The following is a 55,726-nucleotide window of genomic DNA, read 5'->3' on the forward strand; positions in this document are numbered from 1 at the left end:
GCCTCCGTACCCTCCGAGCCGGGGTGGAGGGATGAACACAATGACGTCGTCATGCAACCGCTGGATCCGGGGGACGTCGACGGGCGGAGCGCATGCACTGCAGAAACGCGGCTGGTTGATCTCGGCGATCGCCCGGCATCTGGGCCGGGACCGCAAGACAATCGCGGTAAGGGGTGATGATTGCGGTTATGGCGTTGTCGACAGCATTCACGAAGTTGTTCGGTGTGCAGCACCCGATTGCCCTCGCGCCGATGGGCGGGTCGGCCGGCGGTGCGCTGGCGGCGGCTGTCTCTCGCGGTGGAGGGCTCGGGTTGCTGGGCAGCGGCAACGGGCATCGGGACTGGCTGGCCCGCGAGCTGCCAATCGTTGCCGAGGGCACCGGAAAGCCGTGGGGGGTCGGTTTCCTGACCTGGGCGATCGATGTTGGAGCGGTTGAGCGTGCGCTAGAGCACACCCCCAGGGCGGTGATGTTGTCCTTTGGAGACCCGAGCCCGTTCGCTGAACGCATCCGCCAGGCGGGTGCGGCGCTGATCATTCAGGTCACCGATCTGGAGGAGGCCCGGCGGGCGGTGGACCTGGGTGCCGATGTCATCGTGGCGCAGGGGGTCGAAAGTGGTGGGCATGGCGCTCGGCATGGGCGGTCCACGTTGCCGTTCGTGCCGGTCGTGGTGGACCTGGCGGCGCCGGTGCCGGTGCTGGCGGCCGGCGGGATCGCCGATGGCCGCGGCGTGGCCGCCGTCCTGGCTCTGGGGGCCGCCGGGGCACTCATCGGCACCCGCTTTCAGGCCACGACCGAGGCCCTGGTCGCCCCCTCGACCGCCAAGGCGATCGTCGAGGGACGCGGGGAGGACACCGAGCGCAGCAGCGTGCTCGATATCGCCCGAGGCTCCCGGTGGCCGTCGAAATACACCGCCCGCACCCTCGGCCACCCCTTCCTTGATCAATGGCGGGGCCGGGAAGTCGAACTCGCCGCCGATCTCCAGGCCAAGCAGGCCTACCAATATGGCGTGGCACGAGGCGAGATACCGGCACTGCCGGTGTGGGCCGGCGAGGCCGTCGATCTCATCAACGATCTGCCCTCCGCAGCCGATCTTGTCGAGGCCCTCGCTGCGCAGGCTGAGGACGCACTAGCCCGAGCGGGAAGGCGCTGACTGGAACGGTCTGCCAGGAGCGGTCACGGCCGGGCCGACACCGCCACGGGTCAGCCGTCCGTCAAGACCCAGAGCGGTGGATGGTCACTGAGGGTCACATCCGACATGACCATCTACGCTCGGAGTTCGAAGCGGCCAAAGATCTGCTGATCTGTCGCTACCTCGCCTGGGCGGATGAGCACGGCATGTCCGCCGACGGGATGGTGCTGTCGGCGGCTCTGGACTCGCGCCACCGTAGCCGCGACGGGCGGCTGGCTTACTGGGGTCCCGATCAGGTGCGGCGATTCCGCTGGGGTGGATTCCCCTGTACGTCGTAGGCCATCAGAGTGTTCTCGACGCCGCGCCTGAAAGCCTGCTGAAGCTCCTGCGTTACCTCGCCGTGTCCGGGCTGCGCGATCCGCGCGGTGCCGCCTTGGCGGAACTGGAGGCGGCCGTGGCCGGGGTCGCGGCGGAGTATTCGGTGGCGCTGGCCGACCCGCTCCGGCAGAGCATCGGGAAGTTCTGGGCGCAGACGGCGTTCGACAACGGTGTCGATCTGACTGACCGCAGAGCTTTGGACAGGTTCCGGCGGGACCTCGATGCCGGGCGGGTGCGCTACGACGCCGACTTACTCGACAAGCTGGTCGAGGTCCGGTTCCGGGCGGCGGAGGTAGAGGAGGAGCGGGCTTTCGCTGATGGCTGGAGGACTGCTCGCGCTTCTGAAGTTGAGCGGTCCCGAAGAGGTCGTTGAACAGGTCACCGCGATGGCGGGGAAGGACGCGCTCGGGATGATCGAGGCGGTGCTGAACTCGGGCCACCCTGCCGATGAGGGTGTGAAGGAGTTGCGCATGCTGGTGGCCGAGCCGATGCGGGCCCGAGCTCACCGGTTGCGCCTTGTCCCCAGCCCGGCACCGGGATCACGCGGCCGCCACAGCGGCCACGGTAAGAAGCGCAGGCGCTGACAGTCCCGATCTGTCAGACTTTGGCAGATCAGGACATTTTCGAAATATCAGGATGTGCCCCCGGCCAGGGAACCGGAAGTAGATAAGCCGGACAGACCCCCTCTCACCAGGGGATTCCGTCTCGGCAGCTCACGGTTGAGGCGGTCCGGCCTCTTCCGGCGCGGCGTCTCCGTAGCCTCCGAGCCGTGGCGGAGGGATGAACGCGATACCTGGTCATCCAACCGCTGGATCCGGCCGACGTCGACGGGCAGAAGGCGTGACCGGGCTATCGGGTAGCGTTGCCGGTGTCCCAGGCCCAAGCGGCGATTCCGACCCGGTTGCGGACGCCGAGCTTGCGCTGGATTGCCGCGAGGTGGTTCTTCGCGGTGCCGGCGGCGATGAAAAGCTCGGCGGCGATCTCGGCGTTGCTCCGGCCCCGGGCGACCAGCCGGGCGACCTCGAGCTCGCGGGGGGTCAGCGCTTCCATGCCAGCGTGGTCGGCGGGCGATCTGGGCGGCAACGACGGCACGGCTAGGTGCCGCAGCAGGCGGACGGTGACCTGCGGGCTGATGAGGGCGTCGCCGGCCACCGCGGCGCGTACGGCCTCCGCGAGCAAGGTCGGCCCGGACCGCTTGAGCAGGAACCCGCACGCCCCGTTACGGAGCGCTGCGTACACGTACTCGTCCAGGTCGAACGAGGTCACGACGACAACCCGGAGCGGATCGGTGACCTGCGGGCCGGCGAGGATGCGAGTGAGTTCCAGGCCGTCCACACGGGGCATTCGGATGTCGGCGAGCACCACGTCGGGTCGCAGGTGGTGGGCCTGCTCCACAGCCGACTCCCCATCGGCGGCCTCCCCGATGACGGTCATGTCCGGTTGAGCGTCGAGGATGACGCGGTACGCGACCCGGATGTTCGCCTGGTCGTCGGCGATCAGGATCCGGATGGGGTGGTCTGTCACAGCGTCACTGGGTCCGCCGGATCGGGGCGAGGCCCAGCGGACCGGCGGGGCGCGGCGCGCGCACCGGAAGCACCGCGGTAACCCGCCAACCGGTCGGCTCGGTCGGCCCGGCGGTCAGCTTGCCGCCGAGGGCGTCGACCCGCGCGGCCAGGCCGGCCAGCCCGAACGCGCCACGCCCCGAACCGCTGCGCCCCGCCCCGGTGCCATGGCCCACGGCGCGGGTCCCGCCGTCGTCGGTGACCTCGACCCGGACGGTGTCGCCCGGCGCACGGGCGACGGTGACCCGCACGTACGTCGCGCCGACGGCGTGCCGGCGCACGTTGGTGAGTGCCTCCACCACGATCCGGTACACCGTGGCGGAGACTTCGCGTGGCAACGGCGGCGCGCCCGCGGCCGGTGCCAGTTCGGGTTCGAGGTCGAGGTCCGCCGCAACCGGGCCGACGGCGGCGAACCGGTCGACGAGTCCCGGTAGGTCGCACACCGCGGGTTGCGGTGACCGCGGCGCAGCTTCCACATCAGACCCGGTCGGCCAGCCGGCATCGTGAAGCAGATGAATGCTGCGGTCCACGGTCTCCAACGCGCGCAGCGCCGTCCGCTCGATCCGGTGGAGCACGTCGCCGACATCCGGCCCGCTGGCCCCGTCGGCGCCGGGAGTGAGGCCGAGAAGGACCTGTCCGGCCTGGGCCTGAAGCAGCATCTCGTGGACGTCGTGGACCACGAAGTCGTGCAGGTCGTCGGCCAGCATCAGCCGCCCCGCCCGGCGGGCCGCCGCCACCGCCTTGGTCCGCCGCTCGTCAAGGGCGCGTAGATACAACCCGACGACGACCGCGAGTGCCGCGAGCGTCGCCCAGGTGGTGTACCCGCCGACAGACACGCCCGACCACGTCGGCGGACCGAACCGTAGCTGCCACGACGGCACCGCCAGTCCGGCCAGTATTCCGGCCGTGACCGCGAAACCGGCCCTTGACCGGCGAACCGCCAGCAGGGTCAAAGTCAGCAATACGACAACCTCGACCAGACTCAGCACGCTGGCGACAGTCATGCCCTGCCGGTAGAAGTCACCGCACGCCAGCACCACGGCGTCGGCAGCCAGCGACACCAGGCCCACGCCGGCTGTCACCACGCCAACCCTGTCCCGCCCGCCCATGGTTTCCGAGCCTATGCCGTGGTTTGGGGGGCGGCATATATGCCGAATGGCACATCCGGCCCGCTCGCGGGCGGACAGCACCTGCCGGACGGCATCTGTCCAGTACACCAGCCGGCGCCGAGCCTGGTTGGCATGACACATACACCGACGGATTTCGACGACAATCCGGCTCCGGCGACCACGCAGTCGGCACGATGGTCTTGGTTGGCCGGCTGGCCCGGCTGGATCGGCTGGGCTGCGACGGCATGGTCGCTGGCGTACGCGATACTCGGGCTGTTCTGGTGGGGCGGCGGTGCTGGTTTCCCGTTCGGCATCGCGCACGACCCCGCCGGCAAGGGGGTCTCGCTGCTCGAGCATGCGCAACCGGAGACGACCGGGCCGGTGCTTGCCGTGGCCGGGCTGTGTGGTGCGGCGGTCTCGGCGGTGCTCAGCCGTACCCGGCGGCGTGGGCTCATTGGGGGTGCGCTCGCCGGTGCGGGCTGGGCCACGGCCGTCGCGCTGGCCGTGGTGATTCCCGATTACCGGCCGCTGCTCGCCGTGGTGCGGGCGCCGATGCTACTGGTCGGGGCGCCGTTGGGCTGGACGGAGATCCGGTGGAGCGACTTCTTCGGGTTCTTCTTGCCCTGGCCCGTACTGAACCAGATCCTGTTCATAGCTGGTGGTCTGTTCTGGGCAGGGACGGTGCTCGCCTACCGGCGCCGGGTCCGTGCGGCCTGCGGCAACTGCGGCCGCGGTGACACCGTCGCCGTCTGGACCACAGCAATCGCGGCGGCACGCTGGGGCCGGTGGGCGGTCGCGGTCGCGGTGGCCGTCCCCATCGGGTACGCGTTGACCCGCTGGGCGTGGGCGCTGGACATCCCGCTCGGGGCGTCCCGGGCCGGGCTGCACAAGGAGGCGGCGGAGAGCCCCGGCATCTGGCTGGCCGGCGCCATGATCGCCACGATGGGTGCCGGTGGCGCGCTGCTCACCATCGGCCTGGTACGACCGTGGGGTGAGGTGTACCCGTGCTGGATCCCGTACCTGCGCGGGAAGCGGGTCCGGCCACGCACCGCGATCATCCCGGCGACGGCGGTCGCCCTGCTGGTCACCTCGGCCGGGTTGATGACTCTGCGCTGGTTGGTCGACGGCCGGATCGCCCTCAAGGCCGACAACTGGGGCTTCTTCGTCCCAGAGTTCTTCTGGCCGGTGTGGGGCGGCGCGCTCGGCATGGCCACCCTCGCCTACCATCTCCGCCGCCGCGGCCGCTGCGCCTACTGTGGCCGGGGTGCCACGCCGATCCAGATCGTTCACCGGAAAACCGGTGCCGGTAGCGACACCCGTGCCCGGTCCATACCTCCGGCGCCCCGTTGGGCGGTGCGGGTGGCGTGGGTGGTACCGGTGTGCGTGTTGCCCTCGGCGGTATGGCGAGCCGCGACGGCGTTCGACGACGACATCAGTCTCGCGAATGAAGGGTGGTATCTCCTGTTGTTGTCAGCTCTGTCCATGGGCCTGGCGTTGCTCACCCTCGGGCTTGTCTACCCCTGGGGCGAGCGGGTGCCGAGGTGGGTGCCGGTGCTCGGCGGTCGGGACGTACCGGCCCGCGTAGCGGTCATCGTCGCCGCTACCGGTGCCATGCTCCTCATCGGGCTCTGCCTGTACGCCCTGTTGAACTCGGTGCTCCATTTCGTCCCGCGCGGGCCGGTGCTTATCGGCGCGGGCGAGGCCGAACGGCCTCGACCCGGCTGGCCGGTGCTGATCCTCTACGCCCCGCTCCTGCTCTGGGGGCCACTATTGCTCACGGTTACCGTGAACTACTGGCGCCGGAATCCACGCGCGCACGCGCATGGGAGGGCAACGGCGAGGCGTAGGTGGCCGCAGCGGTAACACCCCGCCCCGCCGAGCCAGTGACAACAACGTTAAATCCATCGATATCGATTTGGATGATCGCGCCAGGCGAAATTCGGCGTATCCGTACGCCCGGTGTCACTCGCGGGCGGTCGCCGTGGAGCTCATGTCCGGGTAACGCGCACCGGCCACCCTCGCCGCCAGCGGTTCCAGCGCGGCGAGTTCGCTGTCCGGCAAGGCGAGCGTTGCGGCCGCGACGTTCTGACGAAGCCGAGCGGGCGAGCGTGTGCCGGGGATGGGTATGACGGTCAGGCCGTGGACCCGGGAACGCTGGTGAACCCAGGCGAGTGCGACCTGCGCCGGGGTGATTTGGCGGCGCGCGGCGATGTCGCGGACGGGTTCGAGGAGCGCGGCGTTCGCGTCGACGCTCTGGCGTACGAACGCGCGGTCGCCGCGGACCTCGCTCCAGGACTTCTCGCCCGCTCGCCGTACGATGCCGAACTTGGTGGCGAGGAAGACCCGGTCGCGGTGAGCGCGGACGAAGGGGCCGAGGAACCTCTCGTTGTCGCCGTCTCCGTACAGATCCGCGGTGTCGAACATGGTGACACCCAGGGCGAGGGCGATCTGCAGAGTTTCACGGGCCTCGGCCGGTGCCGTCGGTCCGTAGAACTCGCTGAAGCCCATGCAGCCGAGGCCCTGCGCGCCGACCAGCGGTCCGCCGGCGCCGAGGGAAAGTGCCGGGAGGATCGAAGCAGACATGCGGAGGTCTCCTTGGGTGGCTCCCGGCGGCTGTCCTACTGCGGGGAGGCGGTGATGGAGGCGAAGAGCAGGCGGCTCATCTCGTCCCAGCGGCGGGGCAGATCGGCACGCCGGTTGAGGACGTCGCAGACGTGCTGCAGACCGAAGAACGCCGACACGAGGATGTACGCGGCGGACTCGGGGTCTATGCCCTCGCGGAGCTGGCCGGCGCCGCTCGCCTTTGCCAGTAGCGTCGAGATCGTGGAGATCCACTCGACGTAGGGCTCGGGTAGGGTCGTGTCGGACAGCGAGCGCTCGGCCTGGATCCTGGCTCCGGCCTTGACAATGTCGTCCTCGAAGAACTTGTTGGAGGCGTTGGTCAGCAGCGCCTGGACGGTCTCCAACGGCGGCAGGCCCATGGCCTGCGCCTCGTCGATGCGTACACGCCACCGGTTGTACAGCTCGCGCACGATCTCGGCGGCGATGTCCTTCTTGTCGCGGAAGTGGAAGTACACCGCGCCCTTGGTCATGCCGACCTGCTTGGCGATGTGGTCGATGGAGGTATGCGGATATCCGCGGTCGGCGATCAGCTCGGCCGCCGAGGCGATTACCTGGGCCCGGGTCTGCGCGGCACGTGCCTGCTGCGGCGCGTTGCGGGGCTGCGCGCGCTGCGTGATGGTGGTTCTGGGATTGCCGTTACTCACGAGCGTTCATCCGTTCTGCCTAGTTCCGACCCAGCATACCGCCTTCCAGGTATGTTTCGCCTCTGTTCGGATACCCCCTGCTGGTCCGAACTCGAATCTTCAGAGTCATTTAAAAATATACCTTCCCGGACGTATATTTCTTGCGGCCGACCTCGTACACCCTCCGCGCGCGACTGCGCAAGGTGCTGATGAAAAGGGGGTAAGAAATGAGTGCTCAACTATCGGCAGGAGGCGTCAGCCTGCCGACTACCTGGCAGTCGTCGTCCCCGTTCACCTGGGGCTGGGACGACATGCCGGAGCCCGCCCGGCACATACCCGGCCCGCGCTTCGTGTCCCGCGAACTGGTCCACAAGACCGCGGCCGAGCGCGTGCTGCTCACCGACGGGATCCGGCACGCGCTGGACGGTTTCATCATCGCGGCCATGCTGCCGCGTGACCACTGCCTCTACCATCAGGACGACTCTGGCTGGACCGACCCGATGCTGCCGACGGAGGCGCTCCGGCAGGCCGGCTACTACATCCAGCACCGCTTCTACGGGGTGCCCGAGACGCACAAGTTCATCCTCAGCGCGGTTACTCTCGGAATCGACGACACCGCGCCGCCCACTCCTACGCCGTGGCTCCCGGTCAACCTGCGGGTCACCTGCGCTCCCACCGCGAAGTGGACCTACCGCCGGCTGTGCATGCGACTGGAGGTGGAGTTCAGCGTGGCCGGGGTGGTCTGCGGGCACGGCAGCCTTCTTTCGCAGGCGCTGGATCCGCGCGTGTACCAGGCGATCCGCGGTCCGAAGGTGGCGCGGCGACCGCGTGATGGTGCACTTCGGCGCCGCGAACCGGGACGAGCGCGCGCTCGCCGACCCGGACATCGACATCAGGCCGAGGGCCGGCCGCAACATGCTGGCCTTCGGCCGCGGCATCCACACCTGCCTCGGAGCCGGGCTGGCTCGGCTCCAATCACCGTGATCTTCGGCGTGGACTTGCCCCCGGGTTCATCGTCGGCCGGCCCCGGCACGTGTAGGACCGCGGCAAGAGAGGAGTGATCATGACCTACGACGTCATCGTAATCGGCGGCGGATCCGCCGGCTGCGTCCTCGCCAACCGGTTGAGCGCGAGTCCAGAGCTGTCCGTCCTGCTCCTCGAGGCCGGACCCGATTTCGCGACCATCCAGGAGCTGCACCCGGAGCTGGCGGACGGTTACTACGTCCCGCCCACGCTGTTCACCGGCGTAACCCCGGACATGCGCATCGCCACGGAGGAGATCTTCGGCCCTGTCGTCTGCGTGATCCCGTTCCGCGACGAGCCGCGCTGGTCACCGTCGCTCGAAGTCGTCGACGGAGGTTGAACTGAAGTGAGCACGACGATGCGCGCAGCGCTCTGTGTCCAGGCGGGCGGCCCGGAGGTACTCGAGATCCGCGAGCTGCCGATTCCTTCGGTTCGCGAGGGCTGGAGCCTGGTCCGGGTAAAGGGCGCGGGCCTGAACCGGTCCGAGCTGAGGACCCGTCAGGGGCATTCGCCGAACGTGAAGTTTCCACGGGTGCTCGGGATCGAGTGCGTGGGAACGGTGGCGGCCTCGACCGATGCCACGCTGCCGGTCGGCCAGACCGTCGCGGTCGTGATGGGCGAAATGGGCCGCGAGTTCGACGGCGGTTACGCGGAGTACGCGCTGCTGCCGAACTCGCTGCTCATGCCGATCTCCACCACGTTGCCCTGGGACGTGCTGGCCGCGCTGCCGGAGACGTACCTCACCGCACAGGGCTCGCTGGACGCGCTGGGCGTAGTGCCGGGCGGACCCGGCCGCTTGCTGATCCGCGGCGGGACCTCGTCGGTCGGCATGGCGGCGGCTTCGATCGCGTCCGCCCACGGCATCGAGACCGCGGCCACGACCCGGCGCCGGGAGAAGGTGGACGCCCTGACCGCGGTCGGCGTCGACCACGTGCTCCTGGACGACGGAGGGTCGCTGGCGGACATCGTGCGCAGGGTCTGGCCGCACGGCCCGGACCATGTCCTGGACCTGATCGGAACGAGTACGGTGCTGGACTCGCTGAAACTGGTCCGCCGCGGCGGGACGGTGTGCGTGTCCGGCTCGCTCAGCGGCTGGCTGATCAGGGAGTTCGAACCGATCGCGATGATCCCGCCCGGCACCAAGCTCACGGCCTTCCACAGCGACAGCCTCAAGGGCGCCGCCGGTGCGCCGGTGCTGCAGCGGATCATCGACGAGGTCCAGGCCGGCGTCTACCGGCCCAACGTCGACCGGATCTTCGACCTCGAACACATCGTCGAGGCTCACCGGCACATGGAGAACGACCAGGCCACCGGGAAGGTCGTCGTGCTGCCCCGGACGAGCCGATCCGATCTCTGACGCGGCGGGACGGCGCTGTGCCCGATGCGCGAGCATTCGGCGCCGGGGCGGGCGCCTGACCGCACGCCGGAGCCGGCCACGTTCGGCCGAGTGTGTGGCCGGGTGAGGCGCCAGAGATCGGAAAGCAAAGCCGGGACCAGATTCTGATTTTGCTGCCGAGAAGGGATGGACGGGTGGGAACTGAGTTCGTCGAGACAGTGGTCGCAGGTGGCGGTCAGCAGGGATGCTCGGTCGCGGGCGCGCTCTCCCGGCTGGGCTACCAGGCGTTGGTGATCGAGCGCGGCGAGATCGGCCAGGCGTGGGCCAACGAGCGCTGGGACAGCCTGCGCGTCAACACGCCGAATCGGACGGTCGCGTTTCCGGACTGGCCGTACGACGGGGAAGACCCCGAAGGTTACATGCCGGCCCGTGAGGTGGCCGAACGTCTCCGGCGCTACGTGACCGCGATGAACGTTCAGGTCCGCGAGCACACTGGCGTTCGAATGGTCGAGCTCCCGATCGACGAGGCATCACACGAGCACGCGCGCCTCCGCGTCCATCTGGACAACGGCGAGGCCGTCGAAGCCCGCAACGTCGTCGCGGCGTTGGGCGGGTACTCCTCGCCACGCGCTCGGACAGGGCGCTGTCCCGACGCTCCGGCGGGGCGGCGGCGGCAGGCGGGGAGGCGGAGCGGTCGCGGCGGCGTGCGGTGGGGAAGCCGGGCTGGCGGTGCGGCATCCGGGTCTTGGCGGCGAGCAGGTCACGGTCGCCCCCGCTGGACACGATCATGTCGGTGGGGCGCACCACCCAGAGGCTGGCGAGGTCGTCGCGGCGTCCATAGGTCTCCTTGGCCAGGTGCCAGGCGGCGTCCGGGCGCGGCGAGACGATGGAGCCGACATGGTTGAGTGTCTTGCCGGGGCCGCTCTGCGCGAACACCTCATAGACGTCGGTGTCGGCCGGGACGTGCGGCATTACGACACCTCCCGCAGCGCGCGCCGATACCGCGTATTGCGGTCCAGGGCGCGGCGCACCCAGTCCAGCCGCCGCTGCGATGCCGGTCCGCCGCCTGCGATCACCTTCTTCACCTCGGCCCAGTCGGGCATCGCGAACTCCCACTCGCCCGAGGGCGCCTGACGGACCAGCGCGGGATCCACGTGCACACCGAGCTTCCGGAAGACAGGAATGATTTTGTTCAGCCATGCCTGGCGGTCGACGCGGAGTTCGCGGCAGCACTCCTCCACCAGGCGGGTGTTGGCCTGGTGCAGGATGAAGCGGTCCACGTCCTCCAGCCGGAGCCCGGCCGAGTCGAGCGCCTCACCGATCACCTTGGGGAGGGTGCGGAGCGCGTATTCGCGTACGGGACGGCCCTTCATGTGGAAGAGGTGCTCTCCCGCCTCCCGAGCCTGAGCGTCCAGCGGCTTGCGGGTGCCGCCCGCAGGCACCTCCACCAGGTCGCGGTACTCACCGTGGGTGACCAGCCGCCAGCCCAGTACGCCGTTGCCGGTCCGCTCGACGATCCAGCCCTCGTCCACGCCGGCTCACTCGGCGATCTGCGCGTTGTCGATGACCAACGGCGGCACATGGCCGCCCAGTCCGAGGACCCCCACGGCCATCAGACGCCCTCCTCCCGTGCCTGCTCCTGCGGCACCTGGACGACGGCGCAGGCCCAGGTCCAGGCCGCCCCACCGCCGATCACCAACGCGATGTCGCCCGGCTGGAGCGGCGGCGATCCCGCAGGTCGGCCAGGGTCGCGAGGAAGTCCCTGCAACCCAGGTGGCCGGTGTCCGCACCGAACCGCAGAGCCTCGGCCTTGAGCACCTCATCCAGCACCGGGACGTAGTTGGCGTCCAGTAGGTACGCTCCGAGCCGCGGCAGCGCGACGTACTTGATCCGGGGATCGTCGAGCCGCAGTCCCGCGTCGCGCACGCTGTCCACGATCACCTTGCGGATCAGCCGACTGGCGATGGAGGTGAACTTCTCCTTGCCGTACGCCTCTACATAGGACTTCTTGGGACGGCGCAGGTCGATGTAGTCGTTGTGCGACAGGGGCGCCGGGCTGAAGTCGTCGCCGTGTCGCATCATCAGTTCGAGCTCGGCGGCGGTTGCGGTGGCCAGGGACCTAAGTGCGTAGTCGTCGGGTCCTGCGTCGCCGCGGTGCAGCAGCGCCGCGGTCCCCGCGTCACCGAAGCCCAAGCCGTAGTCGGAGGTCCAACGGTCGAAACCGGGAGGCGCGAAGCGGTCGCCCGTTGTGATGAGCGCGGCATCGAGCCCGGGTTCGGCGTCCAAGTGCAGCGCGGCCAACTGGAGGGCGAGAGCGCCCGCGTTGCAGCCTTGTTGGACGCCGTACGACAGGGCATGGGGAGCGCCCACCTCGTTCGCCACGAAGTGCGGTGGGGACCAAATGTCATGTCCCTGGTGATAGATCCAGGTGTACAGCACCAGGCCCACCTTCGAAGGGCTCCAGCCAGCCCGGCTGATCGCATCGCGCGCGGCCGCCACCGCCATCTCGGGAGCGGACCACCGGGCCGAGACCGGCAGCTGGGAGAGGCCGAGCCGGTCCACGTCTTGGGCATCCAGCTTGCCCTCCGCAACGGCGTCCTCGACGGCCTCGCGGTCCGGCGGAAACCACGAGGTCACGGTCTTGATCCGCAGGTCGTTTCCCAATTTCATCAGCTTCCTCTCAGGTTCCTTCGAAAGCTCGGGATCCGTGGGGTGATCGGGGAAGTGCGATTTCCCAGCAGGCGGACGTTGGGGTGACTGGCCGGCGGTTCGTCTGGCCGGGGGAGACAGGCGCGCCGTACCTGGCGGAGCGCCTTACGCGGTTGTCCACCACCTGGGAGATGACACTGATGCCCGGAGTTCTCGGTGGCTTCCTGTCCACTATTTACATACCTTCATTCAGGTATGTAAATAGCGGGCGGCGTCACCTGGGAGCGGCAGGCGGCCTCCCCTGACTGTGCGACTGGGGACATCCCCACTTGCACAGCGGGGAGCCATGCCGTGGCTAGGAAAAAACCTTGCCGATGGTATGTTCTTGCGCCATGGTGGTTGAGGCCGCAAGGCACGAGCACCGGTTCGACAGGCCGTTCTACTGGGCGATCACGTCCGATCGCGTCGCGGGTGAATGGTCGGTCAGCGACATCGCGGTCGAAGGGCACGCAGGATGACCGATAAGACGAGCGAAAGGCTCAAGCCCGACCGGGTGGTGATCCGTTTCGCCGGCGAGTCCGGCGACGGCGACCCTTGCCTGGCCCGCTATCGCCGGTTCCGGCCTTGCGGGAGGGCGGCGACTCCTGCGGCAGGCTCCCTCGTCCTGCGCGCTCTCGGATCAAAGGTCTTGGGCCGCTCTTGAGCCCGGCGTTCCAGAACGGCCCAAGAGCGGGCGGTCACGATGGCGGCACATCGTAGAGAAGGAGCGGATCGTGCATACCGCCGACCACCCGAACGTCCCGCAGATCATGCTGCCCGGCCAGGCCGCCGCCGCCCCCGGGCCGCTCGACATGGCCAACATGTACCTCGCGCACTACGGCTTCCGCCGCGACCTCGGCCACCTGCTCACCGCGATCGGCCGGATCCGCCTCGACGACCGGCGGCGCGTCTCAGCGCTGCGCGAGCACCACGCGTGGGTCCTGTTCGTCCTGCACCACCACCACACCGCCGAGGACGAGAAGATCTGGCCGCGGCTGCGCGAGCGGGCCCCGGAGGCGATCGGCACGATCGACGCGCTGGAGGCCGAGCACGAGGCGTGCGACCACTGGATCCGCGAGAGCACCGAGGCGTTCCAGGCGTTCGACTCCGGACCGTCCGAGCAGGGGCGCGAGCGGCTCACGACCGCCCTGCGCACGCTGGCCGACACCCTCGGCGCGCACCTCGCGCACGAGGAGACCGACGGCATCCCGCTGATGATGGCCCACATCACGCCGGAGGAGGACGCGGAGATGCACAAGACGATCATGAAGGACTACGGCCTGCGCAAGTTGGTCAGGCTGGTCGGCTGGACCAGCGCCGAGGTGCCTGCCGACGTCGAGGCCCACCTGCGCGCGACCGCGCCCCGGCAACTGCTCATGATCTCCAACCTGGCCGGGAGACGCTACCGGCGCCGCACGGCCTACCTGTGGGGCTGAGCCGGTCCGCTGGGGGTGAGCCGGTCCGCTGGGGGTGAGCCGGTCCTCTGGGGGTGAGCCGGTCCCCGCCTACTCGCTGGGCTGGGCCAGTTCCCGTTCCACGCGTTCGGCGTGCTCGGCGTGCCGCCGCGCCGCCCCGGTGTCGCCCAGGGCCTCGGCCAGCTGCGCCAGCGACCGGCTGACCGGCCACAACAGCATGCCCAGGCCGGAGATCCCGATGCGGTCGGCGTACGGGGACGCCTCCTCGTACAGGGCGGCGCAGGCTTGCCGGTCGCCCAGCGCGGCCCAGAGCTCGCAGCGCAGCACCAGCCAGCACAGGTACACGAACGTGCGTGGGATCGGCGGCTGCCGCTCCCACGGGCCGAGCGCCTGCCGGGCTTCCTCCGGCCGGCCGCTGACGACCAGGTAGTGGGCGTACACGTCGAGGTTGAACGGGTCGAGCGGCTCGTGCGACATGTCCATCGGCGGCCGGACCGCGTCCGCCGCCCCGAGGCGCAGGCGCATGACCTCCACCAGGTAGGTGATCCCGGCCATGCTCGACTCCACCCCCCACATCGAGGTGGCCTGCTGCTCGGCCGCGGTGGCCGCGAGCAGTTCCTCGGCCGCGTCCAGGTCGCCCTGCTGCACGAGCAGGCCGAGCCGCAGCCAGCCCAGCATGATGCGCAGATACGGCATGTGGATACGCCCGACCAGCCGCGCCGCCTCGGCCATCGGCTCCCGTGACTCCCGCACCCGGCACAACTCCAGCAGCGTGCCGGCCTGGCAGATGAGCCCGATCGCGCGGAGCTCGTCGTCGCCCGCCTCCAGCCCGGCGCGGGCCATCTCCTCGCCCGCCTCCAGCCGCTGCCGCGCGTGGTCCGGGTCGAGCAGCCCGTAGTAGCGGGCGAACAGCACCCGGCCCAGCAGCGTCGCGTCGTTCTCGCGTCGGGCCAGCCGCACCGCCTCGGCGCTCCACAGCTCCCGCTCGGCCGGGTCCCGGCCGGGCTCGTAGTACGTCTGGAGCGTCAGGCAGGCCAGCACCCGGGCGCGGGCCTGCGGCTCCAGCCCTTCGTCGGCGGCCAGCTTCGTCAGGTCCGCCACCAGGTCCGGATCGTGGTCGCCGTAGACCTTCCAGGGTTGCAGGATGCGGCCGCCGTACCCGGTAGCGGCCTCGATCAAGCGCCGCCGGTCGCCCGCCTGCCCGGCCAGGTGGCGGATGCGCGCCAGCTCGGCCTCCTGCCCCAGCGAGTCGCCCGCCCCGAACCTGGCCTCGGCCAGCGCGAACAGCAGGTCCATCCGCTCGGCCGACCCCACGTCGAGGTCGTTCTCGGCCACGCGGTCCGCCCTTTCGAGCAGCTCGACGGCCGCGTCGTACGCGCGTAGCCGCTTGGCCTCCTCGGCCGCCCGCCACGCCGCCCGCCACGCCCGCGCGGTGTGGCCCGCGGGAATGGCCTCCAGCCAGTGGTGCGCGGCGGCGGCCAGCCGGTCCGAGGCGGGGCCGCCGGTACGCGACTCGATCGCGGCGGCCACGGCGGCGTGCAGCCGGGCCCGGCGCAGCACCGGCACCACCTCGGTGAGCGCCTCCTGCACCAGCGCGTGTACGAACAGGAACCGCCCGGGCCGCCCCTCGGTCAGCAGTTCCGCGGCCATGGCGGGCTCCAGCCGGTCCAGTGCCGTGTCCAGGTCCAGCCCGGCGGCCTCGGCCGCGACCGTCACGTCGAACTCCCGCCCGGCGACCGCCGCCACCCGCAGGAAGTCGGCGGACGGCGCGGGCAGCCGGTTCACCCGGCCGAGCACGACGTCGCGCACGCCCAGTGGCAGCGTGCCGCCGCCCGGCGATCCCGCCCGCAGGTAACGCACCAGCTCGGTGACGAAGAACGGATTGCCGTTCGTACGCTCCCTGAGCCCCCGAACGTCCGCGCCCTCGGGAGCCAGCCCGGCCAGGTCGGAGGCGGACAGCCCCGACAGCGGCAGCCGCAACGCCTGCCGCCGCGCCAGCGCCTCGAACGCCTCGGCCAGCGCGCCCTCAGGCGGCGGCCAGGTGCGTGCCGTGCCCACCACGGCCAGCCTGCCGCCCAGCACGTACCCGGCCAGGTAGCCCAGCAGGCGCAGCGAGGAGCGGTCCGCCCAGTGCAGGTCGTCCAGCACCACCAGCACCGGCTGCTGGGCCGCGGCCAGCGCCCGCGCCGCCGCCTCATAGGTGCGGAACCGCGCGCCCTCGGGGTCGTTGTCGGTCGCGGAGTTGACGCCGGGCAGGTTCGCCCGCACGTCGGCGGGCAGCGGCGGCAGCGTGTCGGCCAGCCGTTCCAGCACCGCCACCCACGGCCAGAACGCCGGAGCGCCCTCCGTCGCCGCGCACCGCCCCACGGCGACCGTGAACCCCCGGGCGTGGGCCCGGCTCACCAGCTCCTCGGCCAGCCGCGTCTTGCCGATCCCCGGCTCCCCGGTGATCAGCGCGAACCCGGGCCGGTTCGCCGCCGCCGCGTCGAGCAGCCCGTCCAGCGCGGCCAGCTCGTCCTCCCGGCCCGCGATGCCGCGCCCGGCCGGTTGCGGTTGGGGCATGGGCGGCCGCTGGGGGAGCAGCGCGGGGGACTGGCCGAGGATGTCACGTTCCAGCTCGCGCAGTTCCTCGCCCGGGTCGATGCCGAGCTCCTCGGCCAGGATCCGGCGGGCCGTGCGCAGCGCCTCCAGCGCCTCGCCCTGGCGGCCGCACCGGTAGAGCGCCAGCGCCCGCAGCGCCCACAGCCGCTCCCGCAGCGGGTGCTCGCGCGTCAGCATCTCCAGCTCGCCCAGCAGCTCGCCGTGGCGGTCCTGCCGGATCACCGCGCCCACGCGCAGCTCGCGGGCCCGCTCCCTGGCCTCGGTGAGGCGCGCCCTGACGGCGCCCACGTACGCCTGATCGTCCAGGTCCTGGTACGGTTCGCCGCGCCACAGCGCCAGCGCCTCGCCCGCCAGCCGTTCCGCCTCGGCGGGCTCGGCCGCCTGCTCGGCCTGCCCGACCAGGCGCAGGAAGCGCGCCGCGTCCACCTGATCGGGGTCGATCGCCAGCGTGTATCCGACCGGCCCGAATGTCAGCAACCGGCTCTGCGCCCTGGCCGGGCGTCCCGGTTCAAGCAGGCGGCGCAGGTTGGACACGTACGAGTGCAGCGACGCCTGCGCCTCGGCCGGTGGCTCCTCGCCCCACAACCGGTCGATCAGCGTGGCCGGGGACACCGGCCTGCCCTTGGCCAGCACCAGCACGTTCACCAGCGCGCGCAGCTTCGGCGCGCCGATCCCGCACGGCCGCCCGTCGTCGCCGACGATCTCCAGCGGGCCCAGCACACGAATGTCCAATGCCCTACCACTCCCACGAAGTCGTCCGATCTTACGGTGGGGTGGCCGGAGGCGGTGTAGCCGAGGTGGTTGTACACGACGACGACTCGTCCGCGGTAGCCCTGTTTCTTGATGAGCTGGGCCAGGTAGGCCAGCATGGCGAGGCTGTCTTTCCCGCTTTCCCGGCGCTGGAGCAGATGATCATCGGGCTGTATCCCGGGGGCGAGGAGCCTGAGGCGGCCGTTGGCGCTGAGATGGATCTTGGTTTGCTCGGTTTGACATAAAAGGAGATATCGAGCACCACGGCCTGGGGAAACGCACTGCTGATCGTTATCGAGCCAGACTTATCCCGCATGCGCCTGATCGTCCAGGCCGACAAGCGCCCACGGAGCAATCATCAAGATCAACCGAACTCGGAGATCCAGATGGCGTTCTCGGGATTTGGCCCAGCCACGGCGGTGGCGCAGGGCACAGAGGTTTGAGTCGCGCGGAGTTGGAGGCGGCCGTGCAGGCTGGCTTCTCTTCGGGCAGAGGAGGTCAGGAACAGGACGGGGGTGGTGATTCCGGCGGCCGCGGCGAGGGCGGCGTAGCCGTTTAGTTTGGCCAGCACCCGATCGAAGGTCTCGGTTCCGGTGTCGTATTCAAGGAAGAAGTCGACGGTCTGTCCGTTCTCGGTCCACCTGCCGTAGGCGTCAGGTCGGACGTGCTTCCCCCATTGAGTGGCGCAGCGCGCCTCTGGCCACCAGGTATCCGAGTGGCATCCGCTTGTACGCCGGGCCGTGCCGTGCAGGCGTGCGAAGACCTCGTTGGTTCCGAGGGTGTGTGCGAGGCGCTGGCTGTAGGCGATGGACAGGGCGCGGTCGCGGCGGTAGCCGAATTCGGGCAGGTCTCGGCGTACTGCTCAAGCCGTACGGCATAATCCTGCTCCCTGTAGTACGCACGTGGGCGGGCCGGGTTCGGCGCGAGGAGGTCAAGAGCCGCTCGTAGCATGGACACCGGGATGCTTGCCGTGCCGTGAGAGAGACGGCGGCCGGTGGCGGGGCGGGCGAGGATCTGTACGGTGGCGTGCTGCCAGACAGGCATGCCCACTGCGGCCCCGAGCAGGGCACGGAGCGGGTCGTGGTCATGGTCGTGCTTGAGCGGCAGTCGCTCGTTGCGCGCGATCACCAGTCGCCCGCCGGTGGCCTGTCCGGTGAGAGGTATCGGCGGTGCCGCCTCCACTACGGCGGTACGCGCGGACGGCCAAGCGGCCTCGATCGCGTGGTCCACCAGGTGCTGCCGAACAGTGCCGGGAACCCACATTCGGATTCGGACGCCACCTGCGCCGAAGATGTACTCGAAGGCCAGATGTGGCTGGCCGAACAGGACGCGCTTCCAAGCTGGCCGTAGCAGCCCGAGCAGATTGCCCCACAACGCCTTCGCACCGGGCAGGTCAGCGACCGGCGGGGCCAGCATCTCCAGGCAGCGTGCCCCCTCGGTCATGGCGCGATGGCGGAGCCGTACGAGCAGGGAACGCCCAGTTCGATGAGGATGACGGTGGCGGGGAGCAGGACGGCCAGATCGACGGCGTGCGCGTTCAGCCACGCCAAGGCCAGGTCCACGATGGTGTCCGGGGCGTAGAGAAGGTCGTCGATCACGGCTGCGTCTCCTTTGCGGGGCGGTCGCCGGAGCAGGTCATGATGGCCTTATGGATCACAGTGGTGTGGAGGCGTACTTCGACGGGCGAGCAGCCGGTTATGGACAGTTGGATTGGCACACCGGCTATGCCGAGCGACTGGTGGCTCTCGCGGGTCTGGCCTCCGGCATGCGGGTGCTGGACGCGGCTACGGGCACAGGGCTTGCCGCGCTGGCCGCGGCAAGGGTGGTCGGTCCCCCGGGTGAGGTGGTTGGCGTGGATATCTCGGCAGGGATGCTGCAGGAGGCCGACCACCTGCTCGCCGCGTCCGGGCTGGCGAACGTCACCTACGTGAAAGCGGACGTAACGACATTGGACGAGTTCGAGGACGAGTCGTTCGACGCGGTGCTGTGCTGCGCGGGAATGCTCTACCTGTCGGCTGGGCCGGCACTCTCCGCTTGGCATCGGGTGCTGAGGCCGAGCGGGTTGCTCGGCTTCTCCGCGATGCGGGCAGGCTTTCCCGTCGCCGCCCGCGTGTTCCGCGAATGCGCTGCAAGCTTCGGCCTCGCGCTGCCCGACCCAATGGCCGAGGTGGGGACAGAGAAGAGCAGCCGTGAAGCGGTCAGCAGGGCGGGGTTCGTCTTCGAACGTGCGGTGCCGGGCGTGATCGCTCTTCCGCCCAGGAACGCCGCGGATCTGTGGCGTGGCCACGCGCTGAGCCCGAACTATCCCGAGCTCGCATCGCTGACGTCGGCGGAGCTGGCCGCCTTGGAGTCGAGCTACGTCGCTCGTGTAAGCGAGGTCCTCAGTGAGCCGGGCACGTTCGATCTGCCGGTCATGTATGTCTACGCCCGCAAGCCCTGATCGCGGTATGTCGATCACAGTTCGTCCTCCTCGTAGGACGCGAGTTCTTGGGGCGATGAGGTGACCAGGCGGTGTTCCGGTTCGCTGGCCAAGACGTGAAGACGACGCGGGACGCGCCGGCGTCGGCGGCCAGGAGGCCCGTCCCACGCTCGGCGGAGAGCAAGAGCTGGCGTTCGCCGTCGGAGAGCCGAAAGGCGTCGGTGACCGCGTCGATGGCCTGGGGTGCCTGCCGGAGCAGGATTTGGGTGGCGGAGTTGGCGATGATCGCCTGGCCGTGTCGGAGCTGAGCAGGTCGGCGGCGTCCTGGGTTACCACCGACAGGCCGGCCCAGTGCTTGCGGGCGGCCTTGGCCATGCGCAGCAGGAATTTGGCTCCTTCGGGGTCCTTCATGAGGAGCCATGCCTCGTCGACCACGACAAGCCGGGGACGGCGGTTGTGTACTGCCAGCCCGCTACACGCGATCAAGTGGACCCCTCCCAAGGCCGTAGGCACCATCGACCCCCACACGGTCGTCAACCCTGAACAGGCCCGTGCGCTGCTGGCAGCCGTTCCCACGGTCGGCCGGACCCGTGGCGGGAGGCTTCACGGGATGTTCGCGTGCATGTACTACGCCGCGCTCCGGCCGGAGGAGGCGGCAGCGCTGCGCCGCCAGAACTGCGGCCTTCCCGACGCGGGCTGGGGCCTGCTGACGGTTGAGAAGGCGCGTCCGCAGGCAACAAGCGGTGGACCAACTCGGGGGAGGCGAACGACTCGCGGGGGCTGAAGCACCGCGCCAAGGACGACACCCGTGAGATTCCGATCCCGCCGGTCCTGGTGGCCATCCTGCGGGCGCACATCGACCGGTACGGCCTGGCCGGCGACGGGTGCCTGTTCCGTACTTCCAAGGGGCGCCCCTTCTCCTCCTCGGCCTACTCGGCGGTCTGGCACGAGGCCCGGTCGCAAGCCTTCACCGCCGCACAGATCGCCTCCCCCACTCGCTGCTCGGCCGTACGACCTGCGCCACGCGGCCGTGTCTCTGTGGCTGAATGCCGGGGTCCCGGCAACCGAGGTGGCCAAGCGGGCAGGCCACAGCGTCGACGTGCTCCTGAGGGTCTACGCCAAATGCATTGAAGGACAGCGAGGACACGCCAACAGCAAGATCTCTGAAGCACTGGAGCAGTGATCTGCCGATCTGCTCAATCAGGCCCCGGGTATGCCGGGCCTTCTGTTTCTTCAAGGCTGCGACAGACTTGTTACGCTCCAGCAGTGATCACGATGACTCCGGTCATTGAGCGGTGGCCTGGTAACTGCCCGTTCTGGACCGTCGAGCAGGGTGAGTTCTTCCTCGCGATTCCTCACCTCCCGACGCCGGAGAGGATAGGAGCCATAGTGTGGGCGTTGATCGGGAGGAACGTCACCGTTGACGATATGTCGATCATCGTGGCGGACCCGGCCGAAGCGATCGAGGCGTATCTGACCTCTGACGATGACACTTATGCGCCAGGCGGTCTCCGCGTCACAGATGATGATGGCGTCATCGACCCTGGCTGCTGCGTGGGGCTCGACGAATGGCGTGACTGGCTCGGTGTCGTCGGAGGACAGGTGATCTACCTCGGTCACGACCCCGACGTGCTGCTGGAGCCTCGTGGGCCGGTGCTGCGCCTCTGGCAGGACAAGGACCAGCTCCTCCCAGGGAAACTCCCCGGCCCATCTGAGCGATACATCGACATCCCCCGTGACGCCCTGCTCCATCTTCTGCAGGGCGTTCACCAGGACCTCGCCGGCTTCCTGGTCGCACTGCGCGAGTGGGCACAGAACATCGTTCCCGGCCTGGCCGATCAGCTGGTTCTGGCGGTGGATCGACGCTTGCAGATCAGTGCCCCCCTTGATGCCTGAGGGTCGGGGGCGCCGTTGCTGCTTCTGCGCGCAACCTGCGGAAACGCGATCAAGATCATCCCCCATATGTCCCGCGATCATTGACCTATGGCCGCATATGACGGCACTCGGCTGCACGTGATCGCTAAGAGGAGCCGCACTGAGCCCCAGTTCAGGGGCTAGATGGCTGGTCAGGAGAGTGCCCCCGGCAGGATTCGAACCTGCGGCACCCGCTTTAGGAGAGCGGTGCTCTATCCCCTGAGCTACGGAGGCTGGATGTGCTCTGTAAGCCTAGCGAAAGGTTGGGGCCGCGTGTGCACTGGTCGAGGGTGTCGCCCGAAGGACATGGGTCATCTGTCGGCTGAAGTGCGGTAAAGGCCTGGCAAGTGGGCGAGTCCGCTCTTGTGGAGACTGTCTAACGTCACTGTTCGTGACCGGAGAGCGACGCAAGTATGTTCGTCGGCTGCGTCCCGTGGCCCTCATCGTGGCGCTGATCGCGCCCGCGATCCTGGCCTCCGGGATGTTCATGGCCGACTTCACCGGCTATGAGGCCATGGCGCGTGGAGCTTCCGCACAGGGCGGGGTCCCGAAGGATGCCGGAGCGTATGCGGGACATCCGATGCAGGCTTCTGGCCCAGTGTCCCGGGCACAAGTAGCGCCCGGCGTGGGGACATCGGACGGAGGTTCGCCGCTTCGGGACTCGGCTTCGCGACCAGGGGACGGGATCGCGTCCGGCGGGACCACGGCCCCCGCCCCAACGACGGCCGCAGGTGCAACGGCAGGCCTCGGCTCAGGAGTGGACGCGGCTGCGACCGCAGCCCCAGGTTCAGTCGGCGCCGCGACGGCAGGCCCCGACCCAATGACAGGCGGGAGCTCCACGGCAGGCCCCGACCCAATGACAGGCGGGGGCCCGGTGGCGCGGCCCGGTTTGATCACAGGCGGGCGCTCGACGGCAGGGCTCGATTCAGCGACGGGTCAGAGCTCGACGGGGGGTTTCACCTCAGGGGACGGGCTTCCCACGGGCGACGGCGGGACATCCACGGGTGCTGCCGACACGGCCTCGGCCGGCGCGGCGACGAGAGATTCCGGCGTCAGGACGGACGGCGCTCCTCCAGCGACGACGGGCAGCGATCCCGTGGCACAGGCCAATCCGCCGGGCGGCGTGGCGCTGGCAGCGGGAGCCGTACAGGACGAGGTGCTGGATCCGACGCCGGTACCCGAGCCCTTTGGCCCGTCCCGCGTCTACGGAGGGCTCATACTCGTCGAGCGGCCTGAGCTGACTGTCCAGTCCGTCGGTAAGGCACGGCCGAAGCGCCGGCCCAAGGAGAGGCGAGCGGACGCCGACGGGGCGGGGCTCACGTGCGGAGTGGAGTGGCAGGACACCTGGCTATGGGAGCTGTGCCAGGAGCGCGGCGGCCAGATATAGGCCTCGCCTGAGGATCCACCCACACTCGCTCGGTCAGGGGCATGGGCGGTGACTCCTACTTGCGAGCGCGAGCGGGGGCTCGGGCGTAGGGCACAGGGACCGCGGCGCCAGAACGAGCCGATTTCCCCGCAGATTCGGACAAGATGCCGAAATGAGCTGTGATCGGTAGCTAAAGCATGTGACAACTCGCGCCCAGGGATGTGAGGACCTGTAGTAACGTGCGTCCCTGACCCGGGTCACGAGTTCGCAAACGGGGGGTCGATCGTGCCATCTCGTCGATCAGCGCGTCTGGTCGCGGTCGTCACGGCGATGACTTCGCTCGTCGGCGGGGTCTCCCCCCATACGGCACAGGCCGCCGCTCCCACGGTCTCCTCGGATACGGCACAGGCCGCCGCCACGCTCCCCGCCAGTACAGCACAGGCCGTCCCCACCGTTCCCGCCCGTACGGCACAGGCCGTCCAGGCCGATCGTGCGGCGGACGCCTCTGCGGACGGCCGGGACACGACCGCACATGCCGCGGCACTCGGCGCCTATCCGCTCAAGAGAAGCACTAAGGCGAAGGGGAAGGACCCGGGCAGCCTGACTGAGTTGCGGCGGCAGGCTCAGCAGGCGTTCAAGGGGATAGAGGACGCCAATAAGGCCCTGGTCGCCAGGCAGAAGCAGTTCGACGCCTCACAGAGACAGCTGGTGGCCAAGCTGACCCAGCTCCAGGCGGCGACCCAGGCGCTCGCCAAGATGCGCAAGCCGCTCTCCGATCTCGTCGAGTCGCTCTATCAGGACCCCTCGACAACCGGGCTCGGGCCGCTCCTCACCCAGAGTAACGGCACCGCGACGCTCCGGGTCATGAGTGACGTCGACCATCTGGTCGCCGGGCGCAACACGGTCCTCGGCGACGCCATACGGCTACAGCAGCAGCAGGAGCAGTTCGCCACCGAGGCGCAGGAACTGCGGGCGGCCAACCTCCTCCAGGAAGCCCAGCTCAACGTGCAGATCGACAGTCTCCGGAAGCGCTCCTCCAGGCTGGTCAGGTCACTGACCAAAGCGCTGACCAAGCTTGGCGTCAACGTCAACCAGGGCCACCGTGGGGTGGGGGCCTGTGACCCCACGCGGGTGGACATCGCCGCGCAGTACCCCAACGGCCTGCTCCCGAAGGCCAGCCTGTGCCCGCTGCCGCAGAAGGGGGAGGAGTTGCGGGCCGACGCGGCCATCGCCTTCGCGGATCTCAACATCGCCTACCAGGGGCGGTTCGGCAGGCCGATCTGCGTGTCGGACAGCTACCGCAGCCTCAGCGAGCAGCATACGGTTTATTACCAGCGTCCCGGGCTCGCGGCGACCCCTGGCACGAGCAACCATGGCCTGGGGATGGCGGTCGACCTCTGCGGCGGGGTCCAGGTCTTCCGATCCGTTCAGTTCAACTGGCTGGAGGCCAACAGCAAGCGCTTCGGGTTCATCCACCCGGACTGGGCCTACCACAGCCCCTTCGAGCCGTGGCACTGGGAATACGACCCCAAGATCGGCTCACTGCTCTAGCGGTTCGCGACTCTTCGCCTCAGGTTGGTCCCCTCACCTCGGGTGGATGGCGACGGACAGGCGGCCGTGAGCTTGTGCCTGTGCCAACTGCGCGGCTTGGGCGGGAGTGGTCGCGAGAACCAGGAGGGCGCCCTCGTCGTCCTCTCCCGATGGGTGGGCCATCACTCTGACCTCCTGCGTGACGGCGAACGCCTGCGGGCCCTCTCCCTCGAAAGCGGCGAAGACGTCGATGAGGTCTCCGGGTGAGAGCAGCCTCGCGGCAGCCGGGTCCGCGATCCGGACGGGAGTCGCGACCATGCCGGGCCCCTGAGCGGCGAGAAGCCCCTGAGAGAGCAGCCGGGCGTCGGTGAGCGGCTCGCCCCGGCGCATCGGCCCGCTGACCACTCGGCCCATGACCGCCGATGCCGTACGGAACGCGCCGTCGGGCACGGCGTCGGGCGGCAGCCGTACGACCATGACGTCGGAGGCGGACAGGCGGCCTCCACCGAGATCGCGAGCGGCGGCGAGGACGGCCACGCCCTGAGGAGGCCGGACCGACATGACCACGCACGTCACCGCCAGCCCCGCGAGGATGGCGGCGATCAGACGGCGGCGACGCGCGAGAAGACGACTGACGACGCGCATGGCCGGTTATGGCAGGTCGAAGGGGAGCTTGATGCCGTCGAGGGCGCTGCCGCACGGGCACGCCCGCTCGAGGCTGAGGGCCTCCACGACCTCGCTCACCAGCGAGCGCATCCGCTCACTGTTGGCCGCGAAGAAGGCGAGAACCTCCTCGTGGGTGACCCCCTCCCCGGCCTCGACACCGGCGTCGTGATCGGTCACCAGGCACAGCGACGTGTAGCAGAGCGCCAGCTCCCGGGCGAGCACCGCCTCCGGGTGGCCGGTCATGCCGATGATCGACCAGCCGGCCTGGGTGAACCACCTCGACTCCGCCCGGGTGGAGAACCGGGGACCTTCGATGACCACCAGCGTGCCGCCGTCGACCGTGTCCCACCCCGTCTCACGGGCCTTCGCCACGGCCGTGGCCCGGCCTCTGGGGCAATAGGGATCGGCGAACGACACGTGGACGGCGCCGCCCGCGTCGTAATAGGTCTGCACCCGGCTGGTGGTGCGGTCCACCAGTTGGTCGGGGATCACCAGAGCACCCGGACCGAGCTCGGGCCGCAGTGACCCGACGGCGCTGGGCGCGACCACCTGGCGGACGCCGAGCGAGCGCAGGGCCCAGAGGTTGGCCCGGTAGGGGATGCGGTGCGGGGGATGGACGTGGCCACGCCCGTGCCGGGGGATGAAGGCCACGGACCGGTCGCCGATCCGGCCCAGCGTCACGCTGTCGCTCGGCGGGCCGTACGGCGTCGCCAGCTGGATCTCCTCGGCCTGCTCGAGCAGGGAGTAGAACCCCGAGCCGCCGATGACCCCGATCTCTACGTCGTTGACCATGCGGCCGACCCTAGCGAATCACGGCCACCCTCGACGCGACGCCTGTGGATAACTCCGCGGAGGCCCGGCCGGCGCCGGGCCCGATCGTCACGCCGCGGAGGTCGCCGCTGAAGCCGTGCTGCCGGAAGCAGATCCCGAAGCCGATCCGGAGGCCGGCGTCGAGGCCGCGGCGGGAGCGGCCTCCTTGGCCGAGTCGCCCGACTTCTTCGCGGAGTCACCGGACTTCTTGGAGTCGCTCGACACCGTGGAGGTGGACGAGCCCGACGACCGGCTGTCGGTTCGGTAGAAACCGGACCCCTTGAACACGATGCCGACCGGGGAGAAGACCTTGCGCAGCCGGCCCTGGCATTCCGGGCAGTCCGTGAGCGGGTCGTCAGAGAACTTCTGAACGACCTCCAGCTGCTCACCGCAAGCGGTACAGGCGTACTGGTAGGTGGGCACGCACTCCTCCTGAGACTGGCACTCGACCCGTTCGACTGCTAATGGTAAGCAGTCAAGGAGCACAAACGCCACTCCAGCCCGGTTTATTGCAGCTTCGCCCAGCGCACAGCCCCCGGCCCGTCCCCACCCGCTAGGCGCCTCGCTCGCCGTACCAGCCCGCGAGCTTGCCCCGGCGGCTGACCGCGCGCAGGCGGCGTTCGACGGTTTCCCGTTGGGCGGCGGTGGTCACCACGAGAAGCTGGTCCTCCGCGCGCAACCGGGTGTTCTCCGTCGGCACGAAGGATCGGTCGCCTCGGACGATCATCGTGACCAGGGCGTTCGCCGGAAGCCGCAGCTCGAAGATCTCGACGCCGTGCATCCGCGAGCCGGGCGGGATGCGGATCTGGAGCAGGTCGGCGTTGAGCTCCTCCAGGGGCGCGGCTTCGACGGACAGGTCGCGGGCCTCTCCCTCGGCCGTCACGCCGAGGATCCGCGCCAGATAGGGCAGCGTCGGCCCCTGCACGAGCGTGAACACGATCACGATGATGAAGACGTCGTTGAACAGCCCCTTGGCTCCCGGCACGCCGGCGGCCCACGGAATCGTGGCGAGCACGATCGGCACCGCGCCGCGAAGACCGGCCCACGACAGGAACACCTGCTCCCGCCAGGACAGGCTGCCGATTCGCGCGAGCCGCACCAGCGCCGCGGAGACCACGACCGAAAGCGGCCGGGCCAGGAAGACGAGGGCCAGCCCGGCGACCATGGCCGGGATGATCACGCGCGGCAGCTCGGACGGGCTGGCGAGTATGCCCAGCATGACGAACAGGCCGATCTGGGCCAGCCACGCCGCGCCCTCGGCGAACCCGCGAGTCGCCGCCCGGTGGGGCAGCCGCGCGTTGCCGAGGATCAGCGTGCTGACGTAGACGGCGAGGAAGCCGCTTCCGTGCAGCAGCGCCGCCCCGCTGTACGCGACGAAGGCCAGCGCCAGCACCGCGATGGGATAAAGGCCCGAGGCGGGCAGTGCCACCCGGCGCAGGGCGTAGGCGGCGGCCGGTCCGACGGCGAGGCCCACCGCCGCGCCGATGCCGAGCTCGTAAGCGGTTTCGAGCGCCACCTGCCACAGCGACGGCATCGGCTGGGAGGCCGCGCTGAGCATCATCACGACGATGACCGTGGGGGCGTCGTTGAAGCCCGACTCGGCCTCCAGGATCCCGGCCAGCCGGGGAGGCAGGGGAAGCCGCCGCAGCACGGAGAACACGGCGGCGGCGTCCGTCGAGGCGAGGACCGCGCCGAGCAGCAGCGCCATCCGCCAGTCCATGCCCAGCAGGACGTGTACGGCTACCGCCAGCGCGACGATGCTGACCGCGATGCCCACCGTGGCGAGCACGAGCGCGATCGGCACGGCGTCGCGGACGTGGGCCCAGTTGGTGGTCAGGCCGCCTTCGGCCAGGATGACGGCGAGCGCGATCAGGCCGAGCTGCTGGGCGAGCTGGGCGCCCTCGAAGTGGATGCCGCCGATCCCGGACTCGCCGAGGAGCAGCCCGAGCCCCAGGTAGATCAGCAGGCTGGGCAGGCCGGTGCGGTGGGCGATGCGGACGGACGCGATGGCCGCGATGACGACGGCGGCGGACAGGAGAAGCCAGATGTTCAGCCTTACCCGCCCCCCTCCTCCCGCGACTTATCGGAATCTTTTCACATATGCACCAAACGTGTGATTCCGGTCGGTAGGGCCGCGAACCGTACACGCTGGTCATGCGGCTCGGCCGGCACGTCCTTGATCAGCTCGCCCTCGTGGAGCAACGCCACCGTCGGGACGTTCGGCCCGACCCGGGAGAGGGCCCTGTCGTAGAACCCGCGGCCGCGGCCGAGCCGTACGCCGGTGAACCGGTCCACGGCCAGGGCCGGCACGATGACCAGCGCGGCCGTGCGGATCGTGTCCACGCCGCGCCGGGTGTCCACCGGCTCCATGATCCCGAACGGCCCGGGCGCGAGGGAGTCGGGCCCGTCGTACACCGCCCAGTCGAGGTCGCCGTCCGGCCGCTGCACCGGGAGGATCACGGTCGCCCCGTGCTTCCACAGCGCGAAGACCAGCCCGTGGGTCGAGGGCTCCGAGCCGGTCGACCAGTAGCAGGCGACCAGGCCCGCCATCTGCACCCATGGCTGGTCGAGCAGCGTCTCCCGCACGGCGGCGGAGGACTCCCGCAGGGTCTTCTCGTCGATCCTCGAACGGCTGTCCAGGATCCGCCGTCGCAGGGTCACCTTGTCCATAGCCCGCTCCGCCTGCTCCGTTAGTGTTCAGCCATGGCTGACTTCGATCCCGTAACCAAAGCCGTGGTCCCCGCCGCAGGTCTCGGCACACGGTTCCTGCCCGCGACGAAGGCGACCCCCAAGGAGATGCTGCCCATCGTCGACAAACCGGCGATCCAGTATGTCGTCGAAGAGGCGGTTTCCGCCGGACTGCTCGACGTGCTCATGGTGACCGGTCGCAACAAGCGCTCCATCGAGGATCACTTCGACGTAGCGTACGAGCTTGAGGACGCGCTTCGGGCCAAGGGGGACGAGGAGCGCCTGTCGCAGGTCCAGGAGCCCGTCGACCTCGCGACCATGCACTACGTACGGCAGGGCGAGCCCAAGGGCCTCGGTCACGCGGTGCTGTGCGCCAAGCAGCATGTCGGCCACGAGCCGTTCGCCTGCCTCCTCGGTGACGACCTGATCGACCCGCGGGATCCGCTGCTCAAGCGGATGATCGAGGTCAGGGCGACGTATGGCGGCAGCGTCGTCGCGCTCATGGAGGTCCCGCGCGAGCAGGTCTCGTTGTACGGCGCGGCCGCGATCGTGGCGACCGACGAGGACGACGTGGTCCGCGTCACCGACCTGGTGGAGAAGCCGCCGGCCGACGAGGCCCCGTCGAACTGGGCGGTCATCGGCCGTTACGTGATCGACCCGGAGGTCTTCGAGGTCCTGGAGAACACCCCGCCCGGGCGCGGCGGCGAGATCCAGCTCACCGACGCCCTGCGGACGCTGGCGGCCAGGGGACCCGAGGAGGGCGGGCCGGTTCACGGCGTGCTGTTCCGGGGCCGCCGCTACGACACGGGCAACAAGCTCGACTACCTGCGCACGGTCGTGCAGTTCGCGGCCAACCGCGACGACCTGGCGCCCGATTTCCTGCCCTGGCTCAAGGAGTTCCTCGACCAGGTCGGATCGTAGAAATCACAGCAATCGCCGAAAGAGGACTCTCGGACCATGAAGACGGTCGACCGGCATCTCGCCGACATCCTGGCGACCGTACGGCCGCTGGCCCCGCTCGAGGTCGAGCTCGAGCGGGCGCTCGGCGCCGTGCTGGCCGAGGACGTCGCCTCACCCGTGCCACTGCCGCCTTTCGACAACTCGGCCATGGACGGCTATGCCGTACGGGCCGAGGACGTGGCCGGTGCTCCCGTGACCCTGCCGGTGATCGAGGACGTGGCGGCGGGGGACAGTGAGCTGCGCGCGGTCGGGCCGGGGCTGGTCTCCCGCATCATGACCGGCGCGCCTCTGCCGGCTGGCGCCGACGCCGTCGTCCCGGTGGAGTGGACCGACGGCGGCGCCGTCACGGTCAGGATCGACAGGCCCGCGCCGCCCGGCCACGCGATCCGCCGCTCGGGCGAGGACGTGCACGCCGGGGACGTGGTGCTCCGCGAAGGCACGCGGATCGGCCCGGCCCAGCTCGGCATCCTCGCCGGAGTTGGACGGCGTCGCGTGACGGTACGGCCCCGGCCGAGGGTGGTCGTGCTGTCCACCGGCGCCGAGCTGGCCGAGCCCGGCACGCCGCTGGCCCCCGGACAGATCTGGGAGTCCAACAGCTTCATGCTGGCCGCCGCCGTACGCGAGGCCGGGGGAGAGGGGTTCCGCGCCGGGGCCGTGACCGACGACCCGAGGGAGTTCCTCGACACGCTCGACGCCCAGCTCGTGCGGGCCGACGCCGTAATCACCAGCGGCGGCGTCTCCATGGGGGCCTATGAGCCGGTCAAGGAGGCCCTCGCGCCGCTGGGCAAGGTCATGTTCGAGAAGGTCGCCATGCAGCCGGGCATGCCGCAGGGCTTCGGGGTCGTCGGGCCGGACAGCGTGCCGATCTTCACGCTGCCGGGCAACCCGGTGTCGTCGTTCGTGTCCTTCGTGGTGTTCGTGAAGCCCGCCCTGCGCAGGATGCAGGGGCTGCCCGAGGGACCTCCGGAGACCGTGCGGGCGACCGTGACCTCGGCCCTGCGGTCGCCGCCGGGCAAGCGGTCCTACCTGCGCGCGGTCCTGTCCGGGGACACCGTCGCGCCCGTCCTCAGGCAGGGCTCGCACCAGCTCGCCGCACTGGCCTCCGCCAACGCGCTCATCGTCGTCCCGGAGGACGTGACCGAGCTGCCCGAGGGATCCGGCGTGGAGGTGATCCCGCTGTGAGCGAGGTCAATCCGATGAACCCCGAGAACCGCCTGACGCACATCGACGAGTCGGGCGCCGCGCGGATGGTGGACGTCTCGGGCAAGGACGTCAGCGCCCGTACGGCAACCGCCACTGGCCGCGTCCTTCTCTCGCCGGAGGCGGTGGCCCTGCTGCGCTCGGGGGAGGTGCCGAAGGGCGACGCGCTGGGAGTGGCCAGGATCGCCGGGATCATGGGAGCCAAGCGCACGCCCGACCTCGTGCCGCTCTGCCACCCGATCGCCCTGCACGGGGTCAAGGTGGAGTTGGCGGTCGTCGACTCGGGAGTGGAGATCACCGCCCGGGTCCGGACGGCCGACCGGACCGGCGTCGAGATGGAGGCGCTGACCGCCGTCTCGGTGGCCGCCCTCGCCCTGGTCGACATGATCAAGGCAGTCGATCCGGCCGCCGTCATCGGCGACGTACGCGTAGAGGAGAAGACCGGCGGCAAGACCGGCATCTGGACGCGTGACTGACGTCCGAGCCGATGTCGAGGCAGATCAGTTGGATCGAGGGGAGCACGGCTGTGCGGGCTTTGGTGATCACGGTCTCGAACAGGGCCTCCGCGGGAATGTACGAGGACCATTCGGGGCCGCTGCTGGCGGCCCTGCTCGCCGAGGCGGGCTGTGATCCGGTGGACGGCCCCCGCGTCGTCCCCGACGGGGAGCCGGTCGAGTCGGCGCTGCGCGAAGGCATCGCCGAGGGGTACGACGTGATCGTGTCCACCGGCGGCACCGGGGTCACGCCTCAGGACCTCACCCCCGAGATGACCCGCCGCGTCATCGACCGGGAGATCCCCGGCATCGCGGAAGCCGTACGGCAGGTGAACAGGGACAAAGTGCCCACTTCGATCCTGTCCCGCGGCCTCGCCGGACAGGCGGGTTCGACGCTAGTCGTCAACCTCCCTGGATCGTCCGGTGGCGTCCGTGATGGGATGGCTGTGCTCGGGCCTATCCTGGGCCACGTGGTCGACCAGATCCATGGCGGCGATCACACGGCTTGAGTGGAGCCACGACACCCCTGGCGTGGCGCGTTGACCGTCTTCCGGTGGATGATTGACGAATGGATCGACTTCGCGGCTGGCCGGCGACCCTGGTGGAGGGGCCCGTGGGGCTCCGGCCGCTGCGCCTGCGTGACGTCCGGGACTGGCGGGACACCCGGTTGCGCAACGCCGAGTGGCTGCGACCCTGGGAGCCGAGCAATCCGGAGACCCCCCTGTTCAGGACGGGTCTCGGGCCGTACGTCTCAATGGTCGGCACGCTCAGGCGGGAGGCCCGCCAGGGGCTGGCTTTGCCGTGGATCGTCACTTATGACGGAGTGTTCGCGGGGCAGCTCACCGTCGGGGCCGTGGTCTGGGGTTCCGCGCGGTCGGCCCAGGTGGGCTACTGGATCGACGGTGCCCTCGCCGGGCGCGGCATCATCCCGACCGCCCTCGCCATGGCGGTCGATCACTGCTTCTTCACCACCGGCTTACACCGTCTCGAGGCGAACATCCGGCCGGAGAACCACGCCAGCCGCAGGGTCGTGGAGAAGCTCGGCTTCCGCGAGGAAGGCGTGCGCAGGCGCCAGCTGCACATCGACGGCGCGTGGCGCGATCACATCTGCTACGCCCTGACGGTCGAGGACGTGCCGCGCGGCCTCCTCGTCCAGTGGCGCAGGACTTCGGACGGCTCGGCCGCCCGGCGAAGCGAGCCCAGCCCGGGTTAGCCAAACGATCTCCGGGGAAGGTCCGGTCGGGATCGAATTACATGAACAGCTTTGACGATCTCGCGACACACCGGACTCAATGCTCGTCAACGAGTGACACGCAGTCTTACGGTGCGTGACGTGAGCACCTCTCCGATGACTCGAGTCCCCGGATGTGTTCACCATGCCCGGAGGTGGCCGCATGGGTAGCGCCGTCCTCTATCTCGCCATCGTCGTCATGTGGTTGAGCGTCCTGCTGCCGATGTGGCTGCGCAGGGACCGTCACGTCAACGACGACCTCTACGACGACCAACCGGCCGAGGCGGACACGGTCGTCGACGGACCGCCCGAGGACCGCTCCAACGCCGCACCGGAGGAGCAGTCCTCGGCGTCCACGCCCACGTCCACCACCCTTGGCGCATCCGTCACAGGGTCTGTGGCGCGGTCTCCGAGCGGGAGTGGGTTTCCGGCCGGGGGTGCCTCGGGAGCCGGTGAGGGGAGCTCCGCCGCGGCTGACGATGGGGGCGGCACCGCTCCTGTCGCCGCCGAGGGCGAGAGCGCGGCGCCGGCGGGGCCTCGCCGTACCCAGGCGCGGCGGCGGGCCACCATCGTGGCCCGCCGGCGCAGGCGGCTTCTGTGGAGCATCCTGCTCCTCCTGGCGTCCGTGGTGACGGCCGCCGTCCGGGTCGTGCCCTGGTGGGGCGTGACCCCCTCGGGCGTGCTCCTGGTGGCCTATGTCGCCGTCCTGCGCGTCGCCGTACGGGTCGACAGGGAGCAGCGGGAGAAGGCGGCTCGGGCGCGGGCGGAGCACCTGCGCAGGGCGCGGCAGCGCCGCCGCGCCCTGGCGGCCATGGCGCGCGAGGCCGAGATCATCCAGTTCGAGGCACGCAAGCGCGCCCAGGTCTTCGACCAGTACGCCGACGGACGCCGCGCGGTGGGGGACTGACGGGATGGCGCGAGGAGCCCCAAGAGTTTGCTAACCTAGTCGAGTCGTTGGGGCTATAGCGCAGTCCGGTAGCGCACTTCGTTCGCATCGAAGGGGTCTGGGGTTCAAATCCCCATAGCTCCACCAACGTCAGAGCCCGGTTCCGATCACGGAGCCGGGCTCTTTTGATCTTCCGAGTGACTAACTGAGTGACTACGACTTGAAGAGGTCATCCATCGCCTCAGCCCCTTCCAGCAGGACCGGACGGAGCTGCTTCCGATAGACCGTCTCGGTGACCTTCGTGTTGCTGTGGCCCACCAGGCGAGAGATGTACTCGATCGGCACTCCACTGGCCGACAGCAGCGAGACGAAGCTGTGCCGCATCTCCCGGGGCGTCCATTCCTTCCGTTCAGCCCTGCCTTCTTGACGACCTTACGGAAGGCCCGCCGTACGTTGTGCGAGTCGAGGGGGGTTCCGACCGCGGAGGCGAAGACGAGGCCGTGATCCTGCCATCGGGAGCCAGCGGCTTTGCGGGCGACGGCCTGCCGCTCACGATGAGCTGTGAGCGCTTCCGCGCAAAGCTTTGGCATGGCGAGCGTCCGGCGGGACTTCTCGGTTTTGGTGTCCCCGCCAGCCCTGACTGACCGCCACACCATGATTGACGGCGGCTCACCCTCCAGATCCGCGACCGAAGGGGCGACGCTGGCGAGGAGAAGGGAAAGGAAGAGCGAGGAGGAGGCGGGAGGTGCAAGGGAAGACCTTGGGGCGCTGCGGCTCCGGGATGATCGCGATTCACAGGCGACAGGCGCATCAGTGGTTGAGGTAGGAGCCCTGATCTTCCCGCCCGCCATCGACCCGGGCAGAGCCCAGCAGACCGACTCCTACAGGTCAAGCCCGGCTGTGCAGGCAGGGCAACCAGTGCATGAGGAAGTCCACCGGGAACATGAACACGCGAAGCCGAGCTTGACCCTCCGTCGCCGGCCCGCTGCCCCTCCGGGGCGGGTCGAAGGCAGACGGGAAGATCAGGGCAGGGAAAGATGTGCTGGCCGCACAGGGGACTTTCAGGGCACAGCGCTCCGGCAAGTGGCGACAGGCACTGTCAAGGGACAGCAGCGTTTCCGAGGTCAGAGCTGATCCAGCCCACTCTCTCGATCGCTCATGACGACTGTCCTCCGGCGTTTGTTGCGATCTAGGTCGCTCCGCATGCAATGGCGCAACTCCGCAAATCGGTTCGCCCATTGATCCTGAGCGGCACGGTAGGCCGGGTCATCGTGTGTGCCTCCTCCGCCTTCCACAAGATCGCGCAGGCTTCTCAGAGCATTGAATGCAGAGGTGGATGCCTCGATGACCTCGTCTGGTGCGAACAGTGCAACCTGGTACCGCATCTCATACGCTTTGGCATCCTTGAAGGCATCGAAAGCCAAGCGAGCCCTATCGTCAACGGATGCCATCGAATACCGAGCGGCGACTCGAAGGTTATGCCGCGTCAGAGACAGTGCTGCAAGGTAGTCCCCATATGCCTGACGTTTGATAGCACGGTCGCCTTCTCGTTGGCTGCGACTTGCCCGTGTCCAGTCAGCAACAAGCGTTGCGCCGACGCCAATCACGGCGCCAAGTATCGTGCTTAGTAATGGTATCCAGTCCATCTTAGAAAGATTACTGGCTGGTTCCTCGTGAGTGACGAACTGAGTGACAACCGCCGCGAACATCAGCGAACTTCAGCGAGCAGTAACGGTCCATTTGAGCAGGTCAACCGCGACAACAGCACACGTCGAGGTATCCGCGCCTTGGCTTTGGGAGCAAGGAGTGATCACATGGTGGTCATGGTGCCTACGATGATGTGATGGGCTTGGGTAGGGGGAAGACGGAACACGCCGGCGCACGTGACATGAGCCGGAAGCATGGACACTGGGGGCTCACCGAGGAAGCGAAAGCTTGGGCCAGCAAAGCTCGTCGGCGCGATGAGAAGGAGGAGCTGAAGGCCGCGGTCGTCGAAATGGCGGACGGTGAGCCTGCGTGTGAACCCTCTTCGGAGGAAGATCACTAGGGCACATCCAGGGCACACGGCACCGGCAGACGGCCGAAACCAGTGTCAAACGACGGAAGTGTTCTTCCAGGTCGCGCCCCCTGCTCCTGCTTCCAATGCAGGTCACGGACATGCGCAATTAGAACCCGGCCTACAGGCCGACTCGGCCGCCGCCTGTCTGCCGTGTCGCCCACGAGCGCAAGAAGCGGACAGCCGCCGTGAACTTTTCCGTTGGCGCGCGCGTTGTCACGGCATGGTCACCTGGTTTCCTGCCGGGTACTTCCGGCGTCACGTACTCCCATTACTCGGCATCGGCCTTCCGTTGCTCGCACTGTCGATCTGGTTGTACGCCGACCAAGCCTCATTCGCGCGCCGCGCCATCGTCACGACCGGCACGGTGCAGGAGGTACTGCGGGGCGCACCGATCTATCGCGATGACGGACAGACGTCCGTCAGGATTAATGGCCGGGTGCGCTACACAGCGAACAATGTGGAGATCGTTAGCGTGGTTCCTCTGGGCTCCTGCGGCGGGGGGTTGGCCGCCACGTGCGTATCCTCGAAAGCTGGCGACACGATCAAGGTGGCGTACGACCCAACCGATGTCGGTCGGGCGAAAGTCGTTCCATGGAGCGGCCTGCCCATGTGGCCGGTGCCGCATGTCTTGATCTGGGCCACGGCTTTGATCAGCCTGGTCTGCCTCGTAGCGGCAGGGATCAACGTGGGGGCAGTGCGGCCCATTCGTCCGCTGAACGCGAGACGACACGATGGGCGTTCACACCACAGCGATAGCCCAGACGACCGCAAGGCGTGAGTGACCAACTGAGTGACGACAGCCGTGAGCGACCTCGAACATCAGCGAACCACGCTGGACAGTTTGAGCAGATCAACCAGCACTTCTGTGCACCTTGGAGCATCGCCGAATTGGCTTCGCATCGAAGGGGTCTGGGGTTCAAATCCCCATAGCTCCACCAACGTCAGAGCCCGGTTCCGATCACGGAGCCGGGCTCTTTTGATCTTCTGCCCGCCGGGGGTGAGATCGGCGAAGGGGGCTGTTTTCCTGAGCTGCTCTCGGGAACACCGCGGGGGATCGAGTGAGGCGATGCACAGCGCAGCCCGGTTGCCATCACGGCCCGCACTCCCACGGAGGCACACGGACACAGAGGTCTACCAGTTGGACCGCGGCTGTGGCTTTTACCCTCAGCCGGGGCGGAACGGGAGCGCTCTCGCGGTGTTCCTGGGATGGTTTTCTCTGCTCATGGCGCTGAGGTCGGGCCTGACCCTACGTCGCTGGCGCCATCAGGCGTCGAGGTCGCGGAGCCCGACGGCGTCGTGACCCCAGAACGGCTCGGAGTAGACCAGCGTCCCCGTCATCCACGGCTCGTACGCCGGAAGCCTGATCACCTGAAAGGCGGCATCGGGGATGCGTAGTGACGGCTTGCGGAAGCCCAAATCGGCCCCGGGGGTGAACCCGAAGCGGAAGTAGTAGCCGGGGTCGCCTTCCAGGAAGACGAGGGGGCTCTCCCCGTCGGTGAGAGTCGCGAGCCCGGCGCGGACCAGGGCCGAGCCGATGCCCTGCCGCTGGCGCTCGGGCAGCACGCCCAGCGGGCTGAGCACCCGCACGTCGACCAGTCGCCGCGGGGCATCGAGCAGGCTGCGGGTGAACATGACGTGCCCGACGACCTGCCCGGCGTCCTCGGCCACGAGCGCGAACCCCCCGCCGGAGCGGATCCCGTCGCGCAGGGTGTCGACCAGATCGGCCACGATTCCGCCGTGGTCGCCGAACGCTCGCAGATGGACGTGACGCACGGCGCCCGCGTCGTCCGGCCGCTCTTCTCGAAGCTCCACCCCCGCAGGCTAAACGGTCTGTCCCGTCGCCGGCATCCTTTTTCACCCGCCTGCCCCGCGGCTGGTATCGACGGCGAGGCGCAGCGTGAGACCGGCATGGCTGTACAGCAGCCCATACAGCAAGGCCGCCACCTTGTAATCAGAAGGTCGTGCAGCGACCAACAGCGTGCCAATGCAGACGAGGGCGAATACTGCTCGCCGCACTCTTTAGTTTAGGAAGATCCACTCCCACCTGGAGAAGTGTCTGTGTCGCGCCTGGATGCCCAAGAAGCGTTGTAGTCGGCTGAGGCTCACCATGATTCGGCCCTCTCTACTTCACGATGACCGTCCACTCCGCACTCATGCTGATGGTCCTGTCGTTTCCCCGAATAGACAGAGTATGTTCACCCTTGGCTAGAGGCTGGAGGTAGACCCAGAGGCCGCAGAGGTAAGTGTGGCTCTTGCCTGCTAAGCCGTCCAGGGGGTTGTCCTTCGCACCGGTGTATGTGATGTAGTCATTCTCCTCGCGCCCATAGGTGACCTCCCGCCCGTCCAGGACGACGTGACCTTCGGCATTTGCCATGAACGATTTGCACGCCTCCTTGTTCTCACCGGTGATGAAGTAGATCACTGGAAACGCGATGGGCCTGGTGGCCGGGATGGCACAGGTCCGTTTCCCGCCGAAGCTGCCAGAGAGGAACCACACGTCTTTGGGCTGGTTGCGGCCACAGAATCGCGCTGGTCCGAAGTTGGGGTTCGTTTCCGCAGGCTCTGACGTGCCCACGTCATCCATCGTCCTTGGACGTCAGGCGCGCGCCACAGCTCATCGCCCTTAATGGGTCCCACATTGCGGCACCCTGTGATCAGACCGATGATCAGCAAGAGTGTGAGGATATATCGACGGAAGTGGTCGCCTTCTCGCTCAACTGAGTACCCAGCGTTGAGGACTTGCTCACCACTGTGGGGGCGCATGCCTGCATCATGGCAGTGCGGTCCGACAAATGCCGTGCAGATCAGCGGCAAGCTGAGGTAACGACCATCATGATGGTACGGATCCTTCTTTGAACTGGGCCCGGTTGAACCGGGCTCCCCAGTTGTGGATCTGGTCGAGCAATTCGGGCGGGCTGAGGACGCGAAACTCAGCGTCGAGCACGCCCAGCGCCATGGTCGGCCAGTCGAGGGAGTCGGCGGTCATGCGCATCCGGCAATGCTCGGCGTCAACCTTCTCGACTGTGCTCCACCTGCCGATCCGTTCGCGCACGATTTCGGCCGGGGCGTCGACCAGGACCTCCACCCGGTACGGGCGGGGCAAATTGTCCAGGCCGGCGCGGACGAACTCGGCGGCGTCGGCGGCGGGCAGGTCGCGGGGCCGGAACCGGGAGCCGGTGCCGTGTGGCTCGGTGAGCCGGTCGACCCGGAAGCTGCGCCAGTCGTGCCGGGTGAGGTCGTAGGCGACCAGGTACCAGCGGCGGCCGAGGCAGACCAGTCGATGCGGTTCGGTGTGCCGGTCGGTGTGGCGGCCGTCGGCGGCGGTGTAGGAGAAGCGGAGCTGTTCGCTGTCCCGGCAGGCCAGCGCGACCGCGGTCAGCACGCCCGGGTCGACGCCCGCCCCGGCCGGGCCGTCCCAGCCGCCGGGCACGGTCATCGCGCGCAGCGCGTCGATCCGGCGCCGCAGCCGGGCCGGCATCACTTGCACCACCTTGGCCAGCACCCGCACCGAGGACTCGGCGATGCCCTCCACCGCACCCTGCGCGGCGGCCTGCAGTCCCACGGCCAGGGCGACGGCCTCCTCGTCGTCGATCACCAACGGCGGCAGTGCCGCGCCGGCGGCGAGCTGGTAGCCGCCGTCCACGCCGCGCTGCGCCTCGACCGGATAGCCCAGCTCGCGCAGCCGGTCGATGTCCCGGCGCAGGGTGCGGACCGAGACTTCCAGCCGCTCGGCCAGTTCGGCGCCCTGCCAGTACCGGTGAGTCTGAAGCAGGGACAGCAGCCGCAGCGTCCGGGCGCTGGTGTTCGCCATGTTTAGAAGTCTTCCGCAATTCAGGTCGCAAAGTGACCGCTATTGCCACCAGTGTGGTCGTGACCGGCAGAACAGGACAACGGAAGGCAGAGATTATGAGCGGGACCATGACCGTCAACGAGCTGACCACCCGGGACGCCGCCGACGCGCCGGCCGCCACCGGTGAGCGCGCCGACCTGCTGGCGATGCTGGCCAAGCACCGGCACTTCCTGCGCTTCACCACCCGCGACCTCACCGACGAGCAGGCCGGGCGGCGGACCACCGCCAGCGAGCTGTGCCTGGGCGGACTGATCAAGCACGTCGCGGCGGTCGAGCGGACCTGGGTGGACTTCATCCTGGACGGTCCGTCGGCGATGGGCGACTTCACCACCATGACCGAGGCCGACTGGACCCGGTGGGCCGACGAGTTCCGGCTGCTGCCCGGTGAGACGCTGGCCGGTGTGCTGGCCGGCTATGCCGAGGTGGCCCGCCGGACCGACGAGCTGGTCGCGACCCTGCCCGACCTGGACGCCACCCGGCCGCTGCCGAAAGCCCCGTGGTTCGAGGCCGACGCGCGATGGTCGGCCCGCCGGGTGCTGATGCACATCCTGTCCGAGACCGCCCAGCACGCCGGACACGCCGACATCATCCGTGAGTCCCTGGACGGCGCCAAAAGCATGGGCTGACCAGCGGCGCCGCCAGAGCGTTCCCACGCTGATCCGCGCTGGAACGGCGACATCCACGAGATACGGACGGCCTCGTCGCGCCCAACGAAAGCTTCGGCGGCTGGACCAAGACCTTCACCGCCCCCCGTACGGCTAAGCCGGCGAACTGTACGTGCCCTCGGGTCAGTGGTGAACGGCGGCGCGGGTCAGGCGGCAGAGGTCAGCGGGGCGGAGGGCGTCGGAGCGGCGCCACAGCGCAGTGTCGATGCTGTCCGCCTGCCGTACGTGCTCGACCGCCGCAAGGCCATGCTGGTCCAGCAGAACAGACAGGTCCTCGGGAGTGAAGAAGGACAGCCAGGGCTCGCCGCGCTCAGCGGCGGCGGGGAGCGCGAAGTCCGCGTAGGCGCTGCCCCGCTCGTCCCGGAGGGCCGGAGGCAGGGCGTACTCCATGATCAGTTCCGTGCCGGGGGCCAAGCGGCGGATGGTGGCGAACGTCGCGGCGACCGCCTCACGGGTGAGGTACATGGACACCCCAAGCCAGCTCACCAGAGCGGGCCGGGACGGGTCGAAGCCCGCGGCGCTCAGGCCTGCCATCAGATCGTCGGTCTCGAAGTCCACAGGTGCGAAGGTCAGGCCGTCCGGGGCCGTGATGCCGGCGGCGTCGAGGAGGCCGCGCTTCCACCGTTGCGTGGCCGGATGGTCCACCTCGAAGACCTCGACCCGGCCGATCATCCCGGAGCGATAGGCGAAGGTGTCGAGCCCCGCGCCGAGGATCACGTACTGCTCCAGGCCGTCGCGGGCCAGGTCGGCCAGGCGGCGTTCGGTGTAATGGCTCCGGGCTGTGACCTGGGCCCGAGTGCCCGAAAGGACGACGTGGTCGCCATGCGCCCGGTGATAGCCGATGAACTCCTCGGCCCGCTCGCCGAGCAGGGACGCCGCCACGGTGTCGCGAAAGATGAAGGGCTCCTGGTCCACCACGAGGTGGGCCGCGCGGGCGGCCGCCGCCATGAGCGCTGTCTGGCTGAGTTGCTCTTCGTGCATAGCCGTCGTTCCTTTCTGATTACCGGGAACGACGATGCTAAATGCAAAAGAGTATTTCAGGGCTCCATCATAGCAAACCTAAATAAATTCCGAATCACTGATTGATGAATAAGGAATCACGGTTGTCATTAGTGTTTCTGTCGCATTGTCTGGCCCCCGGCCGGGCATGGCCGTCGTTCCCGGCGTTGTCGTAGGCGACTACTACGCTCAACGGGTGACGACAGAAGGTGATCTTGAGCTGGATGACGGGCGCACGCTGCACTACTACGACACGGGTGCGAACGGAGCGGATGGGCGGCTCGCCGTTTTCTGGCACCACGGCACGCCGAACATCGGCGCGCCTCCCGCGCCTCTTTTCGCCGCCGCGGCCCGGCTCGGCATCCGCTGGATCTCGTATGACCGGCCCGGATACGGCGGATCAACTCCGTGCCCCGGCCGGGACGTGGCGTCGGCGGCCACCTACGTGGCCGGCGTCGCCGACGCGCTGGGCATCGATCGGTTCGCGGTCATGGGCCATTCCGGCGGCGGCCCGCACGCCCTCGCGTGCGGCGTGCTGCTGCCGGAACGCGTCCTGAGCGTGGTCAGCGTGGCCGGGCCGGCCCCGTTCGGCGCGGAGGGGCTTGACTGGTTCGCGGGCATGGCCGCCTCCGGCGTGGCGTCCCTGCGCGCCGCCGCCCAGGGACGCGCGGCGAAGGAGAGGCACGAGGCTTCGGCCGCCGAATACGACCCGGAGTTCACCTCGGCCGATCATGCGGCGCTCTCCGGTCCGTGGTCCTGGTTCGGTGAGGTCGTCGGCCCGGCTGTGGAGGGCGGCGCCGGCGGGTTGATTGACGACGACCTCGCGTACGTCTCCCCGTGGGGGTTCGACCCCGCGCAGGTGAGAGCGCCGGTCCTCTTATCGCACGGTGGCCGGGATCGGGTCATCCCGAGCGCGCACAGCGAGTGGCTCGCGCACCGCTGCCCGTCGGCGGAGTTGCGGTTGTCCCCGGACGACGGACACATCTCGATCCTCACCTCCGGCGAGGCCGCCATGGAGTGGCTCCGGGAGCACGCCGCTCAGGCTTAGGTCGCCGCCGTCAAAGCACCACCAAAGCCATCAAAGCACCAACAAATAGACCCGGCTCGGCGCAGGACCTTCCCCAAGGTCACCTGGAGGGCCAGGCCGAAGTCCCGCGCGAGCCTGCCCAGCGCCTCGGTCTAGGCGACGGTGTGCGAAATGGGCTTCTCCGCGAATGACATGCGTGCCGGCGCGGGATCGGCAGGATCGAAGCAGTCTCGCCACGTCTCATCGCCCTCTCCCGGTGGCCCCGCCGGTGGCGGGGCGCATCATGATGGCAGGTGGGCCGACGCATGGCTTCAGGCGGCACGTCCCGGACGGCAGCGCTTTTTGAGTGGTGGCGGCCAGGCGGACGGGCTCTGGCGCGAGAGCGGCCGCTCCGACGCCGGGAACGGGACAGAGACATGGGGGCAGGATGGCGCTGGGCCTCGCCACGGGCGTGGCATTCACGTGGCTCGGGATGGTGCTGGCGATCTCGTTCCTGGAGGCGCCGCTGAGGTTCCGCGCGCCGGGCGTGGACACCCGGATCGGGCTCGGCATCGGCCGGCTGGTCTTCCGCGCGCTCAACATCGTCGAAGCCGTCCTCGCGGCGGTGCTCGTCATCTCGGTCGTCGCCGGCGGCGCGATGGTCAGCACTGTGCTTACTGCGCTTGTCGCGGCGGCTCTTCTCGGGATGCAGATCGGGATCGTACGGCCACGGCTTACCCGGCGTTCTGACCGCATCCTCGCGGGCGAAAAGGCCCCACGATCTCGGGGTCATCACGCCTACGTCATCCTGGAAGTCCTCAAAGTCGCGGCCCTGCTCACCAACGGCATCCTGCTGCTGAGGGCATGAACCGCCCCATACCGAAAGGCGTCACCATGGAGCCGATATCACTGACCACCCTGGCGAGCGAGCACCTGGCCAAGGCGCGGGAGAACACGAGTGGACGCAGTGCGCAGACCGTTCACGGCGGACACCAGCACGCCCTACGCCAGACACTGATCGCACTGGCCGCCGGGCGTGGCCTCGACGAGCACGAGAGCCCCGGCGAGGCCACATTGCAGGTGCTGCATGGACGCGTGCGCGTCGCGAGCAGCAACGACACCTGGGAAGGCGCGGCAGGCGACTACCTCGTCATACCGCCGGAGCGGCATAACCTGACGGCGCTCGACGACTCCGCCGTTCTGCTCACCGTGGCGGTGGACGCCGGCCCGGCCACCACCCACTGACCGCCCGCTCAATCGTGAGCCGGGTCGTTGGTGCTGAGCTTCAGGGGCGCCACTCGTCGCGGTAGCCGGGATGCCAGTCGTAGGCGGCGGCTTCGAGGCGGAGGAGATGCTCGGCCTGGGCTCGCTCCCCGACGTCGATCAACCCGCCGCCGAGGATGTGGGCGAGATAGTTGAGGCGTCCCCTCTTCGCGGCGAGGTCGCGCTCTTCCCGGAGATACGCGGCCAGAGCCTCGGCGGACGTGGCGTCGTCGATGGACCCGCGCGCCGCCTCGTCGAGGCGAGCGCGGATGAAGACGATCAGCTCACTCATCGGCGGCCTTCATAAACAGGCCGCCGGCGATGAACAGGCCGCGCGTGACGAACAGGCCGCGCGTGACGAACAGGCCGCGCGTGACGAACAGGCCGTCCGCGATGAACAGGCCGCGGACGAGCGTGCGGGCGTGCCGCCTGGCATGGGCCGGCTTCGGGGAGACCCGGCGGGCGTGATGGCCGTCGCGGGCCCGCTTGGCGAGAACCCGGCGACCGTGACGGCCCGCGCGTAGCTGTCGCAGTCGAAATCGCTCATGCCGGTATCCTCCCCCAACGGCTCACGCCGTTCCGATGATTCGGTACAAGCCGGGCGTCAGGAGACCCCGCCGAAAGGCAGGAGATGGGCAGGGCCGCCTTGCTGGGGCAGAGGCGGCCCTTCCGCTGGTGGCACATCGGCGCCCATGAACGACCCGCATACGCGCGGAGGGCGCCGTGCCGAGTCAGTCCCCCGCCGCCACGGGCTCCGCCGGCTGCGGGGCTCCGTTCCGGCTCCCTCGAGGCCGGGACGCCGATGCCCACGAAGGGGCCAGGGTCGCCGCGGACTCGCGTGAGGGACGGCGCTGCTGGGAGAAGGCCGAGCCCACCGTGGCGGCGAGGTACATGTAGGCCTCCCGCGTCGAGGGTGCGAGCGCATCCAGCTCGAACTCGGCGTCTTCCTCCAGGTGGGGATCGAAAGGAATGGTCACCACGGTGCGGCAGCGCTCGTCGAAGTGGTTGTGGAGCGCTTCCAGGTCCACAGTCGACTGGCTCTCGTGGCGGACTCCCGACAGGACCACGGTGGCCGAGTGCGCCAGGTCGGCATGACCGTGGGCCTCCAGCCAGTCCAGGGTCGCTCCCGCCGACCGGGCCGCGGCCACCGACGGAGCCGTCACCAGCACGATCTGGTGGGCCAGCTCCAGAGTGGCCGACATCGCCGAGTGTGACAGGCCGGTGCCGCAGTCAGTGATGCAGATCGAGTAGAAGTGCTCCAGAAGCCCGGCAACGGTCCGGTAGTCCGCGGCGCTGAAAGCCTCCGACACTGCGGGGTCGCGGGCGGATGCCAAGATTTCCAGCCTGCTCGACGGCGACTGCGAGGTGAACGCCCGGATGTCGGCGTATCGCGGCTGGTCCAACGTGATGAGCGTGGTCAGCAGCTCCCGGACGGTCGCCGTCGTCTCGACCGGCAACCGGTCGGAGAGGGTGCCGCGATCCGGGTTGGCGTCCACCGCGATCACCCGGTCACCCCTCAGGGTGGCGAGGGTGGCCCCCAGCCCCACGGATGTGGTCGTCTTGCCGACGCCGCCCTTCAGACTGAGCACGGCCACCCGGTGGTGACCCCCCGCCACCGGCGTGCGGGCTCGGGCGACCAGTTCGCGACGGCGCAGCTCACGCGGCGACTCGCCGAGATGCAACAGCCCCCCGCTCATCTTGTACACGGCGCGACGCCAGCCTCCCGAGGGGGCGCGCCGCCTCACCCGTAGAAGGAGCTCCGGAGTGAGACGATCCGTGGGGGTGGTGGAGGAATTGCCCTCATATGGGGCCGCCAACCCTCCTGCTGAGACGGACACCTGCTCCTGGACCACGGTGACCTCCGTTGATAGCCGATTGATAGCCCGTGTTGATTGCCGTGTTCGCTTGCCGTGTTGGTTGCCGTTCGTGAAGAGCAAGGGGCATGCCGCGGAGAGGAGTGGTCAAGCCTGCCGGCTTGTCATACGGACGTACGGCACGGCTTCGCCTCGTCATCTTGATCGCGTCCCCCGAATGCTCCTGATCATGTTGTGACCGGCCATGGCCGCTGCCGCGGACGACATGGCACACGCTACGATGTGTCATCGTACGGTTACTCTGCGTATGTACGCAAGGCTTAGACGTGATATGCCCCATTTCCGGATACCTCGATCGTCTTGACTACTAGTCTGTGTCGTTCGTGAACGGACTCGACGGCGAGTGGAAGGGCAGACGGATGCGGGTTGTGCTGGGCACGGTTGTCATGGGGGCCGCGGTGGCGCTGGCCGCCGGGGGATGCAGCGCGGAGCCCCAACCCGCGACGTCGGCGGTCAAGGGCGTCGTCACCGCTCCGGCCGTCTCCAAGGAGACGGGGGACACGCTCGCTCAGGGCAAGGTGGTGGACAAGGGCCACCCCAGGGCGTCGGTTCCGGTGCTCGCGGTGGCCTGGCCCAAGAGCGAGGTCCTGGACAAGATCGCCGAGGGCGCCGACGTGCCGACCGCCGTCGTCGCCCGCGCCACGACGGACGCGAACGGCCTGTTCCAGCTCCGGCTGAAGCCGTCCGACCTCGATCCCGTATACGTCGAGGACGGCGGCGACGTCCAGATCGAGCTCTTCCTGCAGAACCAGGACGGGCCGTCGTGGCAGTTCACCGCCACGCGGGGGGACAAGGGCTGGTCCACCGCCGACGCGGAGCCGGGCAAGGAGCGGCCGCTCAAGGCCGAGCTGGAGCTCGACCCCGCCTCAGGGGAGCTGAAGGTCCGCCGCCTGGACACCACAGCCGCACAGGGCTAGCCGCCGACCCGGCCGGCCGTACGGCGCGCACAGGCGGCTCCCAAGCCAGGTGACCCCGGCCCGCCGTACGGCCCGCGCAGGGCGGGCTCCCAGGCCAGGTGACCCCGGCCCGCCGTACGGCCCGCGCGGGCGGTTCCCAGGCCAGGTGACCCGACCTGCCGTACGGCTCAGCCGAGGCCGGCGTACTGGCGGGGGCGCAGGGCCTGGGCCCGCAGGGCCGCCAGCGCGGCCTGACGGCCGGACTCGGTGAGCTGCCAGGGGGCGTCCCAGGAGCTGTCGGCCCGTAGGTCCAGAGCGTCCAGGCGGCGCAGCAGCTCGCCGAGCGGCCCGGCCAGGTCGAGAGCCGTCACCTGGCCACCGGCGGCCGTGCGCCAGCCTTCGCCGTTCACCACGTCGGCCACCCGGTCGCGCAGCTCGGCGTACTTGATCTGCCTGTTGTCCACGAGCAGCATGAGCGCCGACTCTCGGATGGAGATCTCGAAGTCGTGCTCGCCACGGGCCGGGGCGAGCAGCGCGGCGGTGGCGGCCTCCCACAGCGCACCCGGGCTGTCCAGCAGGGCGCGCCCGGCGGGCGTGAGGACGAGCCTCCTGCCGGTACGGCGGAGCGCCCCGAGCTCCTGGATGGCGATCTCCTTGAGCGTCGTCAGCGCGGGCACGTCGGCCTCGCTCCGGACCGATCGCGTGGTCATGGCGTCCCAGCCGAACCGGTCGACGGCGTCCACGGCGAGCGCGCGGGCGAGGTTGAGCCGCTCCGTCAGCGGCACGCCCTTGTCGGCCAGGCCCAGCAGCCATCGGAGCGGCTCCAGGCAGGGCTCGGCCGGCGCCGGAACGGGGGCGTGCAGCCGCACCTCGAAGGGTTGCGCCAGCTCGCGGCGGGCGCTGCCGCGTCCGAGCACCCAGCGGTTCAGCCGCTCCCCGTGGACCCGGTGCAGCCAGCAGTCGCCGCCGAGCTCCGGTCGGGGGGCGGTCAGCCACCGCCTGGTCAACGCCTCGCGGTCGATTCGGTCGCCGGACACGATGGCCAGCTCCAGCGCGGCCGCGCAGGCGAGGTGGGCTCCGAGCTCCTCCGGCCCCATGATGGAGCTCCACGACAGCTCGGCGATGTCGGGCGGCAGGACGCCGGTGGCCTCGAGCGCCTGGTGGTAGGCGGTTGCCCCGGCCTCCTCACCGTCGCGGGCGTAGGTGCGCAGGATCTGCGCCGTGACCGGGGAGTCGCACAGCCCGGCGTACCGCCCCATCCCGCCGAGCCGGAGCAGCTCGCCGAGCGCCCGGGCGATGGCCGGGCGGTCGCCGGTCACCTTGAGCGGCAGGGTGTACCAGAGGAACTCGCACACATCAAGCTGGCTGATGGTCTCCAGCGCTTCGCCGCCGGTCAGCCATTCGACGGCGACGCGGGCCGACTCGGCGATGTCCGGCTGAGAGCGCTCCAACTCGGCCAGCAGCGCGGCCACGTCAGGTGCGGGCATGACCCGCAGTCTGCCGTATGGGACCCACCGTTGACGACGACCCACTGCCACTCGCAACCACCCCCGGGACAACGATACGGAGGGTCAGATCCACGACTTGAACAGCATGCGGCTGTGCCAGAGGTCGTACGGCACGACCTGCGCCGCGATGACCGGATAGAGCCACCAGAAGTTGAGCAGCGACAACAGCGCGAAGGCGCCCGCGACCGCGGCTCCCACGACACGCCGTCTCGGCGCGGCGGCCACGGGACCGATGATCAGCCCGCACGCCAGCACGATGGCCAAGATCATGAACGGCACCATCGGCAGCGCGTAGAACATGAACATCGTCCGGTTGTCGGCGATGGCGAAGTAGAACCAGGGCAGCCAGCCGGCCGCGTAGCCGACCAGCACCGCTCCCGCGCGCCAGTCCCGGGTCGACACGTACCAGGCGATCATCGCGATGAGGGCGGCGAGCCCGCCGAACCAGATGATCGGGGTGCCGGTGCCGAGCACCGCCCATGAGCAGGTGGCCGCGCCGCAGGTCCTGGGCGACTCGTAGAAGAACGCGACCGGCCGGAGCAGGAGCGGCCACTGCCAGGGCTCCGACTGGTACGGGTGGCTCGTCTCCAGGCCGGTGTGGAAGCTCAGCACCTGCTTCTGGTAGTCGATCCACGACCGCAGGGAGTCGATGACGAAGAACACCGGCCCGTTGGAGGTCGCCTGTGCCCAGTTCCGGCCGTAGCCCTTGTCGGTGGCGAACCAGCCGGCGAACGAGGCGACGTAGGCCAGCACCGGGACCACGGCCATCCAGGCCGCCGCCAGCGGCAGGTCGAGACGCAGCATCCCGGCGTACGGCCGGCGCAGGCCGGCGGCCCGGCGGGCGCCGGCGTCCCAGACGAGCGACATGATCGCGAAGGCCGCGATGAAGAAGACGCCGGTCCACTTGGTGGCCAGGGCGGCGCCGAGGCACGCTCCGGCCGCGAGCCGCCACGGCCGCCAGCCGAGCGACGGCCCGAGTGCCACCCCCACGGTGGAGGAGGTCCTCTCGTGCCAGTCCGCCAGCCGCCGCCGGGCGTCGTCCCGGTCGGTCACCAGGCAGGCGAAGCCGGCCAGCACCCAGAACATCAGGAAGACGTCCAGCAGCGCCGTACGGGACAGCACGAAGTGCAGCCCGTCGAGGGACAGCAGGAACCCGGCGAGGCAGCCCAGCAGTGTGGACCTGGTCATGCGCCGGGCCACCCGCGCCAGGATCAGGATGGAGATCGTCCCGAGCAGCGCGGGGGCGAACCGCCAGCCGAAGGGGTTGGCGCCGAAAATCAGCTCGCCGAGGCCGATCAGCCACTTGCCGAGCGGCGGGTGCACCACGTAGTTGGCGCACTGCTCGACCTGCTCGCACTGCTTGAAGATGTTCGTGTTGCCGGCCAGCAGCAGCTTGTCGGCGCCGTCGACGAACTGGCGCTCGACCCAAAACTTGATCATGGAGAACGAGTCCTTGGCGTAGTAGGTCTCGTCGAAGACCACCGCCTTGGGGACGCCGAGCCCGGTGAAGCGCAGGACTCCTCCGAAGAGGGCGACGATGATGGGCCCGATCCACCCCCACATGGCGCTGCCTGTCATGGGACGCGCGAGCCGGTCGCGCACGGAGATCGGAGGGGCGGCCTCCGGCTCGGGCTCCGGCTGCTCGAACGCCTGGTAAGGGAAGTCGGTCACGGCCACCCGGACAGATTACTGGGGCAGGCAGGTCCCGAACATGGCGTACGCGTGGATTGGGAACATCTGGTCGTTCGCGGGGCAACGTTTCATCGAGTCATAAGGTGGACGGGTGCTTATTCTCGCGGGAGCCCCGATCGGTCAAATGGGAGACGCCTCGCCCCGGCTCCGTGAGGCGCTCGGGACGGCGGACGTGATCGCCGCCGAGGACACCCGCAGGCTCAGGCGGCTGGCGTCCGACCTGGACGTGACCGTCACCGGACGGGTGGTGTCCTACTACGACGCCAACGAGGCCGCGCGCGCCCGGGAGCTGCTCGACGCCCTGCTCCACGGCCAGACCGTCATGGTGATCACCGACGCCGGCATGCCGGGCGTGTCCGACCCCGGATACCGGCTGACCCATCTGGCGGTGGAGGCCGGTGTCCCGGTGACCGCGCTCCCGGGCCCGTCGGCCGTCACCACGGCGCTCGCCGTGTCGGGGCTGCCGAGCGACCGGTTCTGCTTCGAGGGGTTCCCGCCGCGCAAGCCCGGGGAGCGGGCGAGGAGGTTCACGAGCCTGGCCGAGGAGGAGCGGACGATGGTCTTCTTCGAGGCGCCGCACCGCCTGCCGGCCTGCCTGGAGGCCATGGCCGAGGCGTTCGGCCCGGACCGTCCCGCCGCCGTCTGCCGCGAGCTCACCAAGACCTACGAGGAGGTACGGCGAGGCCCCCTGGGCGAGCTTGCCGAGTGGGCGCAGGGCGAGGTCAGGGGGGAGATCACGCTCGTGGTGGCCGGGCGGCCGCCCGAGACGGAACCGCCCGCCATGGAGGATCTCGTCGCGGAGGTGGCCCGGCGGGAGGCGTCGGGCGTGTCACGCAAGCACGCGATCGTCGACGTGGCCAAGTCGGCGGGCGTCCCCAAGCGCGACCTCTACAACGCCGTCCACGGCGGCTGAGGTCACCCGCCCTTGGTGCCCTTCGGAAGGCTGGTGACCTTCGGAAGGCTGGTGACCTTCGGAAGGCTGGTGACCTTCGGAAGGCTGGTGATTTTCGGAAGGCGAAGCGCGGCGAGAGTGATCGCGGCGGCCAGGCAGGCGAGCGGCACGGCCGGCAGCAGGTAGCGGTAGTCGAACTCGGCCGTCGCCGCCGGGGCGAGGATCAGGCCCACGGCCCCGAGCCATGGCAGCAGGACCGGCCCGCCGAGGCCGCGCCACCGCACCGCCACGCCGTACAGGCCGGTGAGCAGGAGCAGGCCGAGCACGATGCCCGGGAGCCGCACCACGTTCTGGTAGCCGATCATGAAATCGGACCAGGGCCGGACGACATGGGTGGCGGCCTTGCCGTTCTCGTACGCCTCGGCGTCCCTGTCGGTCGTGCTGTGGTAGGAGGTCCACTTCGGCAGCTCCCGCGTGAACGGGTTGTCGAAGTCGTAGAGCTTGTAGGTCTTGTAATCCGGGAACTGAGGCCGGTCCCAGCGGAAGGAACGGAAGAAGTCCTTGGCCACCACCGCGAGGTAGTCGCCGGGCTGCGAGAGGATCGCCCTCTTCGCGAACGCGCCGGCGTTGGTGTTGATCTCGGGGGTGAACCTCATGCCGGAGCCGAAGACGTGGAGCTGGTTCTCGTTGTCCCACCACAGGTAGGCCTGGGCGGAGGGCTCCCGCTTCTCGGGCGGGGTGTTGATGCACAGGAGGGCGAGCTCCAGCTCCTTGCGCTTGTCCAGGTTCATCTTGTGGCAGTCGGCGAACAGCGACGTCCGCATGTAGAGGATGGCGCCGTCACTGTTGGTCATCGAGAACTGGCCGTTGACGGCCTTGAACCAGCCCATGTACGCGACGACCGGGACGGCGCACGCCACGAGCACGGCGGCGACCGGCTTCCACCCCGCCCGCTTGATGGCCAGGTAGCCCACGACCAGGGCCAGGATCGGCAGGCCGATGCTCCTGGTCAGCGCCGTGAGCGCCAGCAGGAGCCCAATGGCCGCGCCCACCCGCCAGGACATGGCGTCGTGCCACAGGACCAGCGTGACCACTCCGACCACGAGCAGGATGAACATCGAGTCCGACATGATCAGCTGTTCCAGCTGGATCTGGTAGGCGTCGAACAGGACCGGAACCGCCGCGAGCGTCGCCCCCCATTTGGGGACCCCAAATTTGTGGGTAAGAAGGGCGTAAATGAGTAGCCCTGTGGCGAGTCCCATCAGATGCTGCGTGAAGACGACGGCGGCGAAGCTGTGCAGCGGCCTGAGCATCAGCAGCCAGAAACCGTAGCCATCCGGGCGGATCGGGTGCGGCCGGGGTCTCAGCGCCACCGAGACGTAGTCGTAGGAGTCGTTGAACCACATCGCCGGGCCGAACCCGAGCATGGTGACGATCCTCAGCAGGGCCGCAAGGCCAAGGGCGATCACGAAGATTCGATGGCGGCGCAGCAACACGAGGAGACGCCGCCACCCGCCAAGCGGGGGGGCGTCGACTACCGGAGGCTCCGCGACCGCGACCATGGTTACAGAATGCCAGCCGTTTTGCGGTCTTGACTCGGGCACCAGGGGGAAGCGGGCATCATTGGTGTCCTGCCGTCATATGCGAGGAGTTGCGACGTGGAACTGACCGTTGTCATGCCATGCCTCAACGAGGCCGAGACCGTCGAAACCTGCGTCCGCAAGGCCATCGCCTGCATGCGGGAGCACGGGATCGACGGCGAGGTGGTGATCGCCGACAACGGCAGCACCGATGGATCCCAGCAGCTCGCCCGGGACGCCGGGGCCCGCGTGGTCCACATTGACGAGAAGGGCTACGGAAACGCCCTGCTCGGCGGCATCCGGGCCGCCCGCGGCAAATACGTCATCATGGGCGACGCCGACGACTCCTATGACTTCACCAGTCTGATGCCCTTCGTCGAGGAGTTGCGCGACGGCGCGGAACTCGTGATGGGCAACCGGTTCAGGGGCGGGATCGCGCCGGGCGCCATGCCGCCCCTCCACCGCTACCTGGGCAACCCCGTCCTGTCGTTCATCGGGCGGCTGTTCTTCCCGAGCGCCATCGGCGACTTCCACTGCGGCCTGCGCGGCTTCCGCCGCGACTCGATCCTCCGGCTTGGCCTCCAGACCGGCGGCATGGAGTTCGCCTCGGAGATGGTCGTCAAGGCCACGCTGCAGGGGCTCGACGTCCGCGAGGTCCCGACGACCCTGTCGCCCGACGGCCGCTCCCGCCCGCCGCACCTGCGCTCCTGGCGGGACGGCTGGCGTCACCTGCGCTTCCTGCTGCTGTACAGCCCGCGCTGGCTGTTCTTCATCCCCGGTCTCGTGCTGATGACCCTCGGTCTCGTCGCGGGCGCGGCGCTGACCTTCGGGCCCGTCTACATCGGCAAGCTCGCCTTCGACGTCGACACCCTCGTCGGCGCGTCCGCGATGGTGGTGAGCGGCTTCCAGGCCGTGCTGTTCGCGCTGTTCACGAAGGTCTACGCGGCGGAGGAGGGCTTCCTCCCCGAGGACCGCCGGATCCGGAAGCTGGTGGACATCGTCACGCTGGAGAAGGGCCTGCTCGCCGGTGGCCTGCTCGCCGTCGCGGGTCTCTGCGGCCTGGTGGCGTCGCTGGCCCACTGGGGAGGTCGCGACTTCGGCGAGCTGATCCCGGCCGAGTCGCTGCGTCTCGTCGTGCCGTCCGCGACCGCGTTCGTCATGAGCTTCCAGACGATCTTCGCGTCGCTGTTCATCAGCATCCTCGGCATCCGCCGGTCGCGGGAGACCCCCGCCGACATCGCCGCGTCCGCGGCGGAGGAGGCCGCCGAGGCCGTCACCCGCACCCCTGCCGACGCCTGAATCGCGTAACCGGTTCGAGACTCCACGCGTAACGCCCTAGGCTTGTGCTCATGTCCCAGCACATCTTGACCGCCGTCGCCTGGCCGTACGCGAACGGCCCGCGTCACATCGGGCATGTCTCCGGCTTCGGGGTGCCCTCCGACGTCTTCAGCCGCTACCAGCGGATGGCGGGCAACAAGGTGCTGATGGTCTCCGGGACCGACGAGCACGGCACGCCGATCCAGGTGCAGGCCGACAAGGAGGGCGTCACCGCCCGCGAGCTCGCCGACCGGTACAACCGGGTCATCGCGGAGGACCTCGTCGGCCTCGGGCTGTCGTACGACCTGTTCACACGGACCACGACGCACAACCACTACGCGGTCGCGCAGGAGATCTTCCTGGGTCTCTACAAGAACGGGTACATCTTCCCCAAGACCACGATGGGCGCGGTCTCCCCGTCCACCGGTCGGACCCTTCCGGACCGGTACATCGAGGGCACCTGCCCGATCTGCGGCTACGACGGCGCCCGCGGCGACCAGTGCGACAACTGCGGCAACCAGCTCGACCCGATCGACCTGATCAACCCCCGGTCGCGGATCAACGGCGAGACGCCGGTGTTCGTCGAGACCGAGCACTTCATGCTCGACCTGCCCGCGTTCTCCGAGGTGCTCGGCACGTGGCTGCAGTCGAAGCAGGGCGAGTGGCGGCCCAACGTGCTCAAGTTCTCCCTCAACCTGCTGGGCGACCTCCAGCCCCGGGCGATCAGCCGCGACCTCGACTGGGGCGTGCCGATCCCGCTGGACGGCTGGCGCGACCGCAACGACAAGCGGCTCTACGTCTGGTTCGACGCGGTCATCGGCTACCTCTCGGCCTCCATCGAGTGGGCCAGGCGCAGCGGCGACCCCGACGCCTGGCGGCAGTGGTGGCAGAACCCGGACGCCCGTGGCTACTACTTCATGGGCAAGGACAACATCGTCTTCCACTCCGAGATCTGGCCGGCGATGCTGCTCGGCTACAACGGGGAGGGCGCCAGGGGCGGCACGCCGGGGTCGCTCGGCAAGCTCGCGCTGCCGTCCGAGGTCGTGTCGAGCGAGTTCCTGACGATGGAGGGCCGGAAGTTCTCCTCCTCCAGGCAAGTCGTGATCTACGTCCGCGACTTCCTCGAGCGCTACTCGGCCGACGCCCTGCGCTACTACATCGCGGTCGCCGGCCCGGAGAACCAGGACACCGACTTCACCTGGTCGGAGTTCGTCAACCGCAACAACGGCGAGCTCGTCGCGGCCTGGGGCAACCTGGTCAACCGGTCGATCTCGATGGCGGCCAAGAACTTCGGCGCCATCCCGGAGGCCGGCGACCTCACCGACGCCGACCGCGCCCTCCTGGAAAGGTCCCGTACGGCTTTCGCCGCGGTCGGGGCCGAGCTCCAGCGGTCCCGGTTCAAGAACGCGGTGACCGAGGCGTTCGACGTCGTGCGCGACGCCAACAAGTATCTGGCCGACCAGGAGCCCTGGAAGATCAAGGACGATCCCGAGCGGCAGAAGTCGATCCTGCACGTGGCCCTCCAGGTCGTCGACGACGCCAAGACGCTGCTCACGCCGTTCCTGCCGAACTCGTCGAACAAGATCTTCGAGATGCTCGGTGGCGAGGGCGTGTGGTCCGGCATGCCGGAGATCCGCGAGGTCGACGAGGACGGCGGGCCGACTTATCCCGTCATCACGGGCGACTACCAGGGCGCCGCCCGCTGGGAGCACCGCCCGATCAAGGCCGGCACCCCGCTGGCCCCGCCCACGCCGCTGTTCGCCAAGCTCGACCCCAAGGTGGTCGACGAGGAACTCGCCCGCCTCGCCGACTGACCTTGTGGTGATCATGCACAGGTTCCCAGGGAGCCGGTCTCACCTGCCCCTTTCTCGTGGTGATCATGCGCAGGTTCCCGGGGAACCGGTCTCGCCTGCACCTTTCTCGTGGTGATCATGCAGACTTTCCTGGGCGCGGGAAGTGACCAGGGCGAACGCAGTTCGTGATCTGGCATCGGCGGGCGTCTGCCTGATCACGAAAGATGTTTTGCCAGGTCAGCCGTTATCGCCGGGAATATGTGCATGATCACGCACGGCTGGGGGCTGCTCATGCAGTGCGTGTGGGAACGTGTTCATGATCACATCCAAGGGGTGGGGGGTGGCTCCAACGGGAGCGGTAAGTTGAGGGGCGTGACCGGGATTCCGCCGCTCCCCGAGCCGCTGCCGGGTGAGGTCTTCGACAGCCACTGCCATCTCGACATCATGGTGGGCAATCGGCAGGCGTCCTCCGGCGATCCGGTGGCCCAGGCGGCGCAGGTCGCCGGCGCCACCGTCGAGTCGATCCTGGACGAGGCCAGGGCCGTCGGGGTCACCCGGCTCGTGACGATCGGCTACGACCTGCCCTCGTCCCGGTGGAACGCCGCCACGGCGGCCGGCCACGCCGATGTCTACGCGGGCGTGGCCATCCACCCCAACGAGGCCCACGCGGCCACGCCGGAGGTCCTGGCCGAGATCGAGGAACTGGCGCGGCAGCCGTACGTGCGGGCGGTGGGGGAGACCGGGCTCGATTACTTCCGTGACTGGGCCTCGAAGGGCGACCAGCACGCGAGCTTCCGGGCGCACATCGAGATCGCCAAGCGGACCGGCAAGGCGCTCGTCATCCACGACCGGGACGCCCACGACGACGTGCTCTCGGTGCTCGCCGACCAGGGTGCTCCCGATGTCGTGATTTTTCATAGCTTTTCCGGTG

Annotated in this window: 57 protein-coding genes, 2 tRNA genes and 3 pseudogenes (1 of these 62 running past the window's edge); 35 read left to right on the top strand and 27 right to left on the bottom strand. The window is 69.2% G+C overall.

Annotated elements, in window-relative coordinates; translation table 11 throughout:
• Positions 1-188: 188 nt before the first annotated feature.
• The 3 genes from N5079_RS14790 to N5079_RS14800 all read left to right on the top strand — a co-directional run bounded on the left by N5079_RS14790 (position 189) and on the right by N5079_RS14800 (position 2,092).
• A complete protein-coding gene (locus N5079_RS14790; protein ID WP_261584325.1) occupies positions 189-1,151 on the top strand; it encodes an NAD(P)H-dependent flavin oxidoreductase in 963 nt (320 codons plus the stop codon).
• Positions 1,152-1,563: 412 nt separating this feature from the next.
• The gene (locus N5079_RS14795) at positions 1,564-1,881 is read left to right on the top strand and encodes a hypothetical protein (protein ID WP_261584326.1); all 318 of its coding nucleotides are present in this window, start codon (positions 1,564-1,566) and stop codon (positions 1,879-1,881) included.
• Between the two features lie 13 nt (positions 1,882-1,894).
• Positions 1,895-2,092 carry a hypothetical protein gene (locus N5079_RS14800; protein WP_261584327.1) on the top strand — a complete coding sequence of 66 codons (198 nt, stop codon included), beginning with the start codon at positions 1,895-1,897 and terminating at the stop codon, positions 2,090-2,092.
• Positions 2,093-2,357: 265 nt separating this feature from the next.
• Here N5079_RS14800 and N5079_RS14805 read toward each other — a convergent pair whose 3' ends face one another.
• On the bottom strand, positions 2,358-3,032 hold the full coding sequence (locus N5079_RS14805) for a response regulator (RefSeq protein WP_261584328.1): 675 nt from the start codon (positions 3,030-3,032) through the stop codon (positions 2,358-2,360).
• Between the two features lie 4 nt (positions 3,033-3,036).
• Complete coding sequence (locus N5079_RS14810; protein ID WP_261584329.1) at positions 3,037-4,152, bottom strand: sensor histidine kinase; 1,116 nt, start codon at positions 4,150-4,152, stop codon at positions 3,037-3,039.
• A 159-nt stretch (positions 4,153-4,311) separates the two neighbouring features.
• On the opposite strand from N5079_RS14810, the gene N5079_RS14815 reads away from it, so the two are divergent.
• Complete coding sequence (locus N5079_RS14815; RefSeq protein ID WP_261584330.1) at positions 4,312-6,042, top strand: hypothetical protein; 1,731 nt, start codon at positions 4,312-4,314, stop codon at positions 6,040-6,042.
• 99 nt (positions 6,043-6,141) lie between these two features.
• On the opposite strand, the gene N5079_RS14820 is transcribed toward N5079_RS14815, so the two are convergent.
• Both N5079_RS14820 and N5079_RS14825 read right to left on the bottom strand, forming a co-directional pair.
• Positions 6,142-6,762, bottom strand: a complete 621-nt coding sequence (locus N5079_RS14820; RefSeq protein WP_261584331.1) for an aldo/keto reductase — start codon at positions 6,760-6,762, stop codon at positions 6,142-6,144.
• A 35-nt stretch (positions 6,763-6,797) separates the two neighbouring features.
• Positions 6,798-7,445, bottom strand: a complete 648-nt coding sequence (locus N5079_RS14825; protein ID WP_261584332.1) for a ScbR family autoregulator-binding transcription factor — start codon at positions 7,443-7,445, stop codon at positions 6,798-6,800.
• A gap of 206 nt (positions 7,446-7,651) precedes the next feature.
• On the opposite strand from N5079_RS14825, the gene N5079_RS14830 reads away from it, so the two are divergent.
• From N5079_RS14830 to N5079_RS35530, 4 genes and pseudogenes are all read left to right on the top strand, one after another.
• On the top strand, positions 7,652-8,485 hold the full coding sequence (locus N5079_RS14830; RefSeq protein ID WP_261584333.1) for an AfsA-related hotdog domain-containing protein: 834 nt from the start codon (positions 7,652-7,654) through the stop codon (positions 8,483-8,485).
• A 2-nt stretch (positions 8,486-8,487) separates the two neighbouring features.
• Positions 8,488-8,787, top strand: a complete 300-nt coding sequence (locus N5079_RS35350; RefSeq protein WP_315967835.1) for an aldehyde dehydrogenase family protein — start codon at positions 8,488-8,490, stop codon at positions 8,785-8,787.
• 18 nt (positions 8,788-8,805) lie between these two features.
• Complete coding sequence (locus N5079_RS14845; RefSeq protein WP_261584334.1) at positions 8,806-9,804, top strand: zinc-binding dehydrogenase; 999 nt, start codon at positions 8,806-8,808, stop codon at positions 9,802-9,804.
• 197 nt (positions 9,805-10,001) lie between these two features.
• Positions 10,002-10,403: pseudogene (locus N5079_RS35530) on the top strand (NAD(P)-binding domain-containing protein); the annotation flags it as partial.
• A gap of 142 nt (positions 10,404-10,545) precedes the next feature.
• Here N5079_RS35530 and N5079_RS35535 read toward each other — a convergent pair.
• The 3 genes and pseudogenes from N5079_RS35535 to N5079_RS14855 form a co-directional block, all read right to left on the bottom strand.
• A pseudogene (locus N5079_RS35535) lies at positions 10,546-10,755 on the bottom strand (hypothetical protein); the annotation flags it as partial.
• On the bottom strand, positions 10,755-11,315 hold the full coding sequence (locus N5079_RS14850) for a 3-oxoacyl-[acyl-carrier-protein] synthase III C-terminal domain-containing protein (protein WP_261584335.1): 561 nt from the start codon (positions 11,313-11,315) through the stop codon (positions 10,755-10,757). The gene N5079_RS14850 and the pseudogene N5079_RS35535, both read right to left, overlap by 1 nt.
• Before the next feature lie 160 nt (positions 11,316-11,475).
• Complete coding sequence (locus N5079_RS14855) at positions 11,476-12,453, bottom strand: 3-oxoacyl-ACP synthase (protein ID WP_261584336.1); 978 nt, start codon at positions 12,451-12,453, stop codon at positions 11,476-11,478.
• A 371-nt stretch (positions 12,454-12,824) separates the two neighbouring features.
• On the opposite strand from N5079_RS14855, the gene N5079_RS14860 reads away from it, so the two are divergent.
• Positions 12,825-12,950, top strand: coding sequence for a hypothetical protein (locus N5079_RS14860; RefSeq protein ID WP_261584337.1), 126 nt, complete (start codon positions 12,825-12,827; stop codon positions 12,948-12,950).
• A gap of 255 nt (positions 12,951-13,205) precedes the next feature.
• Positions 13,206-13,907: a hemerythrin domain-containing protein gene (locus N5079_RS14865; RefSeq protein WP_261584338.1), complete on the top strand. Its 702-nt coding sequence runs from the start codon at positions 13,206-13,208 to the stop codon at positions 13,905-13,907.
• A 69-nt stretch (positions 13,908-13,976) separates the two neighbouring features.
• On the opposite strand, the gene N5079_RS14870 is transcribed toward N5079_RS14865, so the two are convergent.
• On the bottom strand, positions 13,977-17,219 hold the full coding sequence (locus tag N5079_RS14870) for an AfsR/SARP family transcriptional regulator (protein ID WP_261584339.1): 3,243 nt from the start codon (positions 17,217-17,219) through the stop codon (positions 13,977-13,979).
• Positions 17,220-17,284: 65 nt separating this feature from the next.
• Between N5079_RS14870 and N5079_RS14875 the strand changes: the two genes are divergently transcribed.
• Both N5079_RS14875 and N5079_RS14880 read left to right on the top strand, forming a co-directional pair.
• Positions 17,285-17,482 carry a hypothetical protein gene (locus tag N5079_RS14875; protein ID WP_261584340.1) on the top strand — a complete coding sequence of 66 codons (198 nt, stop codon included), beginning with the start codon at positions 17,285-17,287 and terminating at the stop codon, positions 17,480-17,482.
• Positions 17,483-17,551: 69 nt separating this feature from the next.
• Positions 17,552-17,680 carry a hypothetical protein gene (locus tag N5079_RS14880; protein ID WP_261584341.1) on the top strand — a complete coding sequence of 43 codons (129 nt, stop codon included), beginning with the start codon at positions 17,552-17,554 and terminating at the stop codon, positions 17,678-17,680.
• 80 nt (positions 17,681-17,760) lie between these two features.
• Here N5079_RS14880 and N5079_RS35540 read toward each other — a convergent pair.
• Positions 17,761-18,084 (bottom strand): annotated as a pseudogene (locus tag N5079_RS35540) (replication-relaxation family protein); the annotation flags it as partial.
• Between the two features lie 233 nt (positions 18,085-18,317).
• On the opposite strand from N5079_RS35540, the gene N5079_RS14885 reads away from it, so the two are divergent.
• On the top strand, positions 18,318-18,587 hold the full coding sequence (locus tag N5079_RS14885) for a hypothetical protein (protein ID WP_261584342.1): 270 nt from the start codon (positions 18,318-18,320) through the stop codon (positions 18,585-18,587).
• Between the two features lie 89 nt (positions 18,588-18,676).
• Here the strand turns inward: N5079_RS14885 and N5079_RS14890 are convergent, their stop codons facing one another.
• Positions 18,677-18,835 (bottom strand): hypothetical protein, encoded by a 159-nt coding sequence (locus tag N5079_RS14890; protein WP_261584343.1) that lies wholly within the window; start codon positions 18,833-18,835, stop codon positions 18,677-18,679.
• Between the two features lie 65 nt (positions 18,836-18,900).
• Here N5079_RS14890 and N5079_RS14895 point away from each other — a divergent pair, with 65 nt between their 5' ends.
• Both N5079_RS14895 and N5079_RS14900 read left to right on the top strand, forming a co-directional pair.
• Positions 18,901-19,677, top strand: a complete 777-nt coding sequence (locus N5079_RS14895; RefSeq protein WP_261584344.1) for a class I SAM-dependent methyltransferase — start codon at positions 18,901-18,903, stop codon at positions 19,675-19,677.
• Positions 19,678-20,922: 1,245 nt separating this feature from the next.
• Complete coding sequence (locus tag N5079_RS14900; protein ID WP_261584346.1) at positions 20,923-21,552, top strand: hypothetical protein; 630 nt, start codon at positions 20,923-20,925, stop codon at positions 21,550-21,552.
• A gap of 179 nt (positions 21,553-21,731) precedes the next feature.
• On the opposite strand, the gene N5079_RS14905 is transcribed toward N5079_RS14900, so the two are convergent.
• A tRNA-Arg gene (locus N5079_RS14905) sits at positions 21,732-21,804 on the bottom strand.
• Between the two features lie 862 nt (positions 21,805-22,666).
• On the opposite strand from N5079_RS14905, the gene N5079_RS14910 reads away from it, so the two are divergent.
• Both N5079_RS14910 and N5079_RS14915 read left to right on the top strand, forming a co-directional pair.
• Complete coding sequence (locus N5079_RS14910; protein ID WP_261584348.1) at positions 22,667-22,957, top strand: hypothetical protein; 291 nt, start codon at positions 22,667-22,669, stop codon at positions 22,955-22,957.
• A gap of 309 nt (positions 22,958-23,266) precedes the next feature.
• Positions 23,267-24,487, top strand: a complete 1,221-nt coding sequence (locus N5079_RS14915) for a M15 family metallopeptidase (protein ID WP_261584349.1) — start codon at positions 23,267-23,269, stop codon at positions 24,485-24,487.
• Between the two features lie 33 nt (positions 24,488-24,520).
• Here N5079_RS14915 and cpaB read toward each other — a convergent pair whose 3' ends face one another.
• From cpaB to N5079_RS14940, 5 genes are all read right to left on the bottom strand, one after another.
• Entirely contained in the window at positions 24,521-25,111 is a 591-nt protein-coding gene (cpaB, locus tag N5079_RS14920; protein ID WP_261584350.1) for a Flp pilus assembly protein CpaB, read from the bottom strand.
• Between the two features lie 6 nt (positions 25,112-25,117).
• Positions 25,118-25,924: an S-methyl-5'-thioadenosine phosphorylase gene (locus N5079_RS14925; protein ID WP_261584351.1), complete on the bottom strand. Its 807-nt coding sequence runs from the start codon at positions 25,922-25,924 to the stop codon at positions 25,118-25,120.
• An 87-nt stretch (positions 25,925-26,011) separates the two neighbouring features.
• The gene (locus N5079_RS14930; protein WP_261584352.1) at positions 26,012-26,365 is read right to left on the bottom strand and encodes an FmdB family zinc ribbon protein; all 354 of its coding nucleotides are present in this window, start codon (positions 26,363-26,365) and stop codon (positions 26,012-26,014) included.
• Positions 26,366-26,495: 130 nt separating this feature from the next.
• The gene (locus N5079_RS14935) at positions 26,496-27,995 is read right to left on the bottom strand and encodes a potassium/proton antiporter (RefSeq protein ID WP_261584516.1); all 1,500 of its coding nucleotides are present in this window, start codon (positions 27,993-27,995) and stop codon (positions 26,496-26,498) included.
• Positions 27,996-28,036: 41 nt separating this feature from the next.
• Positions 28,037-28,612, bottom strand: coding sequence for a 5-formyltetrahydrofolate cyclo-ligase (locus N5079_RS14940; RefSeq protein ID WP_261584353.1), 576 nt, complete (start codon positions 28,610-28,612; stop codon positions 28,037-28,039).
• A 33-nt stretch (positions 28,613-28,645) separates the two neighbouring features.
• Between N5079_RS14940 and galU the strand changes: the two genes are divergently transcribed.
• The 7 genes from galU to N5079_RS14975 all read left to right on the top strand — a co-directional run bounded on the left by galU (position 28,646) and on the right by N5079_RS14975 (position 33,548).
• Complete coding sequence (gene galU, locus N5079_RS14945) at positions 28,646-29,551, top strand: UTP--glucose-1-phosphate uridylyltransferase GalU (RefSeq protein ID WP_261584355.1); 906 nt, start codon at positions 28,646-28,648, stop codon at positions 29,549-29,551.
• A gap of 36 nt (positions 29,552-29,587) precedes the next feature.
• Positions 29,588-30,772 carry a gephyrin-like molybdotransferase Glp gene (gene glp / locus N5079_RS14950; RefSeq protein ID WP_261584356.1) on the top strand — a complete coding sequence of 395 codons (1,185 nt, stop codon included), beginning with the start codon at positions 29,588-29,590 and terminating at the stop codon, positions 30,770-30,772.
• A gap of 14 nt (positions 30,773-30,786) precedes the next feature.
• Positions 30,787-31,266 carry a cyclic pyranopterin monophosphate synthase MoaC gene (moaC, locus tag N5079_RS14955; protein ID WP_261584517.1) on the top strand — a complete coding sequence of 160 codons (480 nt, stop codon included), beginning with the start codon at positions 30,787-30,789 and terminating at the stop codon, positions 31,264-31,266.
• 11 nt (positions 31,267-31,277) lie between these two features.
• Entirely contained in the window at positions 31,278-31,793 is a 516-nt protein-coding gene (locus N5079_RS14960) for a molybdenum cofactor biosynthesis protein B (protein WP_261584357.1), read from the top strand.
• A 59-nt stretch (positions 31,794-31,852) separates the two neighbouring features.
• Positions 31,853-32,497, top strand: a complete 645-nt coding sequence (locus N5079_RS14965; RefSeq protein WP_261584358.1) for a GNAT family N-acetyltransferase — start codon at positions 31,853-31,855, stop codon at positions 32,495-32,497.
• Positions 32,498-32,678: 181 nt separating this feature from the next.
• Complete coding sequence (locus N5079_RS14970; protein WP_261584359.1) at positions 32,679-33,422, top strand: hypothetical protein; 744 nt, start codon at positions 32,679-32,681, stop codon at positions 33,420-33,422.
• A gap of 49 nt (positions 33,423-33,471) precedes the next feature.
• Positions 33,472-33,548, top strand: a tRNA-Ala gene (locus N5079_RS14975).
• A gap of 66 nt (positions 33,549-33,614) precedes the next feature.
• Here N5079_RS14975 and N5079_RS14980 read toward each other — a convergent pair.
• A complete protein-coding gene (locus N5079_RS14980; RefSeq protein WP_261584360.1) occupies positions 33,615-33,785 on the bottom strand; it encodes a hypothetical protein in 171 nt (56 codons plus the stop codon).
• 740 nt (positions 33,786-34,525) lie between these two features.
• Positions 34,526-35,047, bottom strand: coding sequence for a hypothetical protein (locus tag N5079_RS14985; RefSeq protein WP_261584361.1), 522 nt, complete (start codon positions 35,045-35,047; stop codon positions 34,526-34,528).
• A gap of 633 nt (positions 35,048-35,680) precedes the next feature.
• On the opposite strand from N5079_RS14985, the gene N5079_RS14990 reads away from it, so the two are divergent.
• A complete protein-coding gene (locus N5079_RS14990; RefSeq protein ID WP_261584362.1) occupies positions 35,681-36,238 on the top strand; it encodes a DUF3592 domain-containing protein in 558 nt (185 codons plus the stop codon).
• Between the two features lie 485 nt (positions 36,239-36,723).
• On the opposite strand, the gene N5079_RS14995 is transcribed toward N5079_RS14990, so the two are convergent.
• From N5079_RS14995 to N5079_RS15005, 3 genes are all read right to left on the bottom strand, one after another.
• On the bottom strand, positions 36,724-37,272 hold the full coding sequence (locus N5079_RS14995; protein ID WP_261584363.1) for a GNAT family N-acetyltransferase: 549 nt from the start codon (positions 37,270-37,272) through the stop codon (positions 36,724-36,726).
• Positions 37,273-37,582: 310 nt separating this feature from the next.
• The gene (locus N5079_RS15000) at positions 37,583-38,044 is read right to left on the bottom strand and encodes a hypothetical protein (protein WP_261584364.1); all 462 of its coding nucleotides are present in this window, start codon (positions 38,042-38,044) and stop codon (positions 37,583-37,585) included.
• Positions 38,045-38,290: 246 nt separating this feature from the next.
• Positions 38,291-39,271: a helix-turn-helix transcriptional regulator gene (locus N5079_RS15005; RefSeq protein WP_261584365.1), complete on the bottom strand. Its 981-nt coding sequence runs from the start codon at positions 39,269-39,271 to the stop codon at positions 38,291-38,293.
• A 95-nt stretch (positions 39,272-39,366) separates the two neighbouring features.
• Here N5079_RS15005 and N5079_RS15010 point away from each other — a divergent pair, with 95 nt between their 5' ends.
• Positions 39,367-39,936 (top strand): DinB family protein, encoded by a 570-nt coding sequence (locus tag N5079_RS15010; protein WP_261584366.1) that lies wholly within the window; start codon positions 39,367-39,369, stop codon positions 39,934-39,936.
• A gap of 162 nt (positions 39,937-40,098) precedes the next feature.
• Here N5079_RS15010 and N5079_RS15015 read toward each other — a convergent pair whose 3' ends face one another.
• Positions 40,099-40,956 (bottom strand): class I SAM-dependent methyltransferase, encoded by an 858-nt coding sequence (locus tag N5079_RS15015; protein ID WP_261584367.1) that lies wholly within the window; start codon positions 40,954-40,956, stop codon positions 40,099-40,101.
• Positions 40,957-41,170: 214 nt separating this feature from the next.
• On the opposite strand from N5079_RS15015, the gene N5079_RS15020 reads away from it, so the two are divergent.
• The 3 genes from N5079_RS15020 to N5079_RS15030 all read left to right on the top strand — a co-directional run bounded on the left by N5079_RS15020 (position 41,171) and on the right by N5079_RS15030 (position 43,225).
• Entirely contained in the window at positions 41,171-42,022 is an 852-nt protein-coding gene (locus N5079_RS15020; protein WP_261584368.1) for an alpha/beta fold hydrolase, read from the top strand.
• 406 nt (positions 42,023-42,428) lie between these two features.
• The gene (locus N5079_RS15025; RefSeq protein ID WP_261584369.1) at positions 42,429-42,848 is read left to right on the top strand and encodes a hypothetical protein; all 420 of its coding nucleotides are present in this window, start codon (positions 42,429-42,431) and stop codon (positions 42,846-42,848) included.
• Positions 42,849-42,874: 26 nt separating this feature from the next.
• Positions 42,875-43,225 carry a cupin domain-containing protein gene (locus N5079_RS15030; RefSeq protein ID WP_261584370.1) on the top strand — a complete coding sequence of 117 codons (351 nt, stop codon included), beginning with the start codon at positions 42,875-42,877 and terminating at the stop codon, positions 43,223-43,225.
• Between the two features lie 40 nt (positions 43,226-43,265).
• On the opposite strand, the gene N5079_RS15035 is transcribed toward N5079_RS15030, so the two are convergent.
• On the bottom strand, positions 43,266-43,535 hold the full coding sequence (locus tag N5079_RS15035) for a hypothetical protein (RefSeq protein WP_261584371.1): 270 nt from the start codon (positions 43,533-43,535) through the stop codon (positions 43,266-43,268).
• Here N5079_RS15035 and N5079_RS15040 point away from each other — a divergent pair.
• The gene (locus N5079_RS15040; RefSeq protein ID WP_261584373.1) at positions 43,513-43,767 is read left to right on the top strand and encodes a hypothetical protein; all 255 of its coding nucleotides are present in this window, start codon (positions 43,513-43,515) and stop codon (positions 43,765-43,767) included. The genes N5079_RS15035 and N5079_RS15040 overlap by 23 nt on opposite strands.
• A gap of 207 nt (positions 43,768-43,974) precedes the next feature.
• On the opposite strand, the gene N5079_RS15045 is transcribed toward N5079_RS15040, so the two are convergent.
• The gene (locus N5079_RS15045; RefSeq protein ID WP_315967837.1) at positions 43,975-44,940 is read right to left on the bottom strand and encodes a MinD/ParA family protein; all 966 of its coding nucleotides are present in this window, start codon (positions 44,938-44,940) and stop codon (positions 43,975-43,977) included.
• Positions 44,941-45,440: 500 nt separating this feature from the next.
• Here N5079_RS15045 and N5079_RS15050 point away from each other — a divergent pair, with 500 nt between their 5' ends.
• Positions 45,441-46,034, top strand: a complete 594-nt coding sequence (locus N5079_RS15050; RefSeq protein ID WP_261584374.1) for a hypothetical protein — start codon at positions 45,441-45,443, stop codon at positions 46,032-46,034.
• Between the two features lie 167 nt (positions 46,035-46,201).
• On the opposite strand, the gene N5079_RS15055 is transcribed toward N5079_RS15050, so the two are convergent.
• Both N5079_RS15055 and N5079_RS15060 read right to left on the bottom strand, forming a co-directional pair.
• A complete protein-coding gene (locus N5079_RS15055) occupies positions 46,202-47,500 on the bottom strand; it encodes a hypothetical protein (RefSeq protein WP_261584375.1) in 1,299 nt (432 codons plus the stop codon).
• 84 nt (positions 47,501-47,584) lie between these two features.
• Positions 47,585-49,198 carry a dolichyl-phosphate-mannose--protein mannosyltransferase gene (locus tag N5079_RS15060; RefSeq protein WP_410007790.1) on the bottom strand — a complete coding sequence of 538 codons (1,614 nt, stop codon included), beginning with the start codon at positions 49,196-49,198 and terminating at the stop codon, positions 47,585-47,587.
• 106 nt (positions 49,199-49,304) lie between these two features.
• On the opposite strand from N5079_RS15060, the gene rsmI reads away from it, so the two are divergent.
• Positions 49,305-50,126, top strand: a complete 822-nt coding sequence (rsmI, locus tag N5079_RS15065; RefSeq protein WP_261584376.1) for a 16S rRNA (cytidine(1402)-2'-O)-methyltransferase — start codon at positions 49,305-49,307, stop codon at positions 50,124-50,126.
• 2 nt (positions 50,127-50,128) lie between these two features.
• Here the strand turns inward: rsmI and N5079_RS15070 are convergent, their stop codons facing one another.
• Positions 50,129-51,667 carry a hypothetical protein gene (locus N5079_RS15070; RefSeq protein WP_261584377.1) on the bottom strand — a complete coding sequence of 513 codons (1,539 nt, stop codon included), beginning with the start codon at positions 51,665-51,667 and terminating at the stop codon, positions 50,129-50,131.
• A gap of 96 nt (positions 51,668-51,763) precedes the next feature.
• Between N5079_RS15070 and N5079_RS15075 the strand changes: the two genes are divergently transcribed.
• From N5079_RS15075 to N5079_RS15085, 3 genes are all read left to right on the top strand, one after another.
• Complete coding sequence (locus tag N5079_RS15075; RefSeq protein ID WP_261584378.1) at positions 51,764-52,984, top strand: glycosyltransferase family 2 protein; 1,221 nt, start codon at positions 51,764-51,766, stop codon at positions 52,982-52,984.
• A gap of 50 nt (positions 52,985-53,034) precedes the next feature.
• Positions 53,035-54,816 carry a methionine--tRNA ligase gene (metG, locus tag N5079_RS15080; protein ID WP_261584379.1) on the top strand — a complete coding sequence of 594 codons (1,782 nt, stop codon included), beginning with the start codon at positions 53,035-53,037 and terminating at the stop codon, positions 54,814-54,816.
• Between the two features lie 312 nt (positions 54,817-55,128).
• Positions 55,129-55,726: the 5' portion of a TatD family hydrolase gene (locus N5079_RS15085; RefSeq protein ID WP_410007793.1), read on the top strand. The gene runs 296 nt beyond the window's last position; 598 of the gene's 894 nt are visible here — the first part of the coding sequence; the start codon lies at positions 55,129-55,131; its stop codon lies beyond the right edge, outside the window.

It is taken from the genome of Planotetraspora sp. A-T 1434, assembly GCF_025420585.1.
Classification (GTDB): domain Bacteria; phylum Actinomycetota; class Actinomycetes; order Streptosporangiales; family Streptosporangiaceae; genus JAOEGB01.

Coding starts and splice junctions, on each gene's coding strand:
- N5079_RS15030 (WP_261584370.1), top strand. CDS start 42,875: ATGGAGCCGATATCACTGACCACCCTGGCGAGCGAGCACCTGGCCAAG.
- N5079_RS14965 (WP_261584358.1), top strand. CDS start 31,853: ATGGATCGACTTCGCGGCTGGCCGGCGACCCTGGTGGAGGGGCCCGTG.
- metG (WP_261584379.1), top strand. CDS start 53,035: ATGTCCCAGCACATCTTGACCGCCGTCGCCTGGCCGTACGCGAACGGC.
- glp (WP_261584356.1), top strand. CDS start 29,588: ATGAAGACGGTCGACCGGCATCTCGCCGACATCCTGGCGACCGTACGG.
- N5079_RS14940 (WP_261584353.1), bottom strand. CDS start 28,612: ATGGACAAGGTGACCCTGCGACGGCGGATCCTGGACAGCCGTTCGAGG.
- N5079_RS14790 (WP_261584325.1), top strand. CDS start 189: ATGGCGTTGTCGACAGCATTCACGAAGTTGTTCGGTGTGCAGCACCCG.
- N5079_RS15070 (WP_261584377.1), bottom strand. CDS start 51,667: ATGGTCGCGGTCGCGGAGCCTCCGGTAGTCGACGCCCCCCCGCTTGGC.
- N5079_RS15045 (WP_315967837.1), bottom strand. CDS start 44,940: ATGAGCGGGGGGCTGTTGCATCTCGGCGAGTCGCCGCGTGAGCTGCGC.
- N5079_RS14800 (WP_261584327.1), top strand. CDS start 1,895: ATGGCGGGGAAGGACGCGCTCGGGATGATCGAGGCGGTGCTGAACTCG.
- N5079_RS14915 (WP_261584349.1), top strand. CDS start 23,267: ATGACTTCGCTCGTCGGCGGGGTCTCCCCCCATACGGCACAGGCCGCC.
- N5079_RS14820 (WP_261584331.1), bottom strand. CDS start 6,762: ATGTCTGCTTCGATCCTCCCGGCACTTTCCCTCGGCGCCGGCGGACCG.
- N5079_RS14830 (WP_261584333.1), top strand. CDS start 7,652: ATGAGTGCTCAACTATCGGCAGGAGGCGTCAGCCTGCCGACTACCTGG.
- N5079_RS14970 (WP_261584359.1), top strand. CDS start 32,679: ATGGGTAGCGCCGTCCTCTATCTCGCCATCGTCGTCATGTGGTTGAGC.
- N5079_RS14880 (WP_261584341.1), top strand. CDS start 17,552: ATGCGCCTGATCGTCCAGGCCGACAAGCGCCCACGGAGCAATCATCAA.
- N5079_RS15005 (WP_261584365.1), bottom strand. CDS start 39,271: ATGGCGAACACCAGCGCCCGGACGCTGCGGCTGCTGTCCCTGCTTCAG.
- N5079_RS15055 (WP_261584375.1), bottom strand. CDS start 47,500: ATGCCCGCACCTGACGTGGCCGCGCTGCTGGCCGAGTTGGAGCGCTCT.
- N5079_RS14960 (WP_261584357.1), top strand. CDS start 31,278: ATGTCGAGGCAGATCAGTTGGATCGAGGGGAGCACGGCTGTGCGGGCT.
- N5079_RS14815 (WP_261584330.1), top strand. CDS start 4,312: ATGACACATACACCGACGGATTTCGACGACAATCCGGCTCCGGCGACC.
- N5079_RS15010 (WP_261584366.1), top strand. CDS start 39,367: ATGAGCGGGACCATGACCGTCAACGAGCTGACCACCCGGGACGCCGCC.
- N5079_RS15015 (WP_261584367.1), bottom strand. CDS start 40,956: ATGCACGAAGAGCAACTCAGCCAGACAGCGCTCATGGCGGCGGCCGCC.
- N5079_RS35350 (WP_315967835.1), top strand. CDS start 8,488: ATGACCTACGACGTCATCGTAATCGGCGGCGGATCCGCCGGCTGCGTC.
- N5079_RS14845 (WP_261584334.1), top strand. CDS start 8,806: ATGCGCGCAGCGCTCTGTGTCCAGGCGGGCGGCCCGGAGGTACTCGAG.
- N5079_RS14985 (WP_261584361.1), bottom strand. CDS start 35,047: ATGGACTGGATACCATTACTAAGCACGATACTTGGCGCCGTGATTGGC.
- N5079_RS14990 (WP_261584362.1), top strand. CDS start 35,681: ATGGTCACCTGGTTTCCTGCCGGGTACTTCCGGCGTCACGTACTCCCA.
- galU (WP_261584355.1), top strand. CDS start 28,646: ATGGCTGACTTCGATCCCGTAACCAAAGCCGTGGTCCCCGCCGCAGGT.
- N5079_RS15000 (WP_261584364.1), bottom strand. CDS start 38,044: ATGGATGACGTGGGCACGTCAGAGCCTGCGGAAACGAACCCCAACTTC.
- N5079_RS15025 (WP_261584369.1), top strand. CDS start 42,429: ATGGCGCTGGGCCTCGCCACGGGCGTGGCATTCACGTGGCTCGGGATG.
- N5079_RS14925 (WP_261584351.1), bottom strand. CDS start 25,924: ATGGTCAACGACGTAGAGATCGGGGTCATCGGCGGCTCGGGGTTCTAC.
- N5079_RS14855 (WP_261584336.1), bottom strand. CDS start 12,453: ATGAAATTGGGAAACGACCTGCGGATCAAGACCGTGACCTCGTGGTTT.
- N5079_RS15035 (WP_261584371.1), bottom strand. CDS start 43,535: ATGAGTGAGCTGATCGTCTTCATCCGCGCTCGCCTCGACGAGGCGGCG.
- N5079_RS14860 (WP_261584337.1), top strand. CDS start 12,825: ATGGTGGTTGAGGCCGCAAGGCACGAGCACCGGTTCGACAGGCCGTTC.
- cpaB (WP_261584350.1), bottom strand. CDS start 25,111: ATGCGCGTCGTCAGTCGTCTTCTCGCGCGTCGCCGCCGTCTGATCGCC.
- N5079_RS14980 (WP_261584360.1), bottom strand. CDS start 33,785: ATGCGGCACAGCTTCGTCTCGCTGCTGTCGGCCAGTGGAGTGCCGATC.
- moaC (WP_261584517.1), top strand. CDS start 30,787: ATGAACCCCGAGAACCGCCTGACGCACATCGACGAGTCGGGCGCCGCG.
- N5079_RS15040 (WP_261584373.1), top strand. CDS start 43,513: ATGAAGACGATCAGCTCACTCATCGGCGGCCTTCATAAACAGGCCGCC.